A 57,537-nucleotide genomic window follows, 5' to 3' on the forward strand; every position below is an offset into this window, starting at 1 on the left:
CGTTTTCATCCGTATCAACATCCGCATCTACATCAACAGATAAATGTGTGATGTGATCATTAAAATAAAAACCTTTACGCGGGACGGTGATAATAAAGTCGACCTTTTTATCTGAGAGCTTTCTGAACGCCTGGCGAATAAGCAAAATATTTTGATAAAGCGTATTTGGTAGCGGTTCCTGAGCGGCATCGAACCAGCCTTTATCGTAAAGCTCCTGATGAGTAACTAATCCTTTTTTTGTGAGTAAAGCTTCCAGGCACCTGGAGGTTGGCACGTTCAGACTCACAGCCTCTTTTTGAACACGTGTGTTGATTATCGTGCTTTTCTGCGGATCAAACAAAATCTCATCATCAATGATGAATTTCTTTAACATTTCTCGACCTGCATTTGTTTTTACTGATAAGACAAAATGCGTAGACGGTTTCTCTTGTCCTTCTCGCTTTCGCCATCCTAAAAAATTGTAGACAGTATTTTAGCTTTTCACAATACATCTTCTTTTTCTTTTAAAACAATAAGTTGATCTATTGATCTTCTTATTTGATGTGCTTTTTCTTAATTTTTTTTCAGTAACCGTGCAGGATGTAAGCCAAGCAAGGGGGCAACGGTTAAGATATTTCCTTCTTGTGGGTTAACTAATGGTTACATAAATGTAATGTTACTGTTTTATTAAAAGGTAAATTGTGCTTTCTTTAGCAAAATTTGAAATATTTTCTGAATGGATAAATTGTTATCGATGAGGTGAAGGATAAAGTGTTCAAGTGAACCCTCTCATTGTTTAGAAGAAATGTCTTTGAACTGCTAGTGTGTTGGTGTTTTAGGCTGGCTTTCGAATGAAATATCGCTGCATGTTATTAGTAAAGTCAAAATATTGATATTCATTTTTCTCGGATTGTAATATTTCGTCCTAGTAAAGAACGTCGATTCTAAGAACGATTTCTGGCTATTTTATTTGTCAAATGGATGTGATGATAAACAATTTTATGCGGTACACCTCTCAATCAAAAGGATTAGCGTATATGAAAAATAAAACCTTTGGTTATATGCTGGGCTCAGATTATTTAATAGTTCTGGAGAAGGCGGTTTTAATTCCTTTGGGGGCTAAAAAGAATGCCCCAATACATATTCGTCCGACGATGTTTCGCCTGCTCATTTATTTAATTGAAAATGCGTCAGTGAAGCCTATTCTCGATGACGATATTATGCGTGATGTTTGGGAGAAATATGATCTCAGGGCGTCGAAGGCCAGACTCTGGCAAGTGATGAACGCTATGTGCAAGAAGTTGTTATTAAAAGAGTCTTTTTCAGAGATATTTGTTCGTGTTGAAAATACAGGATACCTTGTAAATGAAAATCAGGTTAGAGCTATTTATACAAACGAACAGTGTATAGAAACAGGAGCATCATATGCTACCGAGCGGTCGTTGTCGGGATATTCTCATCATCGCGGATGATTTTTATTTTAGGCATGGTTTAGAAGCATATATCAATGAGGAGAGAAAAACAAATTCCTCTGTGAATTCAGTATCTGTCACCGAGTTTATTAGATATGCAGGCCCTGAGTCACAGCTCAACGATAAGTTGATAATGCTCAGCGTGAAAGATTCAGCCTTGTTTACTCAGGTGATCGATAAACTGAACGGGCAATACTGGCGAATTATTTTTTTCTTCGATGTTCTACCCTGCGAATCAGGGAGCTACAGATGGGGTTTTACTTCAAAGCGGAATGATACTCGAACGCTGATTGAATTACTCAGAAGTATTGATAACGATGGCCAGATGTTATCGAGAAGGAAAAGACATCATCCTCTGGGTGAATCTGTTGTTCGTTGTTTATGCCATGGTTCGAGTATTTCTGCTATTGCCCGAGAAATGGGGGTGAGTGAAAAAAGCGTCTATCGGGAGAAATTGAGGATGACCAGTAAATATGGACTCAAACATTTAAATTCAATCGGCTTGTTAGTTTGCCGGAATTTATTAGATGTAGCGCAATTCAAAAAAACGGATGCGCTGTAACAAAAACGTGAAAATCATAGATTTTTATCTTAACCAAACCAACTGAAACAAGGAAATAACCATGAGAAAATTGATTATCTCTACCGCAGTTATGATGGCATTCGCTGGCAATGCAATGGCAGCTGACACGGGCACAATTCAATTCACTGGCGCTGTGACTGACACCACCTGTTCTGTAGACATTGGCGGCGCAGGCTCTGACGCAACGGTACAACTGCCAACGGTCTCTGCTACCTCATTAGCCACAGCGGCCAGCGTAGCCGGTAAAACTCAGTTCACTATTAGCCTGAGCGGCTGTACTGGCGCACCTGGTACCGCGAAAGCCTTCTTTGAACCGGGCTCAACTGTGAATACCAATACCGGCCGTCTGCTAAATACTGACACTGCAGGAGCTGGCAACGTGAGCCTGCAGCTGCTGGACGGAACCACAGACACCGCGATTAACGTGGGGGATTACTCCCAGGTCAGTGGTGGTACCGGTTTCGTTGATATCAGCTCTGGCTCTGCTGTTCTCCCATATTTCGTGCAGTACTACGCAGAAGATGACGTTGTGTCTGCAGGTGCCGTTGCCTCTCAGGTGACTTACTCCATTAGCTATCAGTAAACCCATAACCAAGGGGGAGGGCTCCTCCCCCTTAATGGAGGTCTTTTATGAAGAAAATCCACGCGACTTGTTGTTCAATTTTGAGCGGAGCTCTGATAACTTTTTTCAGCCTCCCTGTCTCTGCCAGCGTTATTATAGACGGGACCCGTGTGATTTACCCTTCAGACGCCCGCGAGGTTACCGTCAAATTAACTAATACCGGTAAACGTCCGGTTCTGGTACAAAGTTGGCTCGATACCGGTAATCCAGATGAAATGCCGGATAAAGTCATTACCCCATTTATTTTAACTCCGCCAGTGAACCGAGTAGATGCCGGCAAAGGGCAGACGCTTCGCATTAACGGCGCCAACACCAAAACGCTGCGTCAGGATAGAGAAACCGTCTACTGGTTAAATGTCCTGGAAATTCCGGCACGTCCTGAGCAGGCGAAAAGCCATGAAAACTATTTGCAGCTGGCGGTACGTTCGCGAATCAAACTTTTTTATCGCCCGTCGGGGTTACAGGGCGACGCCAATAGAGCCCCTGAGCAATTGAAATGGCAAGCGCAGGCCGGGAATCTGGTTGTGACTAATCCGACACCATTCAATGTTTCGCTGACCCAAATTACGTTCAACGGCAAAACCGTTGCGGCGGATATGGTTTCTCCGCAAGGTCAGCGAACCATTAAAGCCGCGGTTTCTTCCGGCAGCAAAATTACTGCTTATTGGGTTAATGATTTTGGCGCATCCAAAAGTCAGGATTTCACCGTGAATTAATGAGCCAAATTGGTAGGTAATTTGTGGCGTATTCCGGGAGGTAAACATGGAAACTTTGAAATTTTCTTACAGTTATTCTTTTCTTTTCTTGTCAATTGCAACGGCATTATTTTCCGGCGCCTCATTACCTGTATACGCTGAAGCAGCGTCACTTGGCGATGCCGAATTTGAATCCTCTTTTTTAAAAATGGGTGATCGCAATGCTATCGATTTGAGCCGATTTTCTATGGGAGGCTCGGCTCTGCCGGGAACATATAATACCCAAATCTGGCTTAACAATGAGATGGTGGTACAGGCCGACGTCACCTTCATCACTCGTCCCGATCGCACCGTAGTGCCGTGTCTGACCCCGGCATTGCTAGCTCAATTACCGCTCGATAGTTCAAAAATGAAAGACGGCGCGTTAAGCGGAGAATGCGTTGAACTGAGCGCAATTATTCCTGACTCGCGGGTGAGCTACGACAGCAGCGAACAGGTCCTCAGCATTGACGTTCCGCAGGTCTGGGTTTCTAAAGCGGCCAGAGGAACCGTTTCCGCCGATCTGTGGGACAGCGGTATTCCGGCGGCATTACTCAGCTATGGCATGAATGGCTACAGTAGTGAATCGAACGGCAAAAACTACCGCAGCTTCTACACCAATCTTAACGGCGGGGTCAACATCGGCTCCTGGTACATGCGTCACAACGGTAACTGGAGTTGGTCGAGCCTGAATGGTGGCCATTACCAGAGCATTAACACGTACCTGCAGCGCGACCTGCCACAGATAAAAGGGCGTGTGTTGCTGGGGCAGTCGAATACTTCTGGCGCAGTGTTCGACACATTGCCCTTTACCGGTGCTCAGTTGATGAGTGATGAGCGTATGGAGCCGTTATCGCGTCGCGGCTATGCGCCAGAAATTCGCGGCATTGCGCGCACTAATGCTCAGGTCAGCATTTCTCAGAATGGTGCGCTGATCTACGAAACGACCGTCAGCCCGGGGGCTTTCGTGATAAGCGATCTTTATCCCACTGGTTATGGTGGCGATCTGGATGTGACCGTCCGTGAAGCTGACGGCAGCGAACAGCATTTTCAGGTGCCCTATTCTGCGGTGACTCAGCAGCTTCGTCCTGGCGTTTCTCGGTATGAGTTTACTGCCGGACGCTTACACACGAGCTACCTGCGCAACAACCCTGAGCTGTTTGAAGGGAGCTGGCGCTATGGTCTGAACAACTGGCTAACCATTTACGGTGGTTTGCAGGGCAGCCAGCACTATGCCGCAGGGCAGGGTGGGGCTGCCTTTGGTACACCGTTCGGTTCTGTCAGCCTGGACATCACTCATGCGAAAGCAGAGCTGGGCGTTCAGCAGAGCGGAAACGCCACCTCTTCCGGAGAGAGTTACCGTCTGAGCTACAGCAAAAATATTGCTGAGACGGGCAGCAATTTCTCTCTGGCAGCGTATCGATTTTCTACCAGTGGTTATCTGGATTTTATGACCGCTATGCAGACCCGTGACGCCATTAGCGACGGTGAAGAAGCGAATAACATTCGCCGGACCAAAAATCGCTTCACCCTTACGGCGACGCAGAATTTGCCGGAATCGTGGGGGCAGTTTTATGTGAGCACCTCTGTCCAGGATTACTGGAACAGCGAGGGGCGTGATAAACAATATCAGTTTGGTTATAGCAATTTCTGGAAGCGGTTAAGTTATGGCATTAGCGCCAGCCGTAGCTACTCAGCGACAGGTACGGCGCAGGATACTGTCATGCTGAATTTCAGCTTGCCGTTAGGAGAGTCGTATCGCGCGCCACAAGGAAGGCTCAGCTACACCAATGGCAGCAATGGGCGTGACAGCTGGCAGGCTTCTGTGAGTGGGACCTCGGGCGAAGACAATCAATTCAGCTACGGTGTGACTGGCACTACCGCCAATCAGGGAGTTGGGAGCAGCGGATCCCTCAACGGACAGTACCGTACGCGGGTGAGTACGCTAAACGCAGGTTATAACACTGGCAGCCACTACAGCAGCTTGTCGGCAGGCATGAGCGGCACGGTAATTGGGCACGCTGGCGGGCTAACGCTATCGCCCTATCAGGGGGATACCTTTGCGCTGGTGGAGGCCAAAGGTCTGGAAGGCGCACGAGTCAACAACTACAGCGGGATCCGTATTGATGGAAACGGCTATGCAGCAGTGCCGTATCTTACGCCGTATCAGTTCAATGAGATAGCTATCGATCCCAAAGATACAGATATCAATATTGAGCTCGAAAGTACATCGCGGAAGGTCGCGCCGCGCGATAAATCGATTGTAAAAGTAAGCTATAACACCCGGAAAGGCACGCCGGTGCTAATCACTGCCAGCCAAAACGGCGAACCCCTTCCTTTCGGCGCGGAAGTATTGGACAGCCAGGGCAAGCTGGTCGGCTATGTCGGTCAGGGCGGGCAAATTTACGCCCGCGTTGAGAAAGATGCCGACACTCTGACCGCTACCTGGAGTGGAGCCGGTGAGCAGAAATGTAAGGTGAGCTATCGGCTGATCCCTATGGATAAAAGCGTGAAAGCGCAGGCGCTTCAGCAGTTCACCTCCATTTGCCATCGCTAAGTAGAGAGGAGCGGATTATGTGGAAATTCATTCTATTATGGCTGGTGGCGCTGATACTTTGTAGCTCTAAGGCGATGGCGGCTTGTGCATTTAACGTCACAGGCGATTTTGTTCAAAGTGCTATGCAGCAGTATCAGATGCCTATTGGGCGAAATATTATTTCAGTATCTCCGGATATGCCTGTGGGCACTGAAATATATCGACAATCGATAAATATATCGTCTGCACCCGCATTTTCTATTATTTGTGATACATCCGCTCAGTTTTATCGATACTACGATTATCTATATCTGCCGCAGGCTGCCTCTTCGGTAGTCATTCCTGGAAAAAAAGGCACCATATATGAAACAGGAGTAAAAGGTGTTGGGATTATGTTCTGGTACAGTGCGAATGGGTTTCCTTATAACCGCTCGACCACTTGTGCCGCTCTAAATTGTAATTCAAATGGAGAGCCGGCTTATTCAGACTTTTCTTTATATAAAATCGGCGACATTGAACCCGGTATCATTCAGGCCAGCAATTTACCTGTAGCCCGGTATTCTATGGGACAAACGCAGGCAGATGCTGTAGCCTTAGCCGCTATCACTTTAAGCGGAAGCATCAGCGTCACTGTACCGACCTGCCAGTTAGCTGAATCCAGACAAGTGGTATGGATGGGAAATAAAAAGGCCAGTGATTTTTTGTCGAAAGGTTCTGTAACAGAATGGAAAGATGCCAGTATCCGGTTGATTAATTGTCCAACCTTTTACGGGAATACCGGGGGGCTTGGTTCAGTAGGAACCTGGAACGGGAGCACACTGAATGCCAGCAACACGGACATCCGTAATACCTGGACACTGACGTTGATGCCGAATACTGGCATCACGGAGGCGAGCAGCGGCATTATGTCGATCGACAGTAGCCCCGAAAGTGCGACGGGCATTGGTATTCAATTAGCGAAAGCACAAAATGAAAGTAGCATATTGAATCTTTCGGCAGCCTATTCCGGAAACTTCCCCTCCGATGGCGCGGCAACTATTACCATTCCATTGTTTGCTCGGTATATCCAGACCGGGGAGGGTATTTCGACCGGAACGGCAAATGGTCTGCTGACTTATTTTATTGAGTATAAATAACCCCTCAATAATTTGTGAATTATAAAGGTGATAATAGTGCGAAAAATTATTTTTGCGTTGTGTTTGTTGCTGGGCGCGAGTTATGATCTGATGGCTGCCTGCGCATTAAGTCCCAACGCGTCTTTCCCCGTGAGCGAAATGGCACAACAGCAGGTCCCCTTTGGGCGCTCAATTATTTCTGTACCGCCTGATGTACCGGTGGGTACAGAGATTTATCGTCAGACTATCTATCTTTCTCCAGCACTGCTCGCAAATGTAGCCTGTGACAGTGCGGGACAATTTTCGTTTTTTTACAAATACAGAACATTACCTCTGCCTGCTTCATCGGTGACGCTCGGCAGTAAATCTGGAATAGTCTATGAGACGGGCATTAAAGGGATTGGGATTATGTTTTGGTACAGTGCAACCGGATTTCCTCTTTCGCTGCAGGGTACATGTACTAATGCAAGCTGCTCGGGGGCATTTAGTTTCCAGTCAGATTTTTCACTCTTTAAAATTGGTGACGTTGAACCCGGAGTCATTCAGGGAAGTAATTTGCCAGTCGCCCGTTATTCGGTTGGACAAAGTCAGACGAATGCCGTCGATATGCTTGAGGTTGCCTTGAGCGGTAGTATCAGCATTACGACGCCGACCTGCCGGCTTGCCGAACCCAATAAAGTTGTGCTGATGGGGAATGAAAGCATTAATAGCTTCAGCGGTAAAGGCTCCGCTGCGGGCTGGAAAGATGCAAGCATCCAGTTGATTAACTGCCCGACGTTTTATGGTAACACCGGGAATCGAGGCTCTGCAGGAACCTGGACCGGCTCGACGGTAAATGGCAGCAGCACTTTGATTTATAACAGCCTGACGTTAACGTTGATGCCAGCTAATGGCATTGTGGATGCCACTAAGGGCATCATGGCGATTAATACCACAGAGCCCAATAGTGCCAGCGGCATCGGTATTCAGTTGGTCACTAATCAAAGTAGCGTCACGCCCGCGGCATTGGGAACTTCTACAACCACTGTATTACCGACGGATGGGACTGCGGCGTTTACCTTCCCACTGTTTGCCCGATATATCCAGACACTGGATAATGTCTCAGCCGGTTCTGCGAATGGGATGTTGACCTATACGGTTGAATATAAATAAGAAGAACAAAGATGGTGCCTGTAAGCCCATCTTTGTTGCCAGCGAAACAGTTAAGGCAGCAAAGCAATATTAAGCGATATCTCGGAAAGTGCTTGTTGAACCGGGCGACTGTCTTTATCACCTATAATTGGTTCAATTTCCAGTGTTGCCGTCAGGTGCTTTCCGCTTACGGGTTGGCTACTTCGCACTGGCTGGAAGATATCGCCAGGAAGGAGCGAGAGCTGATCGCTGTCCCCTCCAGAGAGTGCGCCATTGCGACTCATCCTTTGAAGTTGTACTGGGTTGCCGTCCAGTAACGCCTGTCGGATAGAGATCTTTAGAAAACTGTCTGTGTGTCCCCAGCTAAATGCCGTTCCCCGCGCGAGCCCGTTTATGCGTAGCCGCATTGCCCGACTTAGAGTGCAGTCAGCATTGAGAGTGATGGTTTTGCTTCCCGCGCTCAGCACGCCACTTCTATCTTGCAGTTGCCCACGGCTGCTTTTGCCAAAGTCGAGATGTCCACTGCCTGCGCTAACGGCACAGACAGGTAATTTAGGCTGTGGATAACCCTGAATGTCTTCCCCATGCGCCGGTTGCAATGCCAGGATTGCTGCCAGAATGACTCCCGTTTTCTTGGCCGGGACGAATATGAGACTTATCATGCTGCGGTATCCGTTATTTTTCATCCTTTTTTTCCTGTCTGGAGGCATTCGCCATTTAGGGTTTCATACAAGCCTGCTGCATCGCCCGGTTCTTCAGGAAGGTTGTTCAGTGCGACGCTGCACTCTTTTGTTTTCAAATCAATGATGACCACCATTCCCGGTTTGGCGTCAGGCAGGAAAATATTGCCGTCATCATCAACCACCGTAATAAAGGTGCCCGAGCGATCATAAACAGACGCACCTGACGGCAGGCGGCTTCCACCGGAATTGCGCACGTTGACCAGCACGCGGCGCGTCGAAACGGTATCAAAACTTACCTTGCTCACTGAGCCACGCGCAGGAGCGACTTCCTGTGTGCCGTTCATCACGTCCGCGCGCTTACCGAGGCTGCGGGTGTCAACTTCCACCATTGCTTTATTCCAGCCGGTGAGGGAAGGAATGACCGCGTAGCCATTATTGTCCGTCCAGACCGGTCCAGCGGGGGTTTCCAATCTCACGCCGGATTTGTTCCCGACTTGTGCAATGCCAAATGTATCTCGAACCTGATAGGGCGCGAGGGTGACTCCATGGCCGTGTGCGACGATGCTTCCGATGGCTTGCATGCTCAGGCTACGTGAGTTATCGGAATCAGCAGATAGGCTGCCGTTGAGGTTGCTCCAGCGAGACACGGCACTGAAGGTACCGGTGGCTGAATTTTGCTGGCGATCCTCATCCCGGCTGACAGCAAGGCTCCAGTTACGATCCTGGCTTAAGCGCTGAGAGAACTGGCTGCCGTAGCGGTAGCCGTCGCGGCTGTGGCTGACAAAAGATCGCACAGAACTCTGATTACCCAGCGGGAATTGCAGTGTGACGTACACGCGATCGTCGCGACCGTAGTAACTCCCGCTTTCATTGCGGGAGGCGTTGACGTTTAGGGTGGCACGACTGAACTGGCGTCCCCAGCTCAGCTGCGTCCAGGTCGTGTCATCGCCCTGAGTTCGGGTGCTGCGTCCGGCCGAGAAACTAAGGCTACCTAGCCAGTCCTGAGTCCAGGTGATTCCAGCGCCATACTGATTTTTATTGCGGACGTAGTGATCGCTTTCATGCAGTTGTGCCTCACTGAATTCACGGTATCCGTTATCCTGATGAGAGGCGTTAAGCGTCAGAGAGAGGTTCTCACTAATCGGCTGGTTAATGTTGAGCGATGTTTGCGCCCCTTTATTATCACGAGACGATGCACGGGCTAAGGTACTTTGCAGTATGGCGCTGGTTCGCCAAAGAAAAGTGGAGCTTAATGACGTGCTCACAGCCTGATAATTCTCAGCCCACATCCCACCAGCCAATAGCGCTGAGCGTTCTGATAACTGAAAACCTTTAGAGGCGACTGCGACCATTGGCCGGCTGTTTACACCTTTCTGGTCGTAGCCGCCCACACCCCAGGTCACGCCCGGTGTCACCATCATGCCATCACGTGCATAAGCCGAAGCGGGGACGACAAAGCTTCGTTTACTGCCATCGGTGCCGTTAACGTTGACGGTCAGGTCCGTGCGGGTGTTGAGCAGTGAAAATCCGCTCAGTTTAAACGGGCCTGCCGGAACCGTGGTGTGGTAAATCGGGACACCCAGTTGACGGACTTCAACCACAGAAGTGGTATCGGCAATGCCAGATACTACCGCCACGCCGCTTTTCGGATACAGCGCCTGCTCTGGTGTCATTTGAAATCCGATGACCTGGCCAATGCCGAACAGCCCGCCGTTGAGCGGCACCTGTCCCGCCTGAAGGGTGCTTTTAAGAGCAGGGAAGGTGCGCTGTAGATATGCGTTTTGATAATCCGTTTTGGTTTCATCCCCGTAACGGTAAACGCTTTGATTGCTGCGCACGACCCAATCACCGGCGTTGAACCCGGCTTCGGTTTGTACCTGCCAGTAGTTCATTCGACTGTTCTGGCTCTGGCTGCCCATGTATTGAGTGCTGTAGTTCAGCAGTGCGGCGGCACCGTCGTGTTGCCATTGCGTCGCATCCGCTGCGGGATCTAGGGCTTCCTGTGGCACAACAAGCGTCAGTCGGGCGTCAGCCGGTTCGGCCTGTACGGTAAACTGTGGCCAGGTCTGGCTCAAATCCACGCAGGAAGCGAGGGGTTCGCTTCCGATTTCATTCGGGACGGCAGCAGGCACTTTCAGACCGGCCTGACGAAGCAAAGCGAGATCCGGGCAGAGATGACCGTCCTCATTAAAACGAACAGCCAACCGTCCTCTTTCCTTGTCGTTAACCTTAAGCGCAACCACGCTGGTGCCCGGTGGGAACACATCTCCGCGCTGAAAACGTGTGGCAAGCCCGGCGTCAAGCCCCTGGGTTTTCAATGCTCCCGTATCAAATATGACGTCATCAGCAAATGCAAAGCCGATACCCTGAGCCATTAACAGGGAAGGAAGTAATACTGCCAGCACTGTTTTACGGTGTATGGAACCGCTCCGCCCGCGAAGGTGAAGTGAGGAAAGTTGTATGTTGGCAGGCACAGAAACTCCGTAAGGAATTGCATCCTTGGTGAAAACCGGCCCCTGACGGGGCCGGACTGCTAAAGGTAAACCAGTTGAATGGTTGCCAGACCATCCAGATCGATCTCGCTGGTTAAATCGAGAGCCGAACCTTTGTTCAGTGCGGCAGCGATATTGAGATTTCCGGTAAGGGTGGTGAAGGCCACAGGCGTGGTGGTACCAGAGAGCGCCACAGACGTAGTGTATTGCGGGTCAAACCACAGGCAACTGATCGGCCCGAGTTCCCAATTGCTGCCATTATCAGCAGAGCGAATGCCAACATAGCCTCCCGCACCATCAACGGAGAGACCCAGATTGGACACGTTCATTTCATAGGCGCCGATTCCTGTCGAACCGGTTAGCCCCAGCCCCAGAAGATTTAAATTTTCTGCAGGGACGCGGCCCACGATTTTACCTGTCGGGACAACCACAGAGTCTGCTCTGGCATCCACGGTTGTGAAAGCGACTTTAGTTGGAGAACTACAGGTGACTGAAAATACTAATGATTTTTCAGGAAGTAAGGTGAAATCATCCTTTTTAACTCTTGCTGCGGGCATCGTGCCGAAATCAAAGGTGGCTCCGCCAGTAATGGTGGGCACACAGGCTGGAGGAATAATCTCGCCAATGACTTTTATATCCAGGTTGTCATCCGCTGCCATAACCTGGCCACAGGTAAGGGCAAGCAGTGCGACGGCGGTCATTTTCAGAATAGACTTCATTGTTATCTCCCTTAACAGAGGTGATTGAGCGCCAAAATCAGATGTAATAGATTTGAATGTTGGCGAGGCCATCGAGGGTGATGGATTGGGTCAAATCCAGCTCAGAACCTTTATTGATCGCCGCCTGTACTGAAAGGGTGCCGGTCAGGGTGGTCAGCGCAACTGGCGTCAGCGTGCCCGGGGCGGCCCAGGATCTGTAGTAAATTGTTTGCGCCAGCCAGAATGTGCCTGATGAAGGCGCTTCCCAGTCACCGGTGATAGTGGGTTTGCTTGCCACAATAGTTGTTACGGTATTGCCATCTGCTTTTACCGATCCGGGCTCCATCCACATGGCCCAGGCCCCGATATGAGCGCCGTTAGAATCGCCCAATCCCAAGCCAGAAGTCACACCCGAAGCGTCAACCGTGCCCCCATTTGCGGCCCATTTTTTCCCTGTGAGAGCAGCTACGCTGTCTGCCCGCATATCGCTGACGGTGAGAGCCACTTGGGTGGGGGCTTCACAGCTTACGCTGAGGTTGGCGGTTTTCACCCCCAGCATCGTGTAGTCGTCCGTTGCCAGGGTTTCTGCTTTGATGGTGCCGTAATCAAAGACGGCGCCGCCGCTGACCGCGACGGTACAGGCCGATGGGACAATCTTGCCGATCACTTTTACATCGATACTGTCCCCGGCGGCCATGGCCTGATTCGCGGTTAAGGCGAGGGCCACAGCGATGAGCGTTTTACAGGCTGTGTGTTTCATCGAAATTCCTTGTCTTAAAGAGTGATTGCAGCGAGCGGCCCTTCTTCCCGCAATGATTGAGGGAAGAAGGTCATCGTTCGTATCAGAGATAAACCAGTTGGATCGTGGCCAGACCATCCAGATCGGTGGTGGTAGTAAGGTCCAGTTCAGAACCTTTGTTTAGCGCGGCAATCGCTTTCAGGGTGCCCGTTAACGTGGTAAAAGCGACAGGAGTGGTGGTGCCAGATTTCGCAACCGCCGTGGTGTATTGCGGGTCAAACCACAGGCAATTGATCGGCCCGATCGCCCAGCTGCTGCCGTTGTCGGCGGAGCGGATACCCACATAGCCGCCCGCTCCGTCAACGACGAGTCCCTGATTGGAGACGTTCATTTCGTAAGAGCCAATATTAGCAGTACCGCTCTGGCCCAGGCCCAGCAGGTTCAGACTCTCGGCCGCGATATTGCCAAATTTTTTTCCAGCAGGCACGACGACCGAGTCGGTACGGGCATCGGTGGTTTTGAAGGCGACTTTGGTCGGAGAAGAGCAGACGACGGAAAACGTTAAGGATTTCTCCGCGAGGATGGTGAAATCATCCTTCGCAAGCCTGGCGGCAGCGATGGTGCCGTAGTCAAAGGTCGCCCCGCCGGCCAGGGTCGGGACGCAGGCCGGGGGAATAATTTCCCCGGTGACGACAATGTCAACATTATCGTCAGCGGCGAAGGCCTGGCAGGAGGCCATCGCCAGCAGCGTTGCGGCAGTCAGCGTATGTACTTTTTTCATTGCAATATTCCTTCCCGGGGCCATGGCTGGCCAGAAATCAGATGTAATAGATTTGAATGTTGGCGAGGCCATCGAGGGTGATGGATTGGGTCAAATCCAGCTCAGAACCTTTATTGATCGCCGCCTGTACTGAAAGGGTGCCGGTCAGGGTGGTCAGCGCAACTGGCGTCAGCGTGCCCGGGGCGGCCCAGGATTTGTATTGCCCTGTTTGCGCCAGCCAGAATGTGCCTGTTGTAGGCGTTTGCCAGTCGCCGCTTATAGCAGGAGTAGTTGTTGTAATTGGTGTTACGCTATTGCCATCTGCTTTTACCGTTGTGGGCTCCATCCACATAGCCCAGGCCCCGATATGAGCACCGTTAGCATCGCCCAATCCCAAGCCAGAAGCCACGCCCGAAGCGTCAACCGTGCCCCCGTTTGCAGCCCATTTTTTCCCTGAGATAGCAGCTACGCTCTCTGCCCGCATATCGGTGGTCAGTAAAGCCACTTTGGTTGGCGCTTCACAGGTCACGCTGAGGTCGGCGGTTTTGACCCCCAACATCGTGTAGTCGTCCGTTGCCAGGGTTTCTGCTTTGATGGTGCCGTAATCAAAGACCGCACCGCCGCTAACCGCGACGGTACAGGCTGAGGGTACGATTTGCCCGATAACCTTCACATCAAGACTGTCCCCGGCAGCCATGGCCTGGCTGGCAGAAACGGCCAGCGCTGCGGCAATTAGCGTTTTATAAAAAACTGTTTTCATACCACTTTCCTTTTTTGATGATCCTTCAACTGCTGTGGCTGAAGGTGCGAAGTCCGACACGCTCTGCGAAGCCTGTCGGTTATCCTTGCCCCGAAGAGAATCAGTGCGCTACGGAGGCTAAATAGGTATCCACGGAGTAGCCCCAGGTTGTGGCAGGTGAAATCTGAACCTGGTTCGGGTTGCCCAACGTTTTACCCGCAGAAGGGGTCAGTGTGAGATGTTCTCCGGGCAATATGTAGCTTTGCGGCAGGGTCAGATCGGTACCTTCCGGCAAGGCTTTGACGGCCTGCGCCAGTCGGACGACATACTGTGAATCGTTGCTCACCATCAGCTTACCGCCCTCCACTTTCCAGCTCAGACGTTTCCATGGCGCTTCATCTTTCGGCAACCCCGCAGGGCGAATCAGCACCGGCAGATTTTGGCTGACGCTCATTCGGACTTCGTTTTTGCCTTTGTTCTGTGGCGGAATGCCGCTAAAAATGACCCGGCGTAGGCGCTCCGTTTTCAGCGGTTGCCTGGAGGCAAGCACAAAGCGCACTTTCTGCGTCTTACCGGCATCAACGCGAATGGCCGGAGGAGAGACCAGCAGCAACGTTTCGTTATCCTGACTGATACCCTGAACAGTGGTAGTGAGAAGCATCGGGAAGCTGTCGGTGTTGGTGACATTCATCGTGCCTTCACCGTTTTGCTCTTCGATAATGACCACCGATGATTCCGGTACCATCCCGGTGGCATTGACCCCACAGGAAAATAACAGGCACAATCCCGGCAGGATGAATTTTGATATTGTATTAGACATGATTATCTCGAGGGGTTATTGAAGCGATGTGTATTTGTATGGTTTATGAAAATCAATGTGATAATTTATTTAGTGGTTGCGGTTTAACGTAAATATAAATCTGTGAAAATCGTTTGCTCGGTGCATTTTTATTTACACCCTTAAAGTAATGGTTGTTTTTAAATGGCACGATAATGTTTTTTGATCATGCTTCATAAGTTATTAAGGGGATCTTACAAAGATAAATACTTTAATATCAAATTTTACCTACCACTAAGATAGGTTGGCTATTAACTAGTTTTTTTTGGTTAAAAACACCAGTTGGTTGTTTTGATATGGTTTAATATTCTGATTTTGACGTGGGTAAGTTTTGTATTGGGAATTTTTCAATGTGGTAAAACAATATATCTACGAAGAAAAAAAACACGACAGGTGATTTTTTATTGTTTTTTAACATCTTTGATACATTTATTTATTTTTGATTAACGTATTTGAAATCAAATCTATGAAGGAAAGCTAACTGGCTTTAACAACTGAAGATTGTATCTAATCCTGGGGGCAGGTCAAAGGTCGAGAGTGATGCCCACATTGAAGCTTAATGTACACCAGAGAGATGAAGTGAAATCCAGAACGAAAGCCTATAATCTTACAGATAATGCGGGTTTATTTTAACCTGCCTGCTATCTCAGGAAGTTCGTTAGAAAGGTTAGTGTTTAAAAAAGCTCACCTTAAGAGTATCCTTGTATGAACATACCAATCATGAAGATAGGCGAGCAAGTGGCCAGTGAACTGACGGAAAAAGATCTACTAGATAGTGGTTTTTCGCGTAAGCAATTATCTCGTCTGAAAGAGGTATTGAGCAGGAATGAAAATGCTGGCGAAACGCTTTCAACATTAGTGGATGATCTAAGTAAGCGTTTTTATGGTGGAGTGATTTGTCTGATGCTTATCCTGGCACCGCTGATTTTCCTTCCCGTCTTTTATACCCCCTCTATGCTGGTATATTACCTACCTGTTGCAGCTTTTGGCGTTATTGCAGTCTGGTATCTCATACCGCTAGGCCTTTCATGGAAAGCGCATAAGATTATGAAAGGCCGGTAGCGGGCTCACTGCGTTCTTTCGTTACTCTGCAACTGGTAAAGAGTGTGCCCAATTTTGGCGCCTTTCAACGTTGCTCCGGCGCCCTTAATCGCCAGAGCCGTCCGACTCATGGTGTTTACCTGTCTCATGAAGTCCGGGGCGAGATAACGGTACAGACGCCAGGCATCGGGCTTCAGAGTGAGTTTGAACATGCCATAATAGGACGTACTTAGATCTACCATCTGATAAGCAAGTAAACCCACTTTGCGGTCAAAGCCCAGAAATTCTGCCGAACCTTCAAAGCCATCACGCATAAAATTGATGGGTGACGCCTTTCCCGCCAACTTCTGGACACTCTCTGCTGCTGAAGATACGCCATTAAGTACCAGCGTTGCGCCAGCTATGATCCCAAGCATATTTCCGACCGGAACGGATGAGGCAATAACTCCAATACCGCCTGCAACCTGCAAACCGGAAATGACTACACCGATAAAATCGATGGCATAACCAAAGTATTTACCATTCTCTTCATAGATCCTGACTGATGCCGTGAGAACAGACTCACCTGTTCTGAGCATTCTGTCCTGAATCTTCAGATTATTATTTTCCTCGCGAATATTCTGGATACACAGCTGACATTCCTGTTCCGTCGCGCCATTCCTAATGGTTGCCAGTTGATATTTTCCAAAATCACGCACATTGTCCTGAAAACGCATGCGTGTCAGAGCATCTTTAATATGAAATCCCGATACAGCGAGCGCTGTATTCATTAGTTGATTCACTTCTAATGAGGCCATTGTCAGGAAATAGCCAGAAAAGCGATTACCACCTGTATAGATATCCAATTCCTTCCCTCGAATCGTAATAAAACTGAGAACATAGGGTAGCACATGCATTTCGGACAGCCGTTATAACAGTATCCCTTGCTGCCAGCTACCTATCAAAATATTTTAGTGCATTAGCCATTTCATTCTTCCTTCAGCCCTGGCAAACCATCACACATCTCCTGCAACTCATTAAACATCCTTGCCACATGGAAGCCATCGCACACCGAATGATGCACCTGCACTGCGAGCGGCAGCAGCACTTTTCCATCCTGCTCGTAGTATTTTCCAAACGTGAACATAGGCGAAAAGAAGTTCTTCATGTGCGCAATGTTCATATTAAAGTTGGTAAACGTTACCCACGGAATAGACGACACAAAAAAGACGTTTTCCCGGGACTCTTCCTTAGGCCAGTAGGAAAGACTATTTCCATAGCGGGCCGTATCTTCTGCATACGTGTTCTGGAAGTGATGAATATTGCCGTCATAATGGCTCCACAATGACGAAAAGGTCTCCGTTTCGGGGTGGAAAATGGTGTAGCTGGGATGAACTTCATTCCATATGACAAGCTCATTGTCCTTCATGGCCATACGGAACTCAGGATGCCGGTTCATGATGTTAGACAGGAGAAAAATGATCGTCGGGTAAAACTTCCAGCCCACCGCTTTGATATGTTTTCGCAGCGCGGTAATGTCGATGAGAACGGTTTGGTTAATTGTGCATTCAGCAAATGACTGGAAGACTTCAAAATGCTCCTTCCTTGGCCAACGAGATAAATCAACAGGCGTATACTCCGGGGCTGTTTTTTTCATTATTTAACCTTTGATTATCAACCGTCTACGTGATTTTGGGCCAGAAACAACCGGACAACCATTTCAACCGTATCTAATCTTCCTGTCAATCTCAGCCTGGGGCTTTCCGAACAGGTATCCCTGCACGAGATCGCAGCCAAGTGCCTGAAGCCGTTCAAGCTGCGCTTCAGTTTCAACACCCTCTGCGATGACCCGCATGTTGAGGCTCTTCGCCATGCCGGTAATCAATTTAACGATATTAAGGGCATCATCCTGCGTGGATATCGGATTCACAAAAGATTTATCTATCTTAATTTTATCAAAATTCAGTTCACTCAGTCGTGAAAGCGAGGAATATCCCGTTCCGAAATCATCGATGGAAATTTTTACGCCCAGTGCCCGGAGCTTTTTGAGAATAGTGATCGGCATGTTGCTGTCACTGAAGAGCGAAGACTCTGTTACCTCTAGCTCAAGTCGGCTGGCCGGTAGCCCTGTCTCTTTCAGGATGGACTGCACCATCGCGGTAAACGATTTCGTGCCTAGCTGAACGGGGGAGACGTTCACCGAGATCCTGGCCGGCACCGCCCAGGACACCGCTTCCCGGCAGGCCATCTCAAGCACCGACTTGCCGATCTCATTGATCATCCCCGTTTTTTCAGCGACGGAAATAAAATAATCTGGCGCGAGTATCCCTTTCACCGGGTGTATCCAGCGAATAAGCGCTTCATAGCCGTAAATTTCATTGCTGAATGAATCGACAATAGGCTGGTAATAGACAACGAATTCATTGTGATCGATCGCCAGAGCCATATCATGTTCAAGGGTTCTGCTTTCCTGCAGTCTTTGCAGCATCCACTGCCGGAAGACCTTGATCTGCTGCGAACCTTCTTTTTTTGCCTCGTAGAGCGCCAGATCGGCAAATTTATAAAGGTAATCAGAGCGTCGTTCATTATCAGATAAAACGATACCCACGCAGGTGGCAATTTTTATCAGCTGGTTATTAATCGTATAGGGCTGGCTGATATGATCGCTGATTTCTTTGGCGCGCGAAACGGCGGCGGTTTCCGTGAGTCCGCTGGAGAGAAGGGCGAATTCATCGCCGCCCAAACGGTAAAACGTATCCGTTGCGCTGCTCATCGAGGTCAGCCGTCGGGACACCTGATTCAGCAGCAAATCTCCCGTATCATGGCCATAGGTATCGTTGACCTCTTTGAAACGGTCTAAATCAAATAACATTACGGTGACGGGGACGTGGTTTTTATCTGCCTGAAGATTAATTTTGTTGAGATCGTCCCAGAAGAAAAGGCGGTTTTTCATGCCGGTGAGGGAGTCATGATAAACATCATACTCCAGCTTCGAGTTCTGAATTTGCAGCTTTTCTTTTGATATTTGAAGCTCGTCAGCCAGGCTCTTAACCTGCATGTGTGCTTTCAGAATATTTTTATTCTGGTAGATCATTAAGAAGCCGAGAATAAAGCTTAAAATCACCAGGAGCAATGAAAGTGCCGAGTAGATATAATACAGTATCTGTATTTTCTTATTGGATTCGTTAACTGTGTTAATATCTTTTGTTAATGCCGTGGCAGAAAGCTGGCTTAGCGGTGCATCAAGTTCATGCATATTTGTCAGGTATGCTTTTAACGCCGGGTGGCTCATATTTTCAAGATGGCTATCCAGATAGGCCAGTATGTTTTCTAAGCGTAAAGCGAGTTCCTGATGCGTTTTATCGCTGTCAATGTAGCGACCTAAATCGCCCCCCTTCATTAAATCGCCCTGACTGAGCATAATTTCGAGACGCATGCGGACCTGGTCTATCGTAACGTCATCGGTATCGGTTGCGTATAGACCAAGCCATGATTCAAAACGGTAATACTCTGATACCAGTTGTGCCACGGACCAGGACTCAGTGTATTGAGTCAGTTTTTGCAATTCTTGCTGACGATCATAAACAAGGTATGCAATATATCCTGTCGTGATAAAAAGAGAAAAAATGATACCAACCAGTATCCTGTTCATTATGTTCTCCTGAACGACTACTCAATCTTCATTTTGCTTACCTGCCATGCTGATCGTGAGTAATAAATCTGATTATTCAACTCAGGAAGACTGTCATAGGGGTATACAATGAACGATGGGCCTTTATCGCGGATGCGCATATATTCGCCATTGACCTTTAAGGCAAGGATGGCGTTGTATTTTTTAAAGTCGCTGAGAGGGATGATGGTTGAGTAATCATTGAGCGCAATAACATTCACGTTCGTACCTTTTGCACCCACATAATCCATGAGCTTGCTCATGGGGACACCCTCAAACTTCGTACGACCGTTATACCAGGGGGAGGTTGTCTCGAAACTCACGACACCCAGTTTTTCAAGGCTGGCGAGATCAAACACTGCTTTTCCATTTTCATTGGTATTTTCTATATTACCGGAAATCGTTAAAATGGGTTTACCAACTGGTTTTGGCAGGTCGCCAGCCCAGGTTACACTCTGTACCAGACAGCATAACAGCAGTAGGGTTAATCGCATTTTGACCTCCACCTTTTAACAGAAGTATAAGAATTATAATTTAGATATCACACGAGTTGATATATTTTGTTGGGAAGTCAGGGGTTTTATCGTTTTTATTGATGTGATATCAATGAAATCAATCAGTTAAGTGGCTTGGGTGACAGAGTGTTTGATACCCAAGCGACACTTAACTTTTTGATAAAAGCTAAAATTGCGGGCATAAATGCTCTGTTGATTAAAAAATAATCGCTTTAATTGAGGGATATTATCTTCCACGACAATTATGGGGTGTTCGTGGCGTTTTGACGCGCGAATCTGGAGACCAAATACGTGCTCCGGTTGTGTCCGTTGTTTCAGGATGATGACAAGGGAGGACACGAACATTCCGACTGTGCGTGTCCCCTACCACTTGCCTTACTTCAGGTCCTCCCGGATGGCTTACGCCGACTTGCCCCTTTCGCTATGCTGGCAAACACTGCGTCCCGGTAGATCCACGCGTGAACCAGTGCGGCAGAAAGATGGACCAGCACCACGGCAAAAAGCAATTTTGCCAGAAGGCTGTGGGCGTCGTGACACCAGGCATACAGTGCTGGACTGGTCGGGACAATCGCCGGCAGGTTGACGCCATCAAACATCACAATCGGCAGGCCCGCTGCCGACAGCTGCGCCCAGCCCAGCAGCGGCATTGCCAGCATTAACCCATATAGCATCCAGTGTGATGCCTTTGCGGCAAGCACCTGCCAGACGGGCAAATCGGCAGGAAGTGGGGGCGTCCGGCTCAGAAGTCGGTTGACCAGACGAACCAGTGCCAGCAGTAAAATGGCGATACCCAGCGGCCGGTGCAGATCGATTAACCAAATCCGGTGATGTAACGACGTCATCATCGCGGCACCGATGAACAGCATGGCCAGGATCATCACCGCCATCAGCCAGTGCAGGCTTCGCGCCAGGGTATTGAAATGCTGCGGCGCGTGCTCTCGCCTATCTTTATTTGAGCTCATTTTACCTCCTGCTTTTGCACGGCTTCGGTGGCTTTGCCGTAGCCGATTTCCCGCTCACGGCGGCTGAAAGAGTGGGAGTAGGCAGCGGAGCGGGCGTTTAAGATGGGATCGTCAGACACCGCAACGCCTGCAGGAACGACAGAAGGGTCAAAGTTAACGTCGCGGCACGCGCCTGTGGATTGTGCTTCGACGCGCGTCACTTCGAGCGTACCGGCCACCCTCTTTTTGCGATCGTCAGGCCATGGCTGGGAAGGGTCATCCACCGGATCGCCCGGCTGTGCGAGCTGCAAAACGTAATCCCAGTAGAGTGGCTTCTGCGCCAGGCGCTGACGCAGGTTTTCGAACAGGAAGTTGTCATCGGCTTTTTGTCGTTGCTCATCGCTTATCGACAGGAAAGGCTCGTGCGGACGCATCATCCAGCGAACGGCTTGACGTTCCCCCTGCGCGTTCACAAGGTAAAAGGCGTTAATGCTGTAAAAGGTTGCGCCCGCGAAGCTGCCGGGGGCGGGTTTTTGTGCCGCCCATTTAAGGTATTTCTCCGCCTCCGGGTACGCTTTTAAAAAGTCTTTGAGACGCTGCGGATCCGGTTTCCCGGTGGACGCATCAACGGCCGTGGCTTTTCGCAAGGCCAGAAAACCTTCCGGGCTGTGCGTGGCGAAGAAAGGCTCGTTGTTCATCGCCATTCGCCATTGTTGCTTGTCATCTGTCTTCAGCAGCAGCGCCATGCTCAGGGTTTTGGTCGTACTATCCGGGGCATGGGGATCGCCAGTACCAATAGAGAATCGGCCCACCACGGGCACTTCCTGCTGCGAGAAGAGGCGGGAGGTTGAAACGGAATCCGCCGAGCCGTTTGGCGTAAAGGTGCCGGCAAAGCAGATGCCTTTTCCATGCGCGCGGCGAAAACCCGGCGGGAAGGGTTTCGGTGTTTCACCCACCAGTGCCTGGCTGACCGTGCGTGACCCAAGCCAGCCCGCCGTCCATGCAAAAGCAGATGCCAGCGTACCGGCGACAACGGCGATCGCTGCCAGCGCGCCCCAGGTTTTTTTGGACCTCAAATCCAGTTTCGACATAGACGTTTTTCCAGAACAAAATATCTTCACCTGTCATGCGCAACGTGTTGCGCGTGACAGGCGTTAATACAGTGGCGAATATGGCTCGAGTATAGGAACTAAGGGGCGTAAAGAAAGAATATCACGAAAAGTTTAAACCTTTCCGCTGCAAAAAAGACCGGGTTACTCATCGTGGCGGAAGTTGTGACCGAGTGGTTACCCAGCCATAAAGAGTGGCGAAACAGGTAGGCGATGGCAGAAAATGTAAATAATGAACAGAAGGGAGTATGCGATATTATCGATGAGATCGTCAGTCAACGGTTTCAATCTGTGTCTGAATAATTGCCTGATTTAGGACGCTTCTTCCACTGGGAAGCGTCCACTTTTTTATATATTGAAAAATATATTTCTGATATTAAGCACCGCTTTTTCTGTACAGAAAGTCCTGGTTTTTCATCCATCAAATTTTCTCTTTTATTTGACGCCCACATCCCTGTGCTGAATAACGATTAATGTCCTACAGATGCGGCATCAACAACGCGAGAGGGTTTCGGTGCTAAAGCAATAGCAAAAGCAGCGATAAAGAATATGACGCCTATCGACATCATCAGATTATTGGTAGAAAGCATCATGCTTTGGCTGTTAACCATCTTGTCAAAAAGCTCCCTAACAAACTGCCCACCTTGCTGAGGCGCCGAGTTGATGTACTGTGAAAGATCGCCTGTCGGGTCAACGACGGACGCCAGCCTGTCATGCGCAATATAGCGCTGGTCTTGCCATGACGTCGTCACGAGCGATGTGGCAAACGCGCCTGATAACGTTCGAACAAAGTTCATTAACCCGGCCGCCGAGGGCATTTCCGCTTCATCTACCGAGCCCATTGCAAGCCCCGTAATCGGGACATAGTACAACGGCATTCCCACCCCCATGAATAACAAGGGGACACAGATGGACCAGTAGTCCATATCGGTCGTCGCATAGGCGCGCCAGAAGGTATCGAGACCGAGCCAGGCGCAGCCAAAGAAGATAAGAATGCGCGGATCGATTCTGTTGGAAAGGTTAGCGGCAACCGGAGAAAAGACCACCTGCAGAAGGCCACCCCAGGCCACCACAATCCCGGCCCATGTTGTTGTATACCCTAAGTTATATTGTAGCCACAAAGGCGTGAGGACATTCAGACCAAAAAAACACCCAAACGCAAGCGCGAGCACAAACATGCTGGCCGAGAAACCGCGATGGCGAAACACGCTGATATCGACAATCGGATGGTCAGCGGTCAGTTCCCAGATACAGAAACTCAAAAAACCTATGCAGGCCACAATCGCCAGAACCCATATTTCTTCTGAGGCAAACCAGTCAAGGTCTTTCCCTTCATCCAGCATGATTTGCAGTGCGCCAACCCAGATAACCAGTAAAACAAACCCAACGATATCAATAGCGTTATTAACCAGCTCATCTTCGAAGATTTTCAATACTGACCACGCCACGACTGAAAAAGCGATGGCCATTGGAACGTTGATGATAAACACCCACGACCAGCTGTAATGATCGCAAATCCATCCACCGAGAACTGGACCAATAACGGGCGCCAGCAACGTGGTCATTGCCCATAGTCCCGTCGCCTGCATGGATTTTTCTTTCGGGAAAATACGCAGCAGTAACGTTTGTGATAAGGCCATCAGGGGACCTCCTGCCATGCCCTGAAAAACTCGCATCAGCAGCAGCATTCCCAGCGAAGTGGAAAGGCCACAAAGCAATGAAAAAATACCGAACATGAACACGGAAATGGAGAAAACGCGCACGCCGCCAAACCGTGTGGTTAACCATCCTGAAAGCGGTACCGTAATGGCTTCAGCAACGGCATAGGCCGTGATGATCCAGGTGCCCTGGCTGGTGCCTGCGCCCAGGGCACCAGCCATATTGGGTTGAGTGACGTTTGCAATGGTCATGTTGAGCACGGCTAAAAAGTTCGCCATTGCAAGAACCAGGGCACCCACCCATAACATACCGCCCTTCAGCGAAGGAGGCTGGTTATCGATAACGAATGTAGACATAGCCCGGTTTCCGTTATTCACTTTTTAAATTAACTGTCGCTTTCATGGACAGCCCAACCCGCAGCGGATGTGCTGCAAGCTCGTCAGCATTGAGTTTGATGCGTACGGGTAAACGCTGAACAACCTTAATCCAGTTACCCGTTGCGTTCTGAGCAGGAATAACTGAAAACGCTGCGCCGGTTCCGCCATCAAAGCCTTCTACCGTTCCATGAAAAAGCACGTTATCGCCATACAGATCGCTTACCAGCTCCACTTTCTGCCCCACTTTCACATGCTGGAGTTGAACCTCCTTGAAGTTGGCATTGACGTGAATTTGCTGTACTGGCACCACGGACAATAACGGTGTGGAAGGTTGTACACGTTGCCCAAGCTCGACCTGGCGACGAGCAACCACGCCATCGACTGGCGAACGGATTACGGTTCTTTCCAGATCCAGTCTGGCCTGATCGCGCTTCGCTCTGGCAAGGACAACTTCAGGGTTGGTCTCGGTATCTGCGTTCTCAATCAGAACGGCATTCGCTTGTCTTGCACCCACCGCCGCCTGTTTTGCAGCATCTGCTTGCGCCACGGCGGCTTTAGCGGCATTCAGGTTTGCCAGAGCGGAAGCATAAACGTTTTGAATGCGCGTCAGCTCGTCGCCTGAAATCGCGCCTGTCTGCATGAGCGCCTCGCGTCGTTTGAGGTCAACCGTCGCGCGCTGGAAGTCAGCGTTTGCGGCATCAACCTGGGCCAGCAGGCGTTTTTGCTCTTTTTCATTAGCCACAACTTCTGCGCCGAGCTTTGTATCAGTGGCCTTATATCCATTTACTCGCCGAATGGACAGGTTCAGGTCTGCTTCCGCCTGATTAAGGGCTAGCTGCGCGTCGGTGGGATCCAGCTGGATCAGAACATCGCCTTTTTTTACCACCTGGGAATCCGTGACCAGGATGGCGCTTACCGTACCGGTAACGGCAGAAGAGAGTTGGGCTGATTCGACATCGGTATAGGCGTTATCGGTTTCAACATACCGGGAACCGACGAATTCCCACCAGGCAAAAGAGCCTGCACCAGCAAGCGCAATACTCATTGCAAGACAGGAGAACAAACGTTTTCTCTTTTTCTTTTTGATATCGGGTGATTCAATATTTTGATTTTCAATCGCTGCAGAATGACTCATTTTATTTCCTTTCTTTCCACTATTTAGTTATTAACCTGGTGTTAAATAATCACTGTTTGCTCGAGGTATATCCGCCGCCTAATGCGCGCGCTAATGCGACGTCAATCGTAAAGGCACGAGAATTAACGTCGGCTAATTTTCTGCGGGCAGCGACCAGCTCGTCTTCCGAGGATAAGACGTCAAGATAATCAGCAACTTTTCCTTCATACCTTTGTCTGGTAAGCGAATACGCTTTTTCTGCTGACGCGACTGCCGCCTGAGAATACAGCATCTCGTCTTTAAGAGAGGCTCTGCTGGTGAGCGCATCGCTCACTTCACGAAGTGCATTCGTTAACGTGTCGTTATATACATTCACCGCAATGTCATATTCACCGCTGGCGTATTTCAAATCACCCTGTAGCTGTTGCGTATTAAATATGGGCAACGATATTGCCGGGCCAAAGCTGCCAATTGCTGAGCCACTTCGGGTAAGGTTGTTAATACCCAATGACTGGAATCCGGCAAAGGCAACCAGATTAACGCTCGGGTAAAAACCGGCTTTTTTCTGTTTGATTTTCTCTGCTGCCGCCTCTGCGCGTAAACGTGCCGCGACAATATCGGGACGGCGACCAATCAGATCCAACGCAATATTGGGAGGAAGGTCCTCATGCGCTAAAAGCGTTGCCTTAGGCGCGGTTATGGCCAGCGCCCTGTCAGGCCCGTCACCGATCAATGCGGCGAGGGCATGTTTTTTGATCGCAATCGCTTCATCTATTGCCACCAGGTTTGCTTTTGCGTTGAGTTGACGCGTCTCAACCTGTTGAAGGCTGGATAAATCTTCAAGCCCCGCGTCATGCCGTTGCTGGAACAACGCAAGCGTACTGGTTCGTATCGTCAGGGTATCGTTAAGCGTTTCGCGAACGGTGTATAAATGCGCCAGCTCCGCGTAAACGGTAACAACAGACGAAGACAGCACCAGTCTTGTTTGCGCTTTTTCCGCGACTGCCGCCATTTCACCTGACGTTGCAGCCGCGAGCGCCGCGCGGTTTTTACCCCAAAAATCAATTTCCCAGCTCATATCCAGCGTGGTGCGCCCATAGCTGTTCCAGTTTTGGGGTGTTGCGCTTTCAGGCGTCACATAGTTGTAACTCATTTTGTCCCGCATAAAGCTGGCGTTAGCGGTGACCTCGGGGAAAAGCGATCCGCTCGCGCTTTGGGTCATCGCCTGCGCTTGCTTCACGCGAGCGTCGGCGATGTTAAGCGTAGGGGAATTTTTGAGCGCGTCATCAATCAGTCCGTTGAGCTGCTCATCACCGTATTTTTTCCACCAGTCATCTTTCGGCCACTGGCCGTTCTGATGTGGGAAACTCTGATCGCTTTTAAGTTGTGTGACCGTCTTCATAGGCGGTGGGGTGCCGAGATCGGGGATCATGGCGCATCCGCTCAGGCTGATGGCGGAAAAGACAACACAGCCCATCACTATCCTGGACCGGGTTGAACCGGAAATACGACACCTCGGGAGTGCCTCCTGAAAACCTTTCATCAGTACGCTCATCATGCTGTTCATCAAGTAGTCCAAATGCAGTACCGTACAGTACGGTACGATTTATATCTTGACTTCTGAGCGCCGTCAAATAAAAATGTACTCGTCGGTACGATTACGAACCCTACTCACAGACGTGATTCCGAAATCAGATAACAAAAAGTGTTGGCGAGCGGCCAAATACCTAAACTACCGAGGAAACATATGGATAAAAGAGCGCTTAAACGGCAACAGATTCTGGACGTTGCATCCGGGCTGTTTCGACAAAAAGGATTTGATGCTACGTCTATCTCTGAGATCAACGCGATTGTGGGTGGCTCAAAATCGACAATTTACAGTCACTTTTCTTCGAAAGAAGAGCTATTTGTAGAATGCATGTCTTCTGAAACAGAACAGTATATTAAGAGCATGACTATTGAAACTGCAGGGCAGGTGCGCCTTTTCAGAAAATCACCACAGCTGGTCATCGAGCAATTTGCCGTTGCCTTTTTACGCTATATTTGTTCACCGGATATTGTGGACTTGCAAAGATTAATGATTTCCGAAGCCGGAAGGTCGGGAATTGGAGAGTTGTATTATGAACGAATGCAAAAACTTCGTTCAAATGTATCGGCGCTTTTCACCGATTTAATGAATCAAAATATTTTAAGAAAAGATGACCCAGTGCTGGCCGCTGAGTATTTTCGCTCTCTTCTCCAGGCCGGTATCCTTGAACCCTTGCTTTTAAAAGCACGAAAGGATCAGCCTGACGAAAGTGAAATTGTCATGAAAGCGCAGGCCTCCGTTAATGCGTTTATGAAGTTGTATGGTCCTGAACAAAATGAGGATGTTGCAAAGACATCTCATTAAAATACAGTAAGCATTCTCTCACCCTATTATTAGGGTGATTTTTTCTTTTTGGAAATATTATTTTCAATTGTCATTGGATGACATTGCCAGCGGCCTTCTTGTAAATAAAATTTCGTGGATACTTATGTGTATAAAGTTTACTCTCTTAAAAGATCGTGAAACTGTAATTAAGTCCCTGACTCACTGGATTGACTCGAATTTATACAGACCCATTACCGTTCTGGATGTGGCGCGAAAATCCGGTTATTCATTGGCTTATATTCAACGAAACTTTCGCCAGGAGTGTGGCATAAGTATAGGTCTCTATATCCGCAGCCGGAAACTTGAAAAAGCCGCGCATATGCTCAGACATACGCAGCTCTCTGTTTCAGATATATTTACAATGCTAGGCTATGAAGAGCCGTCCACCTTCAGCAGAGCGTTCTCAAACCAATATGGACTCTCCCCAACCAAATACCGTGAGATGGCTAAAAAAAGTCATGACATGAATGGCTTGTCGATATTGATTACAGAGGTGACGCGCGACTAAAGCGAGAATCAGCCTCAGCCCGCCTCCAGCATCCCAAAACTCACAATCCGCGCGCGTCCCAGCTCTTTTGCCCGGTATAGCGCCACATCCGCAGCGCGCAGCAGGTTGTCGGTCTGGACATGTTGTGGGTAGCTGGCAATGCCAATCGACACGTCCACCGGCCCAATCTCGGTCAGCCCGTAGCGAAGCGACAGCTCATGCACGCCGGTGTAAATCTTCTGCGCGCAGGCATACGCTTCTGCTTCATCGGCACCGGAAAGCAGCACCAGAAACTCCTCGCCCCCGTAGCGGAATGCCAGCCCGTTGTCATGTGCGGCCCGCTGAACAATTGACGCCACGCTTTTGATCACCAGATCGCCCGCTTCATGGCCGAACCGATCGTTAATGCTCTTGAAGTGGTCGATATCAATCATCATGCAGCTTAACGGCACGCCGGTGCGTATCGCCTGTGCCGTTTGGGTTTGCAGCGTATCTTCCAGATGATGACGGTTACGCAGGCCGGTGAGCGGGTCAAACAACGCTTTTTCCAGCAACGCGTCGCGCAGACGCTGGTTGGCCAGCGCCAGCCCGAGCGCCTCGGCCATCAGCTCCAGATACGCGCGGGAAGGTGCATTGTCCGCTGTAATATTCTGGAAGGAGAGCAGGCCAATGGCCTCGCCCTGAGCGATAAGCGGCACGCAAAGCGCGCTTTCCGCCTGGGATGCCGGAAGATGGTAGCAGGCAATATCCGGCTCGCCGTTCACCGGCGGGTGACTCTGCCCGCGACGCACGGCCCAGCACTCGTCCGGGTGGAACGTCGTCTCTTCACCCACCGGCGAAAGCCATTGCGCGACGCAGCGCATCTGCCACGGCTCGCGGTCAAGGACGTAGAGCCGGCCCGCGATCCCCGGCGCGATATTGGGGGCAAACAGCTCCGCCACGTTAATCACATCGTTAAAGTTCTCACACCCCTGCAGCCGCTGGGTCATGCGCGCCAGCAGCTCGCGGATGGCCCAGTCGGCATCACGCTCTTTTTCCAGACGCTGCCGCGCCAGGCCGTTTTCACGGAAGATGCTGATGGCCTGAGCCATATCGCCTATTTCATCAATCTGGTTGAAATTGGGCGTTTCAACCGCGTAATCCTGGGATGCCAGGCGGTGCACCACGTCGCTCAGGCGGACCACGGGGCGCAGCACACGGCGCTTTAATATAAAGCCGAGCACAAACAGGAACAGCAGGGCGGTCAGGCCGACCGTCAGCTCAGAGGCGGTACGCAGCGCTTTCGATTTTTTGGTCGCCTCCTGAACGGCGGCGATGACGCGCTTGTCGAGTATCTGGCGGAAGTGATCGAGCTGATTCTGCGCGCGCTCAAGCTCCTGCTCATAGGGCTGGCCATAGAGCAAGGCTACGGCCTGGGCGTCTTCACCGCGTTCCAGGCTTTCGAGGGCGGTTTGCTGCTCGTCCTGCAGCTCATCGACGATCTTTATTCCTTCATGCAGCAGGGCCAGTTCTTCATCCGATGCGCCGTTATCCTGCAGCTTTTCCAGCCGAAGCTCGATACGCTTCAGGCTGTTTTCTGCCTGGTTATATTCCTTGAGTACCTGAGGATCTTTTTTAATGGCGTACAGCCGCGCTAAATCAGACTGCGCCCAGATATCGGTTTCGATATCTTCCGTCAGCTGATCAAATTTCTGCCGTTGTTCAACGGCCTGACGCTCGAGGGTATCCGCACTGGACGCCATCAGCATGATGATGCCGGAGGCGATGGTCAGGCAGACCGTGGCCCCATAGGCCCAGTTTGTTATCGTCGCGATTCGCACCAGATGATCCTTTTACGACATGAGTAGGATGGCGTTCTTCAAATTATAGAAAACGTCTGATTTAAGGCGAAAAAAAAGGCGGCACGGCGCCGCCTGGTGTGGTCTTTATCGTCACGTCCTTACAAATCTGGAGGATTTTTTCCTTCTTCGATGAAATCCGCGTCCAGCTCTTCGGCGTTGCCTTCGTGATCGCGTCCGGAGAAGAGGTTCCAGCAGGCGATAAACAGCGCGGCGATGAGCGGCCCAATCACAAAGCCGTTAATGCCGTACAGCTCCATGCCGCCGAGGGTGGAGATCAGAATCAGATAGTCCGGCATTTTGGTGTCTTTCCCCACGAGCAGCGGGCGCAGGATATTGTCCACCAGCCCGACGATAATCACGAAAAAGCCGACAATAAACAGCCCCTGCCAGATCTGGTGCGTGGCGAACAGGAAGATAGCGGCGGGCACCCAGACAATCGCCGAGCCGATGGCGGGCACGAGGGAGAGGAACGCCATCAATGCGCCCCAGAGCACGCTGCCGTCAATACCCACAATAGCAAACGCAATCCCGCCGAGGACGCCCTGAACCACGGCCACCGCCGCCGTCCCTTTTACCGTGGCGCGTGACACGCCGACGAATTTGGCGAAAAGATGCTGCTTGGCAAAATCGGACAGGGGCAGGGAGTCGAGGATCTGGCGTACCAGATACGGGCCGTCTTTCAACAGGAAGAACAGCAGATACAGCATGATGCCGAAGCTAATTGCAAAGCCAAACGTCCCCTTGCCAATCAGAAACGCGCTGCCCGCCAGATACTGTCCGCCCTGCAGGGCGACATCGGAGAGTTTTTTCTGGATCTGCGCCGCGTTGGTCAGGTTGTGATCCGCGAGGAAGCCGCTGGCCCAGTCAGGCAGGTGGTTGAAGATGCTCGCCACCACTTCCGGGAACTGGGTGTTGTTCTCCTGCAGTTTGGTGTAAACCACGTTCAGCTCAATGGCGAGCGAGGAGAGGATCACCATCAGCGGAATAAAGACGATCAGGCAGATAATACCGATGGTCAACAGCGAGGCCAGCCCGTTGCGATCCCCCAGCGCGGCGCGAAGCTTGTTTTTTACCGGATTGAAGATAACGGTCAGAATGGCGGCCCACAGTATCGCGGAGAAGTAGGGCGACAGCACGTCGAAGAAGGCCCAGGTCACAAGGGCGAGAATGAAAATAAAGAAACCTTTAGTCAGTCCGTTAAAGCGCATCAGTCAGTCCTGGTTACTAAGAAACTGTGACGACTATAGAACTGATTGTGAGAATTACCAACCTTGCACCGGGTGGCGGCTGCGCCTTACCCGTCCTGCGGGCAGTGTTACGGTATGACTTCGCGCTTTACGGATACCACTTTCGACTGACCGAAGATCGCCTTTTCCCGCACCATGCTGTAAGTATCTGCTTGCGGAGGTGCTTATGGCCTGGCGTCCGATTCTCTATGTCATCCTCACAACCCACCCCAGACTCAGCGCGCGGCGCGCCCGTTTGCGTCTGGTCATCTAGCTTTTTATTAACAATCGCGGTATAACACACCTTCTTTGGATGTTTAGATGTCCATACGTATAGAAGGTAATATGCAAACACAACAAGAAAATGGGCAGCTTAAGCGCACCATGAAAACACGCCACCTGATAATGCTCTCGCTGGGTGGCGTGATTGGGACAGGGTTATTCTTCAATACCGGCTACATCATTTCCACGACCGGGGCGGCGGGCACGCTGCTGGCCTACCTGATAGGTGCCCTGGTGGTCTGGCTGGTGATGCAGTGTCTGGGCGAACTCTCCGTGGCGATGCCGGAAACCGGCGCGTTCCACGTCTATGCCGCGCGTTATCTTGGCCCGGCGACGGGCTATACCGTGGCGTGGCTCTACTGGCTCACCTGGACGGTGGCGCTCGGGTCGAGCTTTACCGCCGCGGGCTTCTGCATGCAGTACTGGTTCCCGCAGGTGCCCGTCTGGGCGTGGTGCGTGGTCTTCTGCGTGGTGATTTTTGGCCTGAACGTCATTTCCACGCGCTTTTTTGCGGAAGGTGAATTCTGGTTCTCCCTGGTGAAAGTCATCACCATCATTGCCTTCATTATTCTTGGCGGCGCGGCGGTCTTTGGCTTTATTCCGATGCAGGACGGTTCCCCCGCGCCGGGCTTAAGCAACATCACCGCCGAGGGCTGGTTCCCGCACGGCGGCCTGCCGATCCTGATGACCATGGTGGCGGTGAACTTTGCCTTCTCCGGGACCGAGCTTATCGGTATTGCCGCAGGGGAAACGGAAAATCCGCACAAGGTGATTCCGGTCGCGATCCGTACCACCATTGCGCGCCTGATCATCTTCTTTATCGGCACCGTGTTTGTGCTGGCGGCGCTGATCCCGATGCAGCAGGCGGGCGTGGAAAAGAGCCCGTTCGTGCTGGTGTTTGAAAAGGTCGGTATTCCTTACGCGGCGGATATTTTTAACTTCGTGATCCTGACGGCGATCCTTTCGGCGGCGAACTCCGGGCTGTACGCCTCCGGGCGCATGCTGTGGTCGCTGTCGAATGAGAAAACGCTGCCGCGCTGCTTTGCCCGCGTGAACAAAAACGGCGTGCCGCTGACGGCGCTCTCGGTTTCTATGCTCGGCGGCGTGCTGGCGCTCTTCTCAAGCGTCGTGGCGCCGGACACGGTATTTGTCGCGCTCTCGGCGATTTCTGGCTTTGCGGTGGTAGCCGTCTGGATCAGCATCTGTGCGTCGCACTTCGTCTTCCGTCGTCGCCATCTGCAGTCCGGCCAGCCGCTCTCTGCGCTGCAGTACCGCGCGCCGTGGTATCCGCTGGTGCCGGTACTCGGGTTTATTCTCTGCGTGGTGGCCTGCGTCGGCCTGTGGTTTGACCCAAGCCAGCGCATTGCCCTTTATTGCGGGATTCCGTTTGTCGCCCTGTGTTATGGTGCCTACTACCTGACCCGAAATATGACATCGCAGGAGCCCGAACATGTCGCAGAATAATCCGCTTACCGCCCTCCTTGAAAAGCAGCCGTTTGTGGTGCTGGATGGCGCGATGGCGACGGAGCTGGAAGCGCGCGGCTGCAACCTGGCAGACAGCCTCTGGTCTGCCAAAGTGCTGATGGAAAACCCGGCGCTTATCCGTGAAGTGCACCTTGATTACTACCGCGCGGGGGCACAGGTGGCGATCACCGCCAGTTACCAGGCCACGCCTGCGGGCTTTGCGGCCCGCGGCCTGGACGAGGCGCAGTCCCGGGCGCTGATTGGCAGAAGCGTGGAGCTGGCGCGTAAGGCGCGTGAAGCGTATCTGGCCGAAAACCCGCATGCGGGCACGCTGCTGGTGGCGGGATCCGTTGGGCCGTATGGTGCCTATCTGGCGGATGGCTCAGAGTATCGGGGTGATTACGTGCGCAGCGCTGAGGAGTTTACTGCCTTCCACCGCCCGCGCGTGGAAGCGCTGCTGGACGCGGGCGCTGACCTGCTGGCCTGCGAAACGCTGCCGTCTTTTATTGAGATTAAGGCGCTGGCGGCCCTTCTGGCCGGGTATCCCCGCGCCCGGGCGTGGTTCTCCTTTACCCTGCGGGACAGCGAGCACCTGAGCGACGGCACGCCGCTGCGTGACGTGGTCAGCGTGCTGGCCGACTCTCCGCATATCGTCGCGCTGGGCATTAACTGCATCGCGCTGGAAAATACCACGGCGGTGCTGAAGCACCTGCAGAGCCTGACGTCGCTGCCGCTGGTGGTCTACCCGAACTCAGGCGAGCATTATGATGCGGTGACCAAAACCTGGCACCACCACGGCGAAGCGTGTGAGACGCTGGCGGGGTATCTGCCCCAGTGGCTGGACGCCGGAGCGAAGCTGATTGGTGGCTGCTGTCGCACCACGCCGAAGGATATTGCTGAGCTTAACGCGAAGCGCTGAGTTTTTTGCCGGGTGGCGGCTGCGCCTTACCCGGCCTACACATTGTACGATCCGTAGGCCGGGTAAGGCGTAGCCGCCACCCGGCATGAACCAACCGCACAAAACCAACTATCCTTTCCCATTTTTTATCTAAAAACGAATCGTTATGAGCGATTCATTTTTATTCCTTTATCAAAATTCCCGCGTTGGAAATACTGCCCTCATAACAACAAGGGGAGCAGGCACTATGGCAATTTCATCGCGAATCACACTACTCGGCGCACTGGCGCTGTGGGCATTTCAGGCGCAGGCGGTGGACGTCACCGTCGCGTATCAAACTTCTGCGGAACCGGCGAAAGTCGCGCAGGCGGATAACACCTTTGCCAAAGAGAGCGGCGCGAAAGTCGACTGGCGCAAGTTCGACAGCGGCGCGTCCGTGGTGCGTGCGTTAGCCTCCGGCGACGTGCAGATCGGCAATATCGGTTCCAGCCCGCTGGCGGTTGCGGCCAGCCAGCAGGTGCCGATTGAGGTGTTCCTGCTCGCCTCGCAGCTCGGTAACTCTGAAGCGCTGGTGGTGAAGAAAAACATCACCAAACCGGAAGACCTGATCGGCAAACGCATCGCCGTGCCGTTTATCTCCACCACCCACTACAGCCTGCTGGCGGCGCTGAAACACTGGGGCATCAAGCCGGGTCAGGTTCAAATCATCAACCTCCAGCCGCCGGCGATTATCGCGGCCTGGCAGCGTGGCGACATTGACGGGGCCTACGTGTGGGCGCCTGCGGTGAACGAGCTGGAAAAAGACGGCACCGTGCTGACCGACTCCGAAAAAGTGGGCCAGTGGGGCGCGCCAACCCTCGACGTGTGGGTCGTGCGCAAAGACTTCGCCGAGAAACATCCTGAGGTGGTGAAAGCCTTCGCGAAAAGCGCGATTGACGCCCAGCAGCCGTACATCAGTAACCCGGATGAATGGCTGAAGCAGCCCGCCAACCTGGAAAAACTCTCCCGCCTGAGCGGCGTGCCGGAAGCGGACGTGCCGGGGCTGGTGAAGGGCAATACCTATCTGACGCCCGCGCAGCAGGTGCAGCAGCTGACCGGGCCGGTTAACAAAGCGATTGTGGATACCGCCACCTTCCTGAAGGAGCAGGGCAAAGTGCCCGCGGTAGCGGCGGATTACAGCCAGTACGTGACCGATCGTTTTGTGAAATAAGGAGTTCGCCATGCTGAATATTACAAATCTGTCTGCCGATTACGGTGGTAAACCCGCCTTACAGGACATCAACCTGACGCTGGACAGCGGTGAGCTGCTGGTAGTGCTGGGCCCGTCCGGGTGCGGAAAAACCACGCTGCTGAATCTCATCGCCGGGTTTGTCCCTTATCAGCATGGCACCATTCAACTGGAAGGCAAAAAGGTGGAGGGCCCCGGCGCCGAGCGCGGCGTGGTCTTCCAGAATGAAGGCCTGCTCCCCTGGCGCAACGTGCAGGAAAACGTGGCGTTTGGGCTGCAGCTTGCGGGCATCCATCGTGAACAGCGGCTGGAAACCGCGCGGGCGATGCTGAAAAAAGTGGGGCTGGAAGGCGCGGAAAAACGCTATATCTGGCAGCTTTCCGGCGGCCAGCGGCAGCGCGTCGGGATTGCCCGCGCGCTGGCCGCGAATCCGCAGCTGTTGCTGCTGGACGAGCCGTTCGGGGCGCTCGACGCCTTCACCCGCGAGCAGATGCAAACCCTGCTGCTGCGCCTCTGGCATGAGACGGGCAAGCAGGTGCTGCTGATTACCCACGATATCGAAGAGGCGGTGTTTATGGCGACCGAGCTGGTGCTGCTCTCGCCCGGGCCGGGCCGCGTGCTGGAGCGTTTGCCGCTGGATTTTGCCCGCCGCTACGTCGCGGGAGAACCCGTGCGCAGCATCAAATCCGACCCGCTGTTTATCGAACAGCGTGAATACGTCTTAAGCCGCGTGTTTGAACAGCGGGAGGCCTTCTCATGAGCATCGTCTTCAGTGAAAAAACGCGCCGCACGCGTCTGGCGCTGCGCTGGCCTTTCTCACGTCAAATTACGCTGAGCGTCGGTACGCTGCTGGTGCTGCTGGCGGTATGGTGGGCGGTTGCTGCCCTGCAGTGGGTCAGCCCGCTGTTTCTGCCGCCGCCGGGACAGGTGCTGAGCAAACTTTTTACCATCGCCGGGCCGCAGGGCTTTATGGATGCCACGCTCTGGCAGCACTTAGGCGCCAGCCTGGCGCGCATTCTGGTGGCGCTGCTGGCGGCGGTGATTATCGGCATTCCCGTGGGGATTGCGATGGGGCTGAGCCCGACGGTGCGCGGCATCCTCGACCCGCTGATTGAGCTTTACCGCCCGGTCCCGCCGCTGGCCTATCTGCCGCTGATGGTGATCTGGTTCGGCATCGGTGAAACGTCAAAAATCCTGCTGATCTATCTGGCAATTTTCGCCCCGGTCGCCATGTCGGCGCTGGCGGGCGTGAAGAGCGCCCAGCAGGTGCGGATCCGCGCGGCGCAGTCGCTGGGGGCCAGCCGTACGCAGGTGCTGCTGTTCGTGATTTTACCGGGCGCACTGCCGGAGATATTAACCGGACTGCGCATCGGCCTCGGCGTGGGCTGGTCCACGCTGGTGGCGGCAGAGCTGATCGCCGCCACGCGCGGCCTCGGGTTTATGGTGCAGTCGGCGGGAGAATTTCTGGCGACTGACGTGGTGCTGGCAGGGATTGCGGTCATTGCCGCGATCGCCTTCGGATTAGAACTGGGGCTGCGCGCGTTACAGCGCCGCCTGACGCCCTGGCATGGAGAAATACAATGAGTGAACGTCTGACCATTACCCCGCTGGGGCCGTACATTGGCGCACAGGTGTCGGGCCTGGATGTGACCCGTCCGCTGAGCGATAACCAGTTCGAGCAGCTGTACCACGCGGTGCTGCGTCATCAGGTGGTGTTCCTGCGCGAACAGGCGATCACCCCGCAGCAGCAGCGCGCGCTGGCCCTGCGGTTTGGCGATCTGCATATCCACCCGGTCTATCCGCATGCGGAAGGGGTGGAGGAGATTATCGTCCTCGACACCCACAACGATAACCCGCCGGATAACGATAACTGGCACACCGATGTGACCTTTATCGAGACGCCGCCCGCCGGGGCGATTCTGGCGGCGAAGCTGCTGCCAGAAACCGGCGGTGATACGCTGTGGGCCAGCGGCATTGCGGCGTATGAGGCGCTCTCCGAGCCGTTCCGGACGCTGCTGAGCGGGCTGCGGGCTGAGCACGACTTCAAAAAATCGTTCCAGGAGTACAAGTACCGTAAAACGGAAGAGGAGCATCAGCGCTGGCAGGAGGCGGTGGCGAAACATCCTCCGCTGCTGCACCCGGTGGTGCGGACCCATCCGGTGACGGGCAAGCAGGCGCTGTTCGTCAACGAAGGGTTCACCACGCGCATCGTGGACGTGACGGAAAAAGAGAGTGAGGCGCTGCTCAGTTTCCTGTTCGCGCATATCACCAAGCCGGAGTTCCAGGTGCGCTGGCGCTGGCAGGAGAACGATCTGGCGATCTGGGATAACCGCGTGACGCAGCATTATGCCAATGCGGACTATCTGCCGCAGCGCCGGATTATGCAGCGGGCGACGATTTTGGGCGATAAGCCGTTTTACCGCCCCTGATCCTGTAGTACCCGTAGGCCGGGTAAGCGCAGCGCCACCCGGCGAAAACGGTGCACAATTGCCGGGTGGCGGCTACGCCTTACCCGGCCTACAAAATACCGCACATTTAAAGGTGCGCCTCAATATACCGCTGATAGCGGTTCGCCTTCAGGTAACACAAATCCACCAGCACCAGGCCGTCAACGCAGTTGTTGAACGCCGGGTCGCTGCCAAAATCAATAAACTGCACGCCGCCGGGCTCGCACAGCTCGGAATATTGCTTGTACAGCGGCGGAATGCCGCAGCCAAGATTGCCGAGCAGGGATTTCAGCTTCGTCAGATCGTCCACGTAATCCACGCCGCCAAACTGCGCCAGCACGTCCGGCAGGGACGCGGGATACGGCTTGCGCGAGGCGGCGAGCGGATGCGTCGCCGGGAACCACAGGCGGTAAAATGCCACCAGCAGATCCCGCGCGGCAGGCGGTAAGCCGCCGGAAATCGAGACCGGGCCAAACAGGTAGCGGTAGTGCGGATAACGCGCCAGATACGCCCCAATGCCGGACCATAAATAGTCCAGGCCGCGGCGCCCCCAGTAGCGCGGCTGAATAAAGCTGCGCCCCAGCTCAATGCCGTGTGCCAGCACGTCCTGCATTTTGTCGTCGTAGTGGAACAGGCTATAGCTGTACAACCCCTCAACGCCGCGCTTTTCGATCTGCATGGCCGTCGGCATAAAGCGATACGCGCCGACGATCTCCAGATCCTCCTCATCCCACAGGATCAGGTGCAGATAATCATCGTCGTAGCTGTCGGTGTCCCGGCGTTTGCCGCTCCCTTCCTCCACCGCGCGAAAGGCAATCTCGCGCAGGCGGCCCAGCTCGCGCAGCAGCGGGGCGTCTTCCTGACCGTTGCGCTGCCAAAGATAGATGGTTTTCCCGTCGCTGGTTTTGCCCAGAGATTCGGCCTGCGCCAGCGCGCGCTTCAAAGTGGCCCGGTCTTCCGGACGGGCAATCGCGCACTGGGTTTTAAAGACGCCGGGCACTCCCTTGCCAAGACGCATCACGTGCTGACGGCACTGCTCGGCCATCTCACGCGACGAAAGGGTGGCGCTGTGCCAGTGATGCCACGCAATTTGCTGGCCGATTTTAATCGGCAGCTGGCTGTGGCGGCGGCGGAACATCTGCTGCATCAGCAGCAGCATCGACAGCGTCGGGGAGATCAGCGTGCTGGCGTAAAAGAGCAGGCTGTTGTGCGCCTGAATATGCACCGGCAGCAGCGGGACGCGCAGCTTGCCGGCGAGTTTGATAAAGCCAGAGTGCCATTTCTTATCGCGAATGCCTTTGCGCGTGGGGCGGGAAACTTCGCCTGCCGGGAAGAAGATCAGTACGCCCGCGTTTTGCAGGTGCTGTTCCATCTGCACCAGCGACGACTTCGCCGTCCTGCCGCCCATATTGTCCACCGGAATAAACAGCGAGCTGAGGGGCTCAAGGTGGGTCAGCATCCGGTTGGTCACGACTTTAACGTCGCGCCGCACGCGGGAGACGGCGTACAGCAACGCCAGACCGTCCAGCGTACCCGTCGGGTGGTTGGCAATGATGACCAGCGGGCCATGTTCGGGGATTTGTTCGAGATCGCGGGCGGAAACGGTGCAGAGAATATCCAGGTGTTCCAGAACCTGCTCCACCATATCCAGTCCTTTCAGGTGGCGGTGGGCGGCGGCAAACTGCTGAAACTCGTCTTCGTAGAACAGTCTTTTTAACAGACTTTTTTGCCAGGGGGCGGGCCTCGCCTGAGGCCAAAGATCGTCGAGAACGCTATCGAGGCTAAACATGGTCACTCCTCCTGCCGTCTTGCGAAGACAGTAGAAGGCGCAGATGTCGATTGTATTGCAGTTGGGTGAAGATTTGAGCAGAGAGCAGGCCGGGTAAGGCGAAGCCGCCACCCGGCGCTAAAGCGGATTAACGCAGAATTTTCTTCTCGGCCAGATCCAGGGCGAAGTAGCTGAAGATCAGATCCGCGCCCGCGCGTTTGATCGCGCCCAGGCTTTCAAGGATCACTTTCTCTTCGTCGATCGCCCCTGCCAGCGCGGCGAACTTGATCATTGCGTACTCGCCGCTCACCTGGTAAGCGCCCAGCGGCAGCTCGGTGCGTTCGCGGATGTCGCGCAGGATATCAAGGTATGCGCCAGCCGGTTTTACCATCAGGCAGTCTGCGCCCTGGGCTTCATCGAGCAGGGATTCACGAATCGCTTCGCGGCGGTTCAGCGGGTTCATCTGATAGGTTTTACGATCGCCCTTCAGCGCCGTGCCGGCTGCTTCACGGAACGGGCCGTAGAAGGAGGAGGCAAATTTGGTGGAGTAGGACATGATGGCGGTGTCGGTGAAACCGGCCGCGTCCAGCGCCTGACGAATCGCCTGAACCTGTCCGTCCATCGCCGCAGACGGTGCGATGAAGTCCGCACCCGCAGCGGCCGCGACGACCGCCTGCTTGCCGAGGTTCAGCAGGGTAGCATCGTTATCCACGCCGTGATCGCACAGCACGCCGCAGTGGCCGTGAGAGGTATATTCACAGAAACAGGTGTCGGACATCACCACCATTTCCGGCACCGTCTCTTTGCAGATGCGGGACATGCGTGCGACGAGGCCATCTTCCTTCCACGCGTCGCTGCCGGTGGCGTCGGTATGGTGTGAGATGCCGAAGGTCATCACCGAGCGGATCCCCGCGTTGGCGATGCGTTCGATCTCACGCGCCAGATATTTCTCCGGAATGCGCATGACGCCCGGCATGGCTTCGATGGCTTTGTAGTCATCGATCTCTTCTTCAACAAAAATCGGCAACACCAGATCGTTTAAGGTCAGGGTTGTCTCTTCAAACATAGCGCGCAGTGCAGGTGACTTACGCAGACGGCGGGGACGTGCAATTAAATCGGTCATGGTATGCCTGATGTTTGTGGAACAAAGGGGGCTAGTGTACCTCAAAGTGGCGACGGGTGTTTTACTAAAGTGGGCATTTTGCTTTTGCGAAATGCAGCAGAAGAGTTTGCCTGTCACCAATAATATATAATGCAGGACAGTATAACGCTGAGAGAAGAATGAGATATTTGTGTTATTTCTATATGGAAATGAATGTATCATTAAAAATGATTTATTATTTTTTATGATATTTCCCTGGTTGCTTTGCCCGTGCATTAACATTTTGTTTTTATAATATTTATTTTATGACGCCCTGTGCGTTGTGGTCTGAATCTGTTTTTTGTCTGAATGCGGACTTAATGGAAACATTCATTGAACCTTTTCGAAATGAAACTGCATAATTCCCTCCGCAATTAAATATTGCAAATTCATTGATGGACAAACTTGCTTACGTCCCTGAGGAGGGATGACCCAATGCAAACATGGAAAAAGAAACTCGTTGTATCTCAACTTGCATTAGCCTGCACCCTGGCTATCGCTTCTCAGGCCAATGCGAAGGATATTTCCGGTACGACATATAATACCTTCGGATACGATAATACAGCTACCACTCCCTGGTATTATGGCTATGCCGACTGGGATTTCTCAGATGCCATCCACGATGGTGATATTTACCCGGTGATTAATAAAACCACCGTGAATGGTGTTATTTCAACGTACTATCTCGATGATGGCATCAATGGTCGGGCGAATGCGTTGAGTATTTCCAACAGCACCATTAATGGCATGATTACCTCTCAGTGTATGACCGCCACCTGTGCTGATGGTCTGGATGCCGACGGCACCCAACATGCTCAATACGATCGTTTTAGCCTGACCGTTGATAATTCCACCATTAACGATACGTATGAACATTATGCGTATGATGTTGTGAATGGGGAAAATACGGAAAGACACTATCTGGATACCTATGATATGGGTAATGCGATTACCCTGGATGTGGAATCAGATATTGTTATCCAGAATAATTCTCACGTCGCGGGGATTACCCTGACGCAGGGGTATCAGGAACGGGATAATACCCCGTACGACGGCGTTGAAGGCGTAGCCAACAGCAGCAAGGTCTTTACCGACACGCTACTGGTAAAAGATTCGGTACTGACTTCCGGTGCGTACCGCGATTTAGGTACCAGCGGATTCTACGGCCAGACTGCGAAGCCGAGCGACTATAGTGAAACCGACGCGACAGGGGCAGATGATGCCGCGCTGATTGTTACCGCCAGCGCGTCTGATAACGCGATGCAGACCGCTGCCACCTTCGATCACTCCACCGTTACGGGCGACATCCTGTTCTCCAGCACCTTCGACAACAACTTCTACCCGAACGGCGATCCGGCAACCGATACCACCGAAGACGGCGTCTATAACCCTACCACCAACGGCTGGGACGGCACCGATAAGCTGGATGTCACCCTGACCAACGGCAGCAAATGGGTCGGTGCTGCGCAGTCCAGCGTTGAGGCTATCGGCACGACGCAGATGTATGGCCAGGGCTACAGCAACGTAGACTGGCGCACGCTGTCCCCGAACAGCATTTGGCCGGATTCCACCTATGACAGCAACGCACATGTTGCGGGTGAAGCGGTGTATCAGAGCGGTCTGTTTAACATTGCGCTGGATAACGGCTCCGAGTGGGATACCCGCAAGATGTCAAACATTGACACGCTGACGGTAAACAACCAGTCTCAGGTCAATGTTGAAAACTCAGGCCTGCTGGCGGATACCATCACTCTGACCAATGCTTCCTCATTGAACATTGGCGACAACGGCGGCGTGGCCACCGACCATCTGTATCTGGACAGCGATAGCCGTGCGGCACTGACGGAAGAAACGGCCGAGCTGTATGCCAACACCATCACCGTGGATAACGGTGCAGAGCTGGCGCTGGGTCTGGGCCAGGTTGATACGCACACTATGGTTCTGACCGATGGCGGCGTGCTGAATGTTGCGAGCCGCGATTACGTGCTGAACAGCGATCTGAACAACGCACGCTATATCACTAACGACAAGCGCAGCGCCGATTATGACTACGGCGTAGTGGCCATTCACTCTGACGGCCATCTGGCGGTGAACGGTGACGTCGCAGGCAACTATAAAGTCCGTATCGACGACGCGACCGGAGCAGGTTCCGTCGCTGATTACAAAAATAAAGAGATTGTCCGTGTCTATGACAATAACGCGGATACGGCGGCCAGCTTTACTGCCGCAAACAAAGCCGATTTAGGTGCTTATACCTACCAGGCGCAGCAGCAGGGTGACACCGTCGTTCTGCAGCAGAAAGAACTGACCGACTATGCCAATATGGCGCTCAGCATCCCTTCTGCTAATACCAATATCTGGAATCTGCAGCAGGATACCGTAGGTGCGCGTCTGACCAACAGCCGTCACGGCCTGGCGGATAACGGCGGGGCGTGGGTGAGCTACTTCGGCGGCAACTTCGACGGTGACAACGGCGTTATCAGCTACGATCAGGACGTGAGCGGTATTATGGTGGGTCTGGATACCCAGATTGACGGTAATAACGCGAAGTGGATCGTCGGTGGTGCGGCAGGTTTCGCGAAGGGCGATATCAGCGATCGTACCGGTCAGGTCGATCAGGATAGCCAGACGGCGATGATCTACGCGTCAGCGAAGTTCATGAACGATCTTTTCCTCGACAGCTCCCTGAGCTACACCCGCTTCAACAACGATCTCTCCGCTAATATGAGCAACGGTCAGTATGTTGACGGCAATACCACCAGTGACGCTGTTGGCTTTGGTCTGAAGCTGGGTTATGACTGGAAACCAAACCTCTCTGGCTACGTAACGCCATACGCAGCCGTATCGGGTCTGTTCCAGTCAGGCGATGATTATCGCCTCAGCAATGACATGCGCATGGATGGACAATCATACGATAGCCTGCGTTATGAACTCGGTGTTGATACGGGTTACACCTTCAACTACGGCGGCGATCAGGCTCTGACCCCTTACTTCAAACTGGCCTGGGTTTATGACGACGCCGATAACAATGCCGATATTAACGGTGACAGCATTGATAACGGCGTGAAAGGTTCAGCTGTTCGTGTTGGGCTGGGCACCCAGTTCAGCTTCACGAAGAACTTCAGCGCTTACACGGATGCCACATATCTTGGCGGCGGCGACGTTGACCAGAACTGGGGCGCAAACCTGGGTGTGAAATATACCTGGTAATGAATAAAGCGGGGGAGGGGGTATCTCCTCCGCTTTTTAGCGAAGCAATAAAAATAATATTGAACCGACAAATACGGATGACTTGAGGTCTGCATGAACGTTAATGCGAAACCACTTTCTGAATTACGCCGGCTCGAACAGGGGTTAATAGCAGCCAGTACCCCTTTTACATGTGCACCCCAACAATTAATTACGTCGGGCGAATCGAATGAGCCTCGCACGATCGTATTACAAACCGGCGTTATTGAGATCTATCGCCCTTCTGATGAACTTCTGGTGGGGATTGCGACTGCCCCCTTTATTTTTGGTCTGGCTACGGTGATGATTAATCATTCACAAGAATACAGAGTGATTGCTAAAACGGCCTGTACTGGTTTTTATTTATCCACAGAAACGACCCGACAACAAATCCAGCAATTTTCACTGTGGAAAGAGGCCTTCAGCTGGTTATCCTGGATAAATTACATTCTTGAGAAGCGCGATAAGCAGCTGGTTGGCAATAACTCCTATCACCAGATCCGCGCGATGCTGCTTAATATGGCCGAGTGGGATGAAACGCTGCGTTCAAAAATCGGTGTGATGAATCATATTCAGCAAAGCACACGCATTTCACGTTCTGTTGTTGCTGAGGTTCTGGCCGCCCTGCGGCAGGGAAATTATATCAATATGAGCCGGGGCAAGCTGGTCAGCATCAACCGCTTGCCCACGGAATATTAATCTTAGTTGGATGCGGTAAGCACCTGGGCTTTATTGGCACTCAATTCCGCCACCAGGTTATTAACACCGTCACTCATATTGACGAAACGCGTATGCGGGGAGCGAGTGACCACCACAAACGCGCCCACGTTCGACTGCGGAATCATAGCCATATAGGTGATGAATCCGCCGCCGCCGCCGGTTTTCTGAATAATCCCCGGTCGGCCATTTTTCGGTGCCATATAGACCCAGCCCATGCCGAGCGCATCGGCTTTACCCGGCACGTCCATCCCGATGACCCGATGCAGCTGAGTACGCTGATAAATCAGGGTCTGCATACGGTCGGCCTGGCTGCTGCGAGAGTAGAAATCCGAAGAAAGGAACTGCTGCATCCAGCGCATCATGTCGCCAGGCGTGGAGTAAACCCCGCCGCTGCCCACGGCCGCCAGCGTGTTATTACAGGGGCTGGCGCCTTTCTCTGCCACCATCAGGCGACGGCACTGGTCCGGGGACGGGGTAAAGGTGGTGTCTTTCATGCCCAGCGGACGGGTGATCTGCTCTTCAAACAGCTGGGTGTAGGGTTTGCCAGCCGCCGTTGAGAGGGCATCCGCCAGCAGGTCAAACGCCAGGTTTGAATATGAGGCCTGCGAGCCTGGCGCCGCCTTCAGCGTGGCGGTACTCAGGTAGCTCCAGCGCTGGTCGCGCGTTGGCCAGACGAATACGTCACGATGCGCCGCGCCGCCTGGCTGTTCACGCGGCAGGGCGCTGGTGTGGGTAGCAAGGTTCACAAGCCGGATCGGCGTACCCTGATACGTGGGGACCCGGGCGCCTGGCGGCGCGTATTTGCTGAGCGGATCGTCGAGCTTCACCACGCCCTGATCGAGCAGTTTCACCAGCATTTCGCTGGTCATCAGCTTGGTTAAGGATGCGATGCGGATAACGGAATCCAGCTGCGGGTGAACGTTATTGCCCGGGCGCGTTTCGCCAAAGCTGCGAAATACACGCTGGTTTCCGTCGATAACGACCATCGCCATACCGGTCGCGCCGCTGCCGTAATAGATAAGGTTCGCGTAGCGATCGGCAATATCTGAAGCTAAAACGGGAGCCGTCAGCGGTTGGGCTGCCTGGGCGGTAGAAAAGCTCACCGCACACAGCGCGGCAAAAGAGAGCAGACAACGTTTCAACGAAAAGCATCCATGAAGTGAATGAGGAAAGTAATGGGTATTTATACTACTAATCGGTACCGTGCAATGCCCCGAATTGCATAACGATAGCGAGAAAAACGTAACCATGGGTAAATATGAACAATTTACTTGCGAGCCATCTCCCATTTTGTGACATCGGGCTTATGATAGGCACCAGTGTCACTCAATCTTACGGAGAACGGTATGTCTGAGAAGCGTGTTGTTATGGTTGTCGATATGCAGAACGGGGTGTTTGAAACCCCTCGTCATCAGCGCGAAAAGTGTGTCTCTCTGATCAACCAGCTTACGCAGGCAGCCGACACGGTGATTTTTATACAGCATACCGAGGCCGGGGGGTTGGAAGAGGGAAGCGAAGGGTTTGCGCTACTGCCTGAACTCCATCAGCCTGCTGGTGCGCTTTACGTGACCAAAACGGCCTGCGATGCCTTCTACAACACCGGGCTTGAGGCGCTGCTGCGGGAGCAGGGCATTCGCGAGTTTGTCATCTGCGGCTGCGCCACCGATTACTGCGTCGATGCGACGATCAAGAACGGCGTCAGCCGGGGTTATCACATTACCGTTGCCGAAGATGCCCATACCACCGCCAACCGTCCGGCGGCTGACGCACAGATCCTGATTAACCATCACAACGACGTCTGGCGTAACTTCATTGCGCCAGCGAATCCTCTCGCGGTGAAACGCACCGAAACAATTCTTGAAAACTGGAAAGCGAACTAATAATCAACCCGTGGGTCTGACCTTTTTGCCCGAGCCGGGAGGCTGGCTCGGGCAGGTTTTCGTGTGGTGACGTGTTGTACACAGCAACAGCCATAACAACAAGAAGGAAGCATTATGTTTAAGTCTTTTTTCCCAAAGCCGGGACCTTTTTTCCTGTCGGCATTTATTTGGGCACTGATCGCTGTCATTTTCTGGCAGGCGGGCGGCGGCGCATGGCTGACGCGCATCACGGGGGCGACAGGCGAGGTGCCGATTAGCGCGGCGCGCTTCTGGTCGCTCAGCTTTGTCGTATTTTATGCCTACTACACGGTATGTGTGGGGCTGTTTGCACTCTTCTGGTTCAAGTATTCTCCGCATCGTTGGCAGGTTTGGTCGATTTTGGGATCTGCGCTGATCATTTTCGTTACCTGGTTCATGGTGGAAGTGAGCGTTGCAATTAATGCATGGTATGCACCCTTCTACGATTTGATCCAAAAAGCGCTAAGCGCCCCGAATAAGGTTCCGATTGGTGAACTCTATGCCAGTCTCGTTAGTTTTACCGGCATTGCCATGATTGCAGTAACAGTGGCAGTGCTGAACAATTTCTTCGTTAGCCATTACGTTTTCCGTTGGCGTACAGCTATGAACGAATATTACATGGCAAATTGGCAACGACTGCGGCACATCGAAGGTGCTGCACAGCGTGTGCAGGAAGACACCATGCGTTTTGCCTCAACGCTGGAGGACATGGGGGTCAGCTTGCTTAATGCTGTGATGAAACTTATCGCTTTTTTACCGATTCTGATTGCACTTTCACCCCATGTGCCTGAACTTCCAATTGTTGGTCATTTACCCTATGGTTTGGTTATTGCCGCACTGGTCTGGTCTCTTATGGGAACGGGGCTTCTTGCTGTGGTGGGGATCAAATTGCCGGGGTTACAATTTAAAAATCAGCGCGTGGAAGCGGCTTACCGTAAAGAACTCGTTTACGGTGAGGATGACCCATCACGAGCTGCGCCACCAACGGTAAAAGAGTTATTTCAGAACGTCCGTTTTAACTACTTTAAGCTCTACTTCCACTACATGTATTTCAACATAGCTCGTATTTTATATCTTCAGGCCGATACTGTTTTTGGAATAGTCCTGTTGTTCCCGTCAATTGTTGCAGGGACAATTACCCTGGGACTGATGACCCAAATTACTAACGTTTTCGATCAGGTCAGAAGTTCATTCCAGTACCTGATCAGCTCCTGGACCACGCTGGTGGAACTGATGTCCATCTACAAACGTCTGCGCAGCTTTGAACGCGAGCTGGACGATCGTGACCTGCAGGAAGTCACCAACACATTTAGCTAATACAGGACGTTGCTATGCCTTTTGCCGTACCGCGCGCGTTACCGTTGACCATACTGGCCGCTTTTGTGCTGGCAGGCTGTGCCGAAAAGGGGGCCGCTCCGCTCAAAAAGGGCGAGAAGCCCGTTGATGTGGCGAGCGTTGTGCGGCAGAAAATGCCCGCCAGCGTGAAGGATCGCAATGCGTGGGCAGACGCGCTGGCAAAAACCTTTGAGAGCCAAAAGATTGCGCCGACCGAGGAGAACATCTGTTCGGTGCTGGCGGTGGCACAGCAGGAGTCGATGTATCAGTCAGACCCGGCTGTGCCGGGGCTGAATAAAATCGCCTGGAAAGAGATCGACCGCCGCGCGGAGTCCATGCATATCCCGGTGTTCCTCGTGCATACCGCGCTGAAAATCACCTCGCCGAACGGCAAAAGCTACAGCGAACGGCTGGATATGGTGAAAACCGAAAAACAGCTTAGCGCTATTTTCGATGATTTCATCAACATGGTGCCGATGGGGCAGAAGCTGTTTGGCTCACTGAACCCGGTCCACACCGGTGGCCCAATGCAGGTAAGCATCGCGTTCGCGGAGAAACACACCGACGGCTATCCGTGGAAAATCGACGGTACGGTGCGCCAGGAGGTCTTCTCCCTGCGCGGCGGACTGTGGTTCGGCACGTATCACCTGCTGAACTACCCAGCGAACTACGATGAGCCGCTGTACCGCTTTGCCGACTTTAACGCAGGCTGGTATGCCAGCCGTAATGCGGCATTCCAGAGTGCGGTCAGCCGCGCAAGCGGCGTTAAGCTGGCGCTGGACGGCGATCTTATCGCCTACGGCAGCAGCGAGGCGGGAAGCACCGAGCTTGCCGTACGGAAATTATCGACAACGCTTGGCCTGAGCAACAGCGACATTCGCCGTCAGCTTGAGAAAGGCGACAGCCTGGCCTTTGAGAAAACGGATCTCTACAAGAACGTGTTTGCGCTTGCCGATAAGAAAAGCGGGAAAACCTTACCGAGGGCTATCCTGCCGGGGATCCAGCTGGAAAGCCCGAAGATCACGCGTAACCTGACCACCGCGTGGTTCGCGAAACGCGTGGACGATCGCCGGGCTCGCTGTATGGGGCTTTAATGGCGACGGCGAAAGCGCAGGACGAGCGCGACAACGCCTAAAATCATGCACCCCGCGAGGAAGGGGATCAGGCCGAACAGGGTGCTGACGCCAAAGCCAATCTCAACTCGCGGGCGTCCGTTATCCTGTACCTGCATGAGATGTTCATAAACGCCAGGCGCATGGACCAGCATATTGAGCAGCTGCGAGCCAGCCCAGAAGCAGAACAGAACAAACAGGGCATACGCGATATTACCCGCCGTGGAGGTTTTTGGTTTTCCGCCAAAAATCGGTTTCGACAATGTAAAGTCAGCCATGATGACCTCCGGATAAATCGCTCTGTTAATACGCTTCGTACAGGGTGAGTTTGACAGGTCATCGCATTTGTCAATATCAGAATCGTGGTAATTTACGCGCCGGAATCCTCCTGGATTGTTGATTTCTGCAGCACGTCACAATTTATTAACTTAAGTGAAATTGCGTCGCGTTTCAGAATTTCCGTATCTGCCACAGACCTGGCCGTAAAACTGTGAGAGGATGTCTTTTTTTCCTGCCGGAGTTGTTATGAAGCTCACGTCCAAACTACGCCGTGACTGGCACTACTACGCCTTCGCTATCGGGCTGATCTTTATTCTTAACGGTGTCGTGGGCCTGTTGGGGTTTGAGGCAAAAGGCTGGCAAACCTATGCCGTCGGGCTGGTGACCTGGGTTATCAGTTTCTGGCTGGCGGGGTTGATTATCCGCCGCCGTCCTGAAGAGACGACAGCGGATGAGGCAGCGTCGGCGAAGCGCGCCGATTAACCGTTTACGGAACTTTTAAGCGCGCTGTCGGCAGCGTGACGCTCCAGCGCCAGTTCGATCAGGCGGGTGAGCAGTTCCGGGTAGCTCAGGCCGCTCGCCTGCCACAGCTTCGGATACATGCTGATGTTAGTGAACCCCGGCAGCGTGTTGATTTCATTGATCACCACCTCGTTTTCCGCCGTCAGGAACACATCCACGCGCGCCATGCCGCAGCAGCCGAGCGTCTGATAAGCGCGAATGGCGATCGCCCGGATCTTATCATTAACCGCCGGATCGAGATCCGCAGGCACGACAACCTGCGCGCCTTTATCATCAATGTATTTGGTGTCGTACGAGTAGAAGTCGCTGTTTAAGACCACTTCGCCGCAGGTGCTCGCCTGTGGAAAATCGTTGCCCAGCACGGCGCACTCAATTTCACGGCCTTTGATGCCCTGCTCAACCACCACTTTATGGTCGAACTCAAACGCCAGGCGGACGGCCTGGGTGAACTCTGCTTCGCTGGTCACTTTGCTGACGCCCACGGAGGAGCCCTGGTTTGCTGGCTTCACAAACAGCGGCAGACCCAATTCAGCGCTAATCTGCGCGAAGCTGTGCTTGTCGCGGTTGGCGCGGGTGAGCGTGACGAACGGCGCGATATTCAGCCCGGCGTCGCGCAGCAGGCGTTTGGTGACGTCTTTGTCCATGCACGCGGCGGAGCCGAGTACGTCCGAGCCGACGAACGGCAGGTTGGCCATGCGCAGCATCCCCTGCAGGGAACCATCTTCCCCCAGGGTACCGTGAACGATAGGGAAGACGACGTCGATCTGAGCGAGTGCCTGTGCATTGCCGGCATCGATAAGCTGCCCCTTCGCGACGCCGGGTACGGTGGCGACGCTAATTTCTGAAGGATTCAGGGCGATATGGGCCGGATCGTGAGCATTCAGCAGATACTGGCTGGCATCGTTAACGTGCCACTGGCCCTGTTTATCAATGCCCAGCAGCACCACGTCGAAACGGCTTTTATCGATCGCATCAACGATATTTTTAGCCGATTGCAATGACACTTCGTGTTCCGCTGATTTTCCCCCAAAGACAATACCTACGCGCTGCTTAGCCATCTCACTCTCTTCCAGTCTGACGAAAAGCCAATAACATACCACGATGCCCGGCGGGTTTCGCGACCTTCTGCCATAATGTTTGGGGGAATGTTCAGGGGGGCGAGTGAAAGGAAAAACGCTGCTGACCGTTTTGATTCTTATCGCCGTCGCAACGGTGGGTTACCGCTGGTTGCCGCCTTACTACAACCCTTTCATACCGCTGACGCTTGACGATCCGCCAGGCCGAATCACCCAGTATAAGCTTCGGCGCTTAACGCCCGAGGCCTGCGCAAGCCTGCTTGCGCAGGCTAATCAACGCGATCTCATCCGCACCCAGCCGGTCGCTGACAGCGCCGGGGAATGCCCGCTTAGCAACGTCGTGCGCGTGCGCAACTTCGGCCCGGTCGGCCTGAACGGCAGTTTTCTTGCCAGCTGTCCGCTGGCGCTCAGCTCAGCCCTCTTTATCAGCCAGCAGGCCCGGCCGCTGACAAAACGCTATACGGGCAGCGACCTCGCGCGTATCGATCACCTCGGCAGCTTTGCCTGCCGCAATATTTACCACCGCCCTGACGCGCGCCGCAGTGAACATGCCACGGCGGAGGCGCTGGATATTGCCGCTTTTCGTCTGGCGAACGGCGACCGCGTCACGGTGCTGAACGGCTGGAAGGCGGCCACGACGCAGCCCTGGCTGAAGGCGATGCTGGCGGCAAGCTGCGGGTACTACGGGAACGGTCTGGGGCCAGAGTACAACGCGGCGCATGCCAACCATTTTCATCTCGGAATGCGCGGTTTTGGCCTGTGCCGGTGAAGCATAATATTCCGCCAGAAAATGGATGAATTGTGACTTATTTCACAAATATGATGACTGGGAAGATAAAACACCAAAGTCGGTCAGGCCGCATCTCTGGTGCGACGTTAACACGCGTAACTTGCTAATCTGACGGCGAATTCGCCTAAAAATGAAGACTATTCTGTATGGAATCCTGGAAAGTTAATCTCATCTCGGTCTGGTTCGGTTGCTTCTTCACCGGGCTGGCCATCAGCCAGATTTTGCCGTTCCTGCCGCTGTACGTCTCGCAGCTGGGGGTCACCTCGCACGAAGCGCTCTCTATGTGGTCCGGCCTGACGTTCAGCGTCACCTTTCTGGTTTCCGCAATAGTGTCACCCATGTGGGGCAGCCTGGCCGATCGAAAAGGCAGAAAACTGATGCTGCTGCGCGCCTCGCTCGGGATGGCGATAGCCATTCTGCTGCAGGCCTTCGCCACCAACGTCTGGCAGCTGTTCTTCCTGCGGGCGGTGATGGGGCTGACGTCCGGGTATATTCCAAACGCCATGGCGCTGGTCGCCTCTCAGGTGCCGCGCGAGCGGAGCGGCTGGGCGCTGAGCACGCTCTCCACGGCGCAGATCAGCGGCGTCATCGGTGGCCCGCTGCTGGGGGGCTTTCTGGCGGACCACGTCGGACTGCGCGCGGTATTTATCATCACTGCGGTTCTGCTGGTGGTCAGTTTTCTGGTCACGCTCTTTCTGATTAAAGAGGGAGGCCGCCCGGTTATCAGTAAATCTGAACGCCTGAGCGGCAAGGCCGTTTTCGCCTCGCTGCCTTATCCGGGGCTGATGATCAGCCTGTTTGTCACCACCATGGTGATCCAGCTCTGTAACGGTTCCGTGGGGCCGATACTGGCGCTGTTTATCAAGTCAATGGAGCCGGAGAGCACGAACATCGCTTTTTTAAGCGGCATGATTGCCGCCGTGCCGGGCGTATCCGCCCTTATTTCCGCGCCGCGTCTCGGAAAACTGGGTGACAGGATCGGTACGGCGCGCATCCTGATGGCGACGCTGATCTTTGCGGTGGTGCTCTTCTTTGCAATGTCGTTCGTCACCTCTCCGCTTCAGCTTGGCGTACTGCGATTTCTGCTCGGCTTTGCCGATGGCGCCATGTTGCCTGCGGTACAGACCCTGCTGGTCAAATATTCCAGCGACCAGGTGACGGGGCGTATTTTTGGATATAACCAGTCATTTATGTATCTGGGGAATGTTGCCGGTCCGCTTATTGGCGCCTCCGTTTCCGCGATGGCCGGTTTTCGTTGGGTATTTGCGGCGACGGCGATTGTCGTTTTAATCAATATTATCCAGCTGGCTATTGCGCTGCGACGCCGCAGACAAATGGCGGAGGCGAAATCGGCGAGATAACGCTTTCGCAGATGTATTATATATTCTTATGGTAGCCGCATTTTTATATAACAAAATGCGGCATCTTTTTATAGAAAAACGTTTCGCTCACGGCGAGGTCTCTTTATTTCCGTTTCTGTATCACTTTTGCATACCATAATTAATTTCTTCTCTTTGCATTATGGATTCAGAGTGATAACGTCAGATAAAACTGAAAAGGAACTGGCACGATGAAAAACCTCATTGCTGAATTGCTGGTCAAGCTGGCACAAAAGGAAGAAGAGTCAAAAGAGCTGGTGGCCCAGGTCGAAGCGCTTGAAATTGTGGTCACCGCGCTGCTGCGACAAATGGCGAAAACCGATCAGCAGGCGTTGATTGAGAGCGTGGAAGGCGCGCTGGAGAGCGTCAGGCCTGAATCGCAGGTACCGGTTGAAGATGCTGAGATGCTCCACCAGTACGTAAAGAAGCTGTTAAGGCATCCGCGCAGCTAAACCGTCACAGGACGTAACGACGTGTCATAGAATTGTCATGCAGGATGCCTATAGTCGCTCTGTTTTTTATTTTTATGTATTTTTACATGGAGAAAATAAATTGAAACAGAGCGCACTTTTCATCGCATTACTTCCTCTGTTAATTACCCCTGCCATTTATGCTGACACGACGCAAACCAGCGTCCTGGATAATCGTGCGGCAAAAGGGGATATCACCCAGCCCGGCGGCGCGCGCCGATTGTCGGAAGATCAAACCGCCGCCATTCGCGCTTCGCTTAATGAAAAACCGGCGAAAAATATTATTCTGCTGATTGGCGATGGAATGGGTGATTCCGAAATCACGGCGGCGCGAAATTATGCCGAGGGGGCGGGCGGCTTTTTTAAAGGTATCGACGCATTACCGCTGACCGGACAATATACCCACTACGCGCTGGATAAAAAAACCGGTAAACCGGATTACGTAACGGACTCTGCGGCCTCGGCCACGGCGTGGTCCACCGGCGTGAAAACCTATAATGGCGCGCTGGGCGTGGATATTCACGAAAAAGATCGTCAAACCCTTCTGGAGATGGCAAAAGCGGCGGGCCTGGCGACCGGTAACGTCTCCACCGCTGAACTTCAGGATGCGACGCCTGCGGCGCTGGTGGCACACGTGACCTCGCGTAAATGCTACGGCCCGTCAGTGACCAGCGAAAAATGCCCAACGAACGCGCTGGAAAAAGGCGGCAAAGGCTCGATTACGGAACAGCTGCTGAATGCGCGTCCTGACGTGACGCTGGGCGGCGGCGCGAAAACCTTCGCGGAAACCGCGACGGCGGGCGAGTGGCAGGGCAAAACGCTGCGCGAGCAGGCGCAGGCGCGCGGCTATCAGCTGGTGAGTGACGCAAATTCGCTGGCGGCGATAACCGAGGCGAACCAGGACAAGCCGCTGCTGGGGCTGTTCTCTGACGGCAACATGCCCGTGCGCTGGGAAGGTCCAAAAGCCTCATATCACGGCAATATCGATAAGCCAGCAGTGACCTGTACGCCTAACCCTAAACGCACGGACAGCGTACCGACGCTGGCGGCGATGACCGATAAAGCGATCGATCTGCTGAGCAAGAGCGAAAAAGGGTTCTTCCTGCAGGTTGAGGGGGCGTCGATCGATAAGCAGGATCATGCGGCAAATCCGTGCGGTCAGATTGGCGAAACCGTCGATCTGGACGAAGCGGTGCAGAAGGCGCTCGCGTTCGCGAAAAAAGACGGTAACACCCTGGTGATCGTCACTGCGGATCACGCGCACGCCAGCCAGATCGTTCCGCCAGATACCAAAGCCCCTGGCCTGACGCAGGCGCTCAACACAAAAGATGGCGCCGTCATGGTAATGAGCTACGGCAACTCTGAAGAAGAGTCCATGGAGCACACCGGCACTCAGCTGCGCATTGCCGCCTACGGCCCGCACGCGGCCAACGTGGTAGGCCTGACCGATCAAACGGATCTGTTCTACACCATGAAGGCGGCGCTGGGTCTGAAATGATAAATTCCCGGCGGAAATCACATCTGCCGGGTGGTTTTTTTCCTGTCACGAACCAGACTTACAGGGAATGTTCACAAAAGGATGGTGCAATGAAAACAACATTACTGGTTACTCTGCTCTCCGGCCTGTTCCTGGTCGCCTCGGCGAACGCGGAAGAGAAAACGTTAACGCCGCAGCAGCAGCGTATGACCACCTGTAATCAACAGGCGACGTCTCAGAGTCTGAAGGGCGATGCCCGCAAGACCTACATGAGCGACTGCCTCAAAAACGGCGCTTCAAAGCCAGCTGAAAAAAGCCTGACGCCTCAGCAGCAAAAGATGCGCGAGTGTAATGCCAAGGCAACCGAGCAGTCCCTGAAAGGGGATGACCGCAGCAAGTTCATGAGTGCCTGCCTGAAGAAAAAAGTGTAGTTCGAACGGGTGAGCGGCTCCGGCGGCTCACCCGAAATTTCATACTTTCCCCGCAGACCCCCTCTCTATAATTTGGGAAAATGTTTCAGAATATTCCCAAAAATGATGAATGATGAAACGTATTACAACACAAAGCGCATTCGGGAAGAGTGGAATTTAACCCTTTCTCAGGATGACCCTCACCGCGCCGGCATTCAGTTTGCCCGGCGCGTTCGGCTGGCGCGCGCCGTGGGGCTGGCGGCGATGTTTTTCCCGGTTGCGGGGATGCTGGTCACCCATTTTTTATCCGGAGGCTGGTGGCTTTTACTGGTCGGGTGGGCGTTCGTCTGGCCCCATTTCGCCTGGCAGTTATCCTGCCGGGCCGCGTCACCTCATCAGCAGGAAGAGTTCAATCTTAAGATCGATGCCATTATTGCCGGGCTCTGGATCGGCGTGATGGGGATGAGCGCGTTACCCACGGCAGCGCTGGTGATGATGGTCGGGATGAATATGATGGGCTCCGGGGGCTGTCGTCTGTTTATCCCGGGGATCCTGCTGACTCTGCTCTCCGCGCTGGTGACGCTGCCGCTTGTTGGGCGCGTGGCCGTCTTCAACCCCGACCTCGTGGAGTGGAGCTTAACGCTTCCCGTACTGGTGCTTTATCCCATGCTGTTTGCCTGGCTCAGCCACCGCACCGCCGTCAGGCTTGCGGAACATAAACAGCGGCTGGAAATGATGAGCACCCGCGACGGCATGACCGGGGTCTATAATCGCCGACACTGGGAAATGCTGCTGCGAAATGAATTTGAGCATTGCCGCCGCGATCGCTGCACCGCCACGATTTTACTGATTGATATCGACCACTTTAAAAATATCAACGATACCTGGGGGCACGCCGTGGGCGACGAGGCGATCATTGCCATCACGCGCCAGCTTCAGATGTCGGTGCGGTCAGGTGATGCCATCGGCCGGTTTGGCGGGGATGAGTTTGCGGTGATTATGTCGCAGACCGCAGCGGAAAGCGCCATCGCCGTCATGTCCCGGGTGCATGAGCGGCTGGAAAAGCTGTCGCTACCGTGCGCGCCAAAAGAGGCGCTGCGCATCAGCGTGGGCGTTGCCCCCTGGGGGCCGCAGTTTGCACATTATCGGGAATGGCTAAAGGCGGCTGACGTGGCGCTGTACAGGGCGAAAAATGCCGGGCGCAGCCGCACCGAAGTGGCCGCCTGACGCCCGACTGAAACGATCAGGATTTACTCAGCTTCTCTGATTTTTCCATGCATTTTGCCATTGCTTCAATGACGGCCGAGCGGAATCCGCGCTCCTCCAGCACCCGCACCGCTTCGATGGTGGTACCGCCCGGGGAGCAAACCATATCTTTCAGTTCACCCGGGTGTTTGCCGGTTTCCAGCACCATTTTGGCGGAGCCCATGACGGCCTGCGCGGCGAACTTATACGCCTGGGCGCGCGGCATTCCGCCAAGCACGGCGGCATCGGCCATCGCTTCCAGGAACATGAAGACATACGCAGGCGCAGAACCACTCACGCCCACCACCGGATGGATCATCGATTCGGCAATCACTTCCGCTTCGCCGAAGCAGCGGAAAATGTTCAGCACATCGGCTACGTCTTCCGGGGTCACCAGCGCGTTAGGCGTGACGGAGGTCATGCCGGCGTTCACCAGCGAGGGGGTATTGGGCATTGCGCGAACAATTTTGCGGTCATGGCCCAGCGCGCGCGCCAGCTGGTCAAGCGTCACGCCCGCGGCAATCGACACCACCAGCGTCTCTTTATTCAGGCTGGAGGTGATGTCGCTCAGCACTTTGATCATGATGTTCGGCTTGACGGCGCCAAAGACGATATCGGCGACCTGGGCCACTTCCTGCGCGCTTTCGGCGGCGTTAATCCCGTATTGATCGCGCAGCGCGGCGACCTTGTCCGGTGACGGGGTATAGACCCAAATCTGACCCGGCAGCACCTGCCCGCTGGCGATCAGGCCGCCCAGAATGGCTTTGCCCATGTTACCGCAGCCGATAAACCCGATTTTCTTGTCCATCACGATCCTCCGTCATTATGCGTTGTTTTCTCTGATTGATAGCTTAACAACGAAATGCAGGCGACAA

53 protein-coding genes (1 of these 53 cut by a window edge) are annotated in these 57,537 nt (G+C 53.1%); 28 read left to right on the plus strand and 25 right to left on the minus strand.

The genetic code is table 11. The annotated features are described in order from the left end of the window. Positions 1-373: the 5' end (the start) of a winged helix-turn-helix domain-containing protein gene (locus L362_RS23395; RefSeq protein WP_023343437.1), read on the minus strand. It extends 497 nt beyond the left edge of the window; only the first 373 of its 870 coding nucleotides appear in the window; it begins with the start codon at positions 371-373; its stop codon lies beyond the left edge, outside the window. 643 nt (positions 374-1,016) lie between these two features. On the opposite strand from L362_RS23395, the gene L362_RS22380 reads away from it, so the two are divergent. The 7 genes from L362_RS22380 (at position 1,017) to L362_RS22355 (ending at position 8,193) form a co-directional block, all read left to right on the plus strand. After that, positions 1,017-1,451, plus strand: coding sequence for a hypothetical protein (locus L362_RS22380; RefSeq protein ID WP_023343438.1), 435 nt, complete (start codon positions 1,017-1,019; stop codon positions 1,449-1,451). Then, a complete protein-coding gene (locus L362_RS24520) occupies positions 1,405-2,013 on the plus strand; it encodes a hypothetical protein (RefSeq protein WP_023343439.1) in 609 nt (202 codons plus the stop codon). Before L362_RS22380 ends, L362_RS24520 begins: the two co-directional genes overlap by 47 nt. Before the next feature lie 61 nt (positions 2,014-2,074). After that, entirely contained in the window at positions 2,075-2,617 is a 543-nt protein-coding gene (locus L362_RS22375) for a fimbrial protein (RefSeq protein WP_023343440.1), read from the plus strand. Positions 2,618-2,664: 47 nt separating this feature from the next. Next, positions 2,665-3,372 carry a fimbrial biogenesis chaperone gene (locus L362_RS22370; RefSeq protein WP_023343441.1) on the plus strand — a complete coding sequence of 236 codons (708 nt, stop codon included), beginning with the start codon at positions 2,665-2,667 and terminating at the stop codon, positions 3,370-3,372. A 46-nt stretch (positions 3,373-3,418) separates the two neighbouring features. Beyond that, positions 3,419-5,947 (plus strand): fimbria/pilus outer membrane usher protein, encoded by a 2,529-nt coding sequence (locus tag L362_RS22365; RefSeq protein ID WP_023343442.1) that lies wholly within the window; start codon positions 3,419-3,421, stop codon positions 5,945-5,947. A gap of 17 nt (positions 5,948-5,964) precedes the next feature. After that, a complete protein-coding gene (locus L362_RS22360) occupies positions 5,965-7,062 on the plus strand; it encodes a fimbrial protein (RefSeq protein WP_023343443.1) in 1,098 nt (365 codons plus the stop codon). 36 nt (positions 7,063-7,098) lie between these two features. Then, positions 7,099-8,193: a fimbrial protein gene (locus tag L362_RS22355; RefSeq protein WP_023343444.1), complete on the plus strand. Its 1,095-nt coding sequence runs from the start codon at positions 7,099-7,101 to the stop codon at positions 8,191-8,193. Between the two features lie 50 nt (positions 8,194-8,243). Here the strand turns inward: L362_RS22355 and L362_RS22350 are convergent, their stop codons facing one another. From L362_RS22350 to L362_RS22320, 7 genes are all read right to left on the minus strand, one after another. Further along, positions 8,244-8,858 carry a hypothetical protein gene (locus L362_RS22350; protein ID WP_023343445.1) on the minus strand — a complete coding sequence of 205 codons (615 nt, stop codon included), beginning with the start codon at positions 8,856-8,858 and terminating at the stop codon, positions 8,244-8,246. Then, complete coding sequence (locus L362_RS22345; protein WP_023343446.1) at positions 8,855-11,329, minus strand: fimbria/pilus outer membrane usher protein; 2,475 nt, start codon at positions 11,327-11,329, stop codon at positions 8,855-8,857. The genes L362_RS22350 and L362_RS22345 overlap by 4 nt, the downstream gene beginning before the upstream one ends. 59 nt (positions 11,330-11,388) lie before the next feature. Then, positions 11,389-12,066: a DUF1120 domain-containing protein gene (locus L362_RS22340; RefSeq protein ID WP_023343447.1), complete on the minus strand. Its 678-nt coding sequence runs from the start codon at positions 12,064-12,066 to the stop codon at positions 11,389-11,391. A gap of 37 nt (positions 12,067-12,103) precedes the next feature. After that, the gene (locus L362_RS22335; protein ID WP_023343448.1) at positions 12,104-12,805 is read right to left on the minus strand and encodes a DUF1120 domain-containing protein; all 702 of its coding nucleotides are present in this window, start codon (positions 12,803-12,805) and stop codon (positions 12,104-12,106) included. Between the two features lie 82 nt (positions 12,806-12,887). After that, a complete protein-coding gene (locus L362_RS22330; protein ID WP_023343449.1) occupies positions 12,888-13,565 on the minus strand; it encodes a DUF1120 domain-containing protein in 678 nt (225 codons plus the stop codon). Between the two features lie 37 nt (positions 13,566-13,602). Further along, positions 13,603-14,304 (minus strand): DUF1120 domain-containing protein, encoded by a 702-nt coding sequence (locus tag L362_RS22325; protein WP_023343450.1) that lies wholly within the window; start codon positions 14,302-14,304, stop codon positions 13,603-13,605. 100 nt (positions 14,305-14,404) lie between these two features. Beyond that, entirely contained in the window at positions 14,405-15,103 is a 699-nt protein-coding gene (locus L362_RS22320; RefSeq protein ID WP_023343451.1) for a fimbria/pilus chaperone family protein, read from the minus strand. A gap of 723 nt (positions 15,104-15,826) precedes the next feature. Here L362_RS22320 and L362_RS22315 point away from each other — a divergent pair. Next, positions 15,827-16,183 carry a hypothetical protein gene (locus L362_RS22315; protein ID WP_023343452.1) on the plus strand — a complete coding sequence of 119 codons (357 nt, stop codon included), beginning with the start codon at positions 15,827-15,829 and terminating at the stop codon, positions 16,181-16,183. Between the two features lie 5 nt (positions 16,184-16,188). Here L362_RS22315 and L362_RS22310 read toward each other — a convergent pair whose 3' ends face one another. The 9 genes from L362_RS22310 to L362_RS22270 form a co-directional block, all read right to left on the minus strand. Then, positions 16,189-17,007: a DUF4225 domain-containing protein gene (locus L362_RS22310; protein ID WP_023343453.1), complete on the minus strand. Its 819-nt coding sequence runs from the start codon at positions 17,005-17,007 to the stop codon at positions 16,189-16,191. 122 nt (positions 17,008-17,129) lie between these two features. Beyond that, positions 17,130-17,798, minus strand: coding sequence for a type A chloramphenicol O-acetyltransferase (gene catA / locus L362_RS22305; RefSeq protein ID WP_023343454.1), 669 nt, complete (start codon positions 17,796-17,798; stop codon positions 17,130-17,132). 63 nt (positions 17,799-17,861) lie between these two features. Then, on the minus strand, positions 17,862-19,793 hold the full coding sequence (locus tag L362_RS22300; RefSeq protein ID WP_023343455.1) for a putative bifunctional diguanylate cyclase/phosphodiesterase: 1,932 nt from the start codon (positions 19,791-19,793) through the stop codon (positions 17,862-17,864). A gap of 17 nt (positions 19,794-19,810) precedes the next feature. Then, on the minus strand, positions 19,811-20,305 hold the full coding sequence (locus L362_RS22295; protein ID WP_008503255.1) for a putative pterin-binding protein: 495 nt from the start codon (positions 20,303-20,305) through the stop codon (positions 19,811-19,813). Between the two features lie 401 nt (positions 20,306-20,706). Then, positions 20,707-21,288 carry a cytochrome b gene (locus L362_RS22290; RefSeq protein WP_023343456.1) on the minus strand — a complete coding sequence of 194 codons (582 nt, stop codon included), beginning with the start codon at positions 21,286-21,288 and terminating at the stop codon, positions 20,707-20,709. After that, the gene (locus tag L362_RS22285; protein WP_023343457.1) at positions 21,285-22,358 is read right to left on the minus strand and encodes a catalase family peroxidase; all 1,074 of its coding nucleotides are present in this window, start codon (positions 22,356-22,358) and stop codon (positions 21,285-21,287) included. The genes L362_RS22290 and L362_RS22285 overlap by 4 nt, the downstream gene beginning before the upstream one ends. A gap of 488 nt (positions 22,359-22,846) precedes the next feature. Continuing rightward, on the minus strand, positions 22,847-24,391 hold the full coding sequence (locus L362_RS22280) for a DHA2 family efflux MFS transporter permease subunit (protein ID WP_023326755.1): 1,545 nt from the start codon (positions 24,389-24,391) through the stop codon (positions 22,847-22,849). Positions 24,392-24,404: 13 nt separating this feature from the next. Further along, the gene (locus L362_RS22275) at positions 24,405-25,547 is read right to left on the minus strand and encodes an HlyD/EmrA/EmrK family protein (RefSeq protein WP_023343458.1); all 1,143 of its coding nucleotides are present in this window, start codon (positions 25,545-25,547) and stop codon (positions 24,405-24,407) included. Between the two features lie 49 nt (positions 25,548-25,596). Continuing rightward, positions 25,597-27,069: an efflux transporter outer membrane subunit gene (locus L362_RS22270; RefSeq protein WP_175441102.1), complete on the minus strand. Its 1,473-nt coding sequence runs from the start codon at positions 27,067-27,069 to the stop codon at positions 25,597-25,599. Between the two features lie 204 nt (positions 27,070-27,273). Here L362_RS22270 and L362_RS22265 point away from each other — a divergent pair, with 204 nt between their 5' ends. Next, positions 27,274-27,918, plus strand: coding sequence for a TetR/AcrR family transcriptional regulator (locus tag L362_RS22265; protein WP_023343460.1), 645 nt, complete (start codon positions 27,274-27,276; stop codon positions 27,916-27,918). Between the two features lie 124 nt (positions 27,919-28,042). Further along, positions 28,043-28,447 (plus strand): helix-turn-helix domain-containing protein, encoded by a 405-nt coding sequence (locus L362_RS22260; RefSeq protein WP_023326759.1) that lies wholly within the window; start codon positions 28,043-28,045, stop codon positions 28,445-28,447. Between the two features lie 14 nt (positions 28,448-28,461). Here L362_RS22260 and L362_RS22255 read toward each other — a convergent pair whose 3' ends face one another. Both L362_RS22255 and L362_RS22250 read right to left on the minus strand, forming a co-directional pair. Next, entirely contained in the window at positions 28,462-30,246 is a 1,785-nt protein-coding gene (locus tag L362_RS22255; RefSeq protein WP_023343461.1) for a diguanylate cyclase, read from the minus strand. A gap of 119 nt (positions 30,247-30,365) precedes the next feature. Next, the gene (locus tag L362_RS22250; RefSeq protein WP_023343462.1) at positions 30,366-31,475 is read right to left on the minus strand and encodes an AI-2E family transporter; all 1,110 of its coding nucleotides are present in this window, start codon (positions 31,473-31,475) and stop codon (positions 30,366-30,368) included. A 363-nt stretch (positions 31,476-31,838) separates the two neighbouring features. Here L362_RS22250 and mmuP point away from each other — a divergent pair, with 363 nt between their 5' ends. The 6 genes from mmuP (at position 31,839) to tauD (ending at position 37,794) form a co-directional block, all read left to right on the plus strand. Continuing rightward, positions 31,839-33,239 carry an S-methylmethionine permease gene (gene mmuP, locus L362_RS22245; RefSeq protein WP_008503244.1) on the plus strand — a complete coding sequence of 467 codons (1,401 nt, stop codon included), beginning with the start codon at positions 31,839-31,841 and terminating at the stop codon, positions 33,237-33,239. Continuing rightward, positions 33,226-34,158, plus strand: coding sequence for a homocysteine S-methyltransferase (gene mmuM / locus L362_RS22240; protein ID WP_023343463.1), 933 nt, complete (start codon positions 33,226-33,228; stop codon positions 34,156-34,158). Before mmuP ends, mmuM begins: the two co-directional genes overlap by 14 nt. A gap of 226 nt (positions 34,159-34,384) precedes the next feature. Then, positions 34,385-35,347, plus strand: coding sequence for a taurine ABC transporter substrate-binding protein (gene tauA / locus L362_RS22235; protein ID WP_023293188.1), 963 nt, complete (start codon positions 34,385-34,387; stop codon positions 35,345-35,347). A gap of 10 nt (positions 35,348-35,357) precedes the next feature. Further along, positions 35,358-36,125 (plus strand): taurine ABC transporter ATP-binding subunit, encoded by a 768-nt coding sequence (tauB, locus tag L362_RS22230; protein WP_023343464.1) that lies wholly within the window; start codon positions 35,358-35,360, stop codon positions 36,123-36,125. Further along, positions 36,122-36,949: a taurine ABC transporter permease TauC gene (tauC, locus tag L362_RS22225; protein ID WP_023343465.1), complete on the plus strand. Its 828-nt coding sequence runs from the start codon at positions 36,122-36,124 to the stop codon at positions 36,947-36,949. The genes tauB and tauC overlap by 4 nt, the downstream gene beginning before the upstream one ends. Continuing rightward, a complete protein-coding gene (gene tauD / locus L362_RS22220; protein ID WP_008503402.1) occupies positions 36,946-37,794 on the plus strand; it encodes a taurine dioxygenase in 849 nt (282 codons plus the stop codon). Before tauC ends, tauD begins: the two co-directional genes overlap by 4 nt. Before the next feature lie 106 nt (positions 37,795-37,900). On the opposite strand, the gene L362_RS22215 is transcribed toward tauD, so the two are convergent. Next, a complete protein-coding gene (locus L362_RS22215; protein WP_023343466.1) occupies positions 37,901-39,601 on the minus strand; it encodes a bifunctional ornithine lipid synthase OlsF in 1,701 nt (566 codons plus the stop codon). Between the two features lie 127 nt (positions 39,602-39,728). Beyond that, entirely contained in the window at positions 39,729-40,703 is a 975-nt protein-coding gene (gene hemB, locus L362_RS22210; protein WP_021241687.1) for a porphobilinogen synthase, read from the minus strand. Positions 40,704-41,156: 453 nt separating this feature from the next. On the opposite strand from hemB, the gene L362_RS22205 reads away from it, so the two are divergent. Then, positions 41,157-43,931, plus strand: a complete 2,775-nt coding sequence (locus tag L362_RS22205; protein WP_023343467.1) for an autotransporter outer membrane beta-barrel domain-containing protein — start codon at positions 41,157-41,159, stop codon at positions 43,929-43,931. A 93-nt stretch (positions 43,932-44,024) separates the two neighbouring features. After that, positions 44,025-44,648, plus strand: coding sequence for a helix-turn-helix domain-containing protein (locus tag L362_RS22200; protein WP_008503292.1), 624 nt, complete (start codon positions 44,025-44,027; stop codon positions 44,646-44,648). Between the two features lie 2 nt (positions 44,649-44,650). Here the strand turns inward: L362_RS22200 and ampH are convergent, their stop codons facing one another. Further along, on the minus strand, positions 44,651-45,811 hold the full coding sequence (ampH, locus tag L362_RS22195; RefSeq protein WP_008503291.1) for a D-alanyl-D-alanine-carboxypeptidase/endopeptidase AmpH: 1,161 nt from the start codon (positions 45,809-45,811) through the stop codon (positions 44,651-44,653). A 204-nt stretch (positions 45,812-46,015) separates the two neighbouring features. Here ampH and L362_RS22190 point away from each other — a divergent pair, with 204 nt between their 5' ends. The 3 genes from L362_RS22190 (at position 46,016) to L362_RS22180 (ending at position 48,996) form a co-directional block, all read left to right on the plus strand. Next, positions 46,016-46,549, plus strand: coding sequence for an isochorismatase family protein (locus L362_RS22190; protein ID WP_023343468.1), 534 nt, complete (start codon positions 46,016-46,018; stop codon positions 46,547-46,549). Between the two features lie 114 nt (positions 46,550-46,663). Next, entirely contained in the window at positions 46,664-47,884 is a 1,221-nt protein-coding gene (sbmA, locus tag L362_RS22185) for a peptide antibiotic transporter SbmA (RefSeq protein ID WP_023343469.1), read from the plus strand. Positions 47,885-47,898: 14 nt separating this feature from the next. After that, a complete protein-coding gene (locus L362_RS22180; RefSeq protein ID WP_023343470.1) occupies positions 47,899-48,996 on the plus strand; it encodes a DUF1615 domain-containing protein in 1,098 nt (365 codons plus the stop codon). Here L362_RS22180 and L362_RS22175 read toward each other — a convergent pair. Further along, positions 48,993-49,292, minus strand: a complete 300-nt coding sequence (locus tag L362_RS22175; protein ID WP_021241681.1) for a DUF2755 family protein — start codon at positions 49,290-49,292, stop codon at positions 48,993-48,995. The two genes, L362_RS22180 and L362_RS22175, sit on opposite strands and share 4 nt — an antisense overlap. Positions 49,293-49,539: 247 nt before the next feature. Between L362_RS22175 and L362_RS22170 the strand changes: the two genes are divergently transcribed. Continuing rightward, positions 49,540-49,776 carry a DUF2754 domain-containing protein gene (locus L362_RS22170; protein WP_008503286.1) on the plus strand — a complete coding sequence of 79 codons (237 nt, stop codon included), beginning with the start codon at positions 49,540-49,542 and terminating at the stop codon, positions 49,774-49,776. Here the strand turns inward: L362_RS22170 and ddlA are convergent. Beyond that, positions 49,773-50,873: a D-alanine--D-alanine ligase gene (gene ddlA / locus L362_RS22165; protein WP_023343471.1), complete on the minus strand. Its 1,101-nt coding sequence runs from the start codon at positions 50,871-50,873 to the stop codon at positions 49,773-49,775. The two genes, L362_RS22170 and ddlA, sit on opposite strands and share 4 nt — an antisense overlap. A 103-nt stretch (positions 50,874-50,976) precedes the next feature. Between ddlA and L362_RS22160 the strand changes: the two genes are divergently transcribed. The 6 genes from L362_RS22160 to adrA all read left to right on the plus strand — a co-directional run bounded on the left by L362_RS22160 (position 50,977) and on the right by adrA (position 56,644). Further along, the gene (locus L362_RS22160) at positions 50,977-51,660 is read left to right on the plus strand and encodes an extensin-like domain-containing protein (RefSeq protein WP_023343472.1); all 684 of its coding nucleotides are present in this window, start codon (positions 50,977-50,979) and stop codon (positions 51,658-51,660) included. 167 nt (positions 51,661-51,827) lie between these two features. Then, entirely contained in the window at positions 51,828-53,042 is a 1,215-nt protein-coding gene (locus tag L362_RS22155; RefSeq protein ID WP_008503282.1) for a multidrug efflux MFS transporter, read from the plus strand. Positions 53,043-53,251: 209 nt separating this feature from the next. Further along, entirely contained in the window at positions 53,252-53,512 is a 261-nt protein-coding gene (gene iraP, locus L362_RS22150; protein ID WP_023293178.1) for an anti-adapter protein IraP, read from the plus strand. Positions 53,513-53,612: 100 nt separating this feature from the next. Then, positions 53,613-55,028 carry an alkaline phosphatase gene (gene phoA, locus L362_RS22145; protein WP_021241677.1) on the plus strand — a complete coding sequence of 472 codons (1,416 nt, stop codon included), beginning with the start codon at positions 53,613-53,615 and terminating at the stop codon, positions 55,026-55,028. Positions 55,029-55,117: 89 nt separating this feature from the next. Next, a complete protein-coding gene (gene psiF / locus L362_RS22140; RefSeq protein WP_008503278.1) occupies positions 55,118-55,438 on the plus strand; it encodes a phosphate starvation-inducible protein PsiF in 321 nt (106 codons plus the stop codon). Between the two features lie 102 nt (positions 55,439-55,540). Continuing rightward, on the plus strand, positions 55,541-56,644 hold the full coding sequence (adrA, locus tag L362_RS22135) for a diguanylate cyclase AdrA (RefSeq protein ID WP_023343473.1): 1,104 nt from the start codon (positions 55,541-55,543) through the stop codon (positions 56,642-56,644). Positions 56,645-56,660: 16 nt separating this feature from the next. Here the strand turns inward: adrA and proC are convergent, their stop codons facing one another. Then, positions 56,661-57,470, minus strand: a complete 810-nt coding sequence (gene proC, locus L362_RS22130; protein WP_021241675.1) for a pyrroline-5-carboxylate reductase — start codon at positions 57,468-57,470, stop codon at positions 56,661-56,663. Positions 57,471-57,537: the final 67 nt, after the last annotated feature.

The sequence above is a fragment of the Enterobacter sp. MGH 16 genome (genome assembly GCF_000493175.1).
GTDB classification, from domain to species: domain Bacteria; phylum Pseudomonadota; class Gammaproteobacteria; order Enterobacterales; family Enterobacteriaceae; genus Enterobacter; species Enterobacter roggenkampii.

What these genes read in the sequence shown, in the direction of transcription:
- hemB (WP_021241687.1), bottom strand. Translation starts at nt 40,703, where the DNA reads ATGACCGATTTAATTGCACGTCCCCGCCGTCTGCGTAAGTCACCTGCA.
- iraP (WP_023293178.1), top strand. Translation starts at nt 53,252, where the DNA reads ATGAAAAACCTCATTGCTGAATTGCTGGTCAAGCTGGCACAAAAGGAA.
- L362_RS22175 (WP_021241681.1), bottom strand. Translation starts at nt 49,292, where the DNA reads ATGGCTGACTTTACATTGTCGAAACCGATTTTTGGCGGAAAACCAAAA.
- L362_RS22335 (WP_023343448.1), bottom strand. Translation starts at nt 12,805, where the DNA reads ATGAAACACACAGCCTGTAAAACGCTCATCGCTGTGGCCCTCGCCTTA.
- L362_RS22190 (WP_023343468.1), top strand. Translation starts at nt 46,016, where the DNA reads ATGTCTGAGAAGCGTGTTGTTATGGTTGTCGATATGCAGAACGGGGTG.
- L362_RS22200 (WP_008503292.1), top strand. Translation starts at nt 44,025, where the DNA reads ATGAACGTTAATGCGAAACCACTTTCTGAATTACGCCGGCTCGAACAG.
- L362_RS24520 (WP_023343439.1), top strand. Translation starts at nt 1,405, where the DNA reads ATGCTACCGAGCGGTCGTTGTCGGGATATTCTCATCATCGCGGATGAT.
- L362_RS22350 (WP_023343445.1), bottom strand. Translation starts at nt 8,858, where the DNA reads ATGAAAAATAACGGATACCGCAGCATGATAAGTCTCATATTCGTCCCG.
- psiF (WP_008503278.1), top strand. Translation starts at nt 55,118, where the DNA reads ATGAAAACAACATTACTGGTTACTCTGCTCTCCGGCCTGTTCCTGGTC.
- mmuM (WP_023343463.1), top strand. Translation starts at nt 33,226, where the DNA reads ATGTCGCAGAATAATCCGCTTACCGCCCTCCTTGAAAAGCAGCCGTTT.
- tauA (WP_023293188.1), top strand. Translation starts at nt 34,385, where the DNA reads ATGGCAATTTCATCGCGAATCACACTACTCGGCGCACTGGCGCTGTGG.
- L362_RS22170 (WP_008503286.1), top strand. Translation starts at nt 49,540, where the DNA reads ATGAAGCTCACGTCCAAACTACGCCGTGACTGGCACTACTACGCCTTC.
- L362_RS22285 (WP_023343457.1), bottom strand. Translation starts at nt 22,358, where the DNA reads ATGTCGAAACTGGATTTGAGGTCCAAAAAAACCTGGGGCGCGCTGGCA.
- L362_RS22365 (WP_023343442.1), top strand. Translation starts at nt 3,419, where the DNA reads ATGGAAACTTTGAAATTTTCTTACAGTTATTCTTTTCTTTTCTTGTCA.
- L362_RS22295 (WP_008503255.1), bottom strand. Translation starts at nt 20,305, where the DNA reads ATGCGATTAACCCTACTGCTGTTATGCTGTCTGGTACAGAGTGTAACC.
- tauD (WP_008503402.1), top strand. Translation starts at nt 36,946, where the DNA reads ATGAGTGAACGTCTGACCATTACCCCGCTGGGGCCGTACATTGGCGCA.
- L362_RS22265 (WP_023343460.1), top strand. Translation starts at nt 27,274, where the DNA reads ATGGATAAAAGAGCGCTTAAACGGCAACAGATTCTGGACGTTGCATCC.
- mmuP (WP_008503244.1), top strand. Translation starts at nt 31,839, where the DNA reads ATGCAAACACAACAAGAAAATGGGCAGCTTAAGCGCACCATGAAAACA.
- L362_RS22260 (WP_023326759.1), top strand. Translation starts at nt 28,043, where the DNA reads ATGTGTATAAAGTTTACTCTCTTAAAAGATCGTGAAACTGTAATTAAG.
- tauC (WP_023343465.1), top strand. Translation starts at nt 36,122, where the DNA reads ATGAGCATCGTCTTCAGTGAAAAAACGCGCCGCACGCGTCTGGCGCTG.
- L362_RS22275 (WP_023343458.1), bottom strand. Translation starts at nt 25,547, where the DNA reads ATGAGTCATTCTGCAGCGATTGAAAATCAAAATATTGAATCACCCGAT.
- L362_RS22320 (WP_023343451.1), bottom strand. Translation starts at nt 15,103, where the DNA reads ATGTCTAATACAATATCAAAATTCATCCTGCCGGGATTGTGCCTGTTA.
- catA (WP_023343454.1), bottom strand. Translation starts at nt 17,798, where the DNA reads ATGAAAAAAACAGCCCCGGAGTATACGCCTGTTGATTTATCTCGTTGG.
- L362_RS22370 (WP_023343441.1), top strand. Translation starts at nt 2,665, where the DNA reads ATGAAGAAAATCCACGCGACTTGTTGTTCAATTTTGAGCGGAGCTCTG.
- L362_RS22205 (WP_023343467.1), top strand. Translation starts at nt 41,157, where the DNA reads ATGCAAACATGGAAAAAGAAACTCGTTGTATCTCAACTTGCATTAGCC.
- L362_RS22325 (WP_023343450.1), bottom strand. Translation starts at nt 14,304, where the DNA reads ATGAAAACAGTTTTTTATAAAACGCTAATTGCCGCAGCGCTGGCCGTT.
- L362_RS22375 (WP_023343440.1), top strand. Translation starts at nt 2,075, where the DNA reads ATGAGAAAATTGATTATCTCTACCGCAGTTATGATGGCATTCGCTGGC.
- L362_RS22290 (WP_023343456.1), bottom strand. Translation starts at nt 21,288, where the DNA reads ATGAGCTCAAATAAAGATAGGCGAGAGCACGCGCCGCAGCATTTCAAT.
- sbmA (WP_023343469.1), top strand. Translation starts at nt 46,664, where the DNA reads ATGTTTAAGTCTTTTTTCCCAAAGCCGGGACCTTTTTTCCTGTCGGCA.
- ddlA (WP_023343471.1), bottom strand. Translation starts at nt 50,873, where the DNA reads ATGGCTAAGCAGCGCGTAGGTATTGTCTTTGGGGGAAAATCAGCGGAA.
- L362_RS22280 (WP_023326755.1), bottom strand. Translation starts at nt 24,391, where the DNA reads ATGTCTACATTCGTTATCGATAACCAGCCTCCTTCGCTGAAGGGCGGT.
- tauB (WP_023343464.1), top strand. Translation starts at nt 35,358, where the DNA reads ATGCTGAATATTACAAATCTGTCTGCCGATTACGGTGGTAAACCCGCC.
- adrA (WP_023343473.1), top strand. Translation starts at nt 55,541, where the DNA reads ATGATGAATGATGAAACGTATTACAACACAAAGCGCATTCGGGAAGAG.
- L362_RS22155 (WP_008503282.1), top strand. Translation starts at nt 51,828, where the DNA reads ATGGAATCCTGGAAAGTTAATCTCATCTCGGTCTGGTTCGGTTGCTTC.
- L362_RS22360 (WP_023343443.1), top strand. Translation starts at nt 5,965, where the DNA reads ATGTGGAAATTCATTCTATTATGGCTGGTGGCGCTGATACTTTGTAGC.
- L362_RS22250 (WP_023343462.1), bottom strand. Translation starts at nt 31,475, where the DNA reads ATGCGCTTTAACGGACTGACTAAAGGTTTCTTTATTTTCATTCTCGCC.
- L362_RS22380 (WP_023343438.1), top strand. Translation starts at nt 1,017, where the DNA reads ATGAAAAATAAAACCTTTGGTTATATGCTGGGCTCAGATTATTTAATA.
- L362_RS22315 (WP_023343452.1), top strand. Translation starts at nt 15,827, where the DNA reads ATGAACATACCAATCATGAAGATAGGCGAGCAAGTGGCCAGTGAACTG.
- L362_RS22270 (WP_175441102.1), bottom strand. Translation starts at nt 27,069, where the DNA reads ATGAAAGGTTTTCAGGAGGCACTCCCGAGGTGTCGTATTTCCGGTTCA.
- L362_RS22330 (WP_023343449.1), bottom strand. Translation starts at nt 13,565, where the DNA reads ATGAAAAAAGTACATACGCTGACTGCCGCAACGCTGCTGGCGATGGCC.
- L362_RS22180 (WP_023343470.1), top strand. Translation starts at nt 47,899, where the DNA reads ATGCCTTTTGCCGTACCGCGCGCGTTACCGTTGACCATACTGGCCGCT.
- L362_RS22340 (WP_023343447.1), bottom strand. Translation starts at nt 12,066, where the DNA reads ATGAAGTCTATTCTGAAAATGACCGCCGTCGCACTGCTTGCCCTTACC.
- L362_RS22300 (WP_023343455.1), bottom strand. Translation starts at nt 19,793, where the DNA reads ATGAACAGGATACTGGTTGGTATCATTTTTTCTCTTTTTATCACGACA.
- proC (WP_021241675.1), bottom strand. Translation starts at nt 57,470, where the DNA reads ATGGACAAGAAAATCGGGTTTATCGGCTGCGGTAACATGGGCAAAGCC.
- L362_RS22215 (WP_023343466.1), bottom strand. Translation starts at nt 39,601, where the DNA reads ATGTTTAGCCTCGATAGCGTTCTCGACGATCTTTGGCCTCAGGCGAGG.